Below are 56,101 nucleotides of genomic sequence, written 5' to 3'. Positions count from 1 at the left end.
TGTTGTAGTCGAGGATGTCCTCGCCGTAGCCGTTGAAATAGCCGACCCACAGATAGCCGCCCCACGCGCTGCCGAGCAGTTTCGCGACCGGGTAGGTGAGCTGCGTGTCGACGCTGCCGTACCAGTGTTTCGTGCCCTTGCGCAGCGTCGTCGCGAGCTGCAGGCCGTCAGGGCTGCCGTACTTGACGAGCAGGTCGACGTAGCCGCGATAGTCTGCGATATCGGGGTTGTCGCTCTTCTCGAGGTAGTAATAGAACTTCGGCGACACGGTCAGGTGGTTCGCGCTCAGGTCGCCGAATTCCCACGTCGGGCGCACGAACGCGATGTTGATGCTGCGCGAGTCCGAGCCGGCCTTGCCGTTGGATTCGTGTCCGATGCCGGCGGCGATGCCCATCCGTGTGAACCACGAACTGCGCCAGCCCGTATCGGGCAGGTAGTAGAACAGTTGCGGCTCGTAGCTCGTGTCGCGGAATGGTTTCGAGTCGGCGGACAGATCCCAGATCGATGTCTGCGTGTACGCGAAATAGAGGTTGTCGACGAACGCCTTCGAGTGCAGATCGTCGGGCATCAGGATGCGGTACTTGAAGCTGAACTGGAAACGCGCGGTCGTGTCGCCGTTGCGGCCCACACCGAAGTACATCGGCTCGAAGTACGAGATGTGCGATAGCACGCCGCGTCCGGTGGTCGCGAGCGAATCGCCTGGCGGCACGAGTTCGTCGCCGGTCGGGGTGGTCTGTGCGGTCACCGGCTTGCCGTCCGCCGCGACCGCCGCATGCGCGGCCGCGACCTGCGCGGGCGTCGTCGCCTGCGCTTCGGCGCGCTCGGCCTGCGCGACCGCATCCTGCTGCGGGCCGCGATTGATCGCGACGAGCGCAGCCGACGCATCGAAACCCACCGGATCGATACGGACTACGCCGCGTGCCGTCTTCGGCCATGCGGCGGAGAAGCGCACCTTGCGGAACTGACCCGCCTGCAGTTGCAGCGTGGCGGGCACGGCGGCGTCGCGTGTGAGGTCGAGCCGCTGCGGCGACGCATCGCCGATCGTGAGCGTCACGTGCAGCGTCGGCGGAACGGTGACCGTGAGCGGCTGACCGTCGTCCGCCGAATAGAGCAGCGTGAGCTGCAGCGGCTCGTTCAACGCGGCTTCACGCGGCGGCTGAAGCATTGCGACGGTTGCGTGCGCAGTACCCGCGCACAGCGTCGCGGCGACGAGCAGCGTATGCAATGTGTGATGCGTGCGGCGGGCACATCGCGCGTGCAGCGTGGATCGAAGGGAAGAAACCGGGGAAGCGGGAGAAGCGGGGTCGCGGGTGAGCAGGTCGTTCAGGCGCATGGGCTGTCCGTGGTCCTGTGGGTCCGGATTGAAGCGGGCGTGCGGTTCGCGAGCGGTGCGTCGGCACGAAGACACGGCAACGCCCTTCGAACCCGCATTGTAGGCGATGGTTTACAACGAGCCTGCGAGCGAGCCTTCAACCCACCAACGCAGCTGCACGTCCGCTTCACGCACCCGTCGCGACCTGCCACAGCAGCGCACCGTTGAGCACAAGGATCGCCGCCGCCGACAGCCACGCCAGCACGAGCGGCGTCCCACGCACACGCCAGTCGCGCATCAGCACCGGGTCGGACGAATAGCGGATCAGCGGGAAGACCGCCAGCGGCAGTTGCACGCTCAGCACGACCTGACTCGCGACCAGCAACTGGTTCGAGCCGTGCTGACCGAACAGCCCGACCGCGAGCAGGGCGGGCCCCATCGCGAGCGCACGTGTGAGCAGCGCGCGTTGCCAGCGCGGCAGCGTGAGGCGCAGGAAGCCTTCCATCACCGCCTGGCCCGCGAGCGTGCCGGTCACGGTCGCATTCAGGCCGCACGCGAGCAGCGCGGCCGCGAACAGGATGCTCGCCCAGTGCGACCCGACGAGCGGTGCGATCAGACGATGCGCGTCGGCGAGATCGGTCACGTCGCGATGGCCGCTCGTGTAGAACACCGCAGCCGCGACGATCAGCAGCGCCGCGTTGATCACGAACGCGATCGACAGCGACACGAACGTATCGAGATTCACACCGCGCAGCGCCCCGGCGATTTCGCTGCGTGTGCCGCCTGGCGCGTGCTTCATCACGAGCGCCGCGTGCAGATAGAGGTTGTGCGGCATCACGGTCGCGCCAAGGATGCCGGCTGCGAGCCACACCATGCCCGCGTTGCGCAGCAGTTCGGGGCCCGGCACGGTGCCCGCGAGCGCCGCATGCCAGTCCGGCCGCGCGAGCGCGAGTTCGACGACGAAGCACAGCCCGACGAACACGATCAGCGACGCCACGGTCGCTTCGAGCGTGCGCTTGCCGGAGCGCTGCAGCGCGAGCATCGCGAGCGTGCCGACCGCGGACAGCAGCACGCCCACCGTCAGCGACACGCCGAGCAGCAGTTGCAGTGCGACCGCGCTACCGACCACTTCGGCGACGTCGCACGCGACGATCGCGATCTCGCTCGAGATCCACAGGCACAGCGTGACGGCCCGGCTGTTGCGTTCGCGGCAGAGCCGCGCGAGATCGCGTCCGGTGACGACGCCGAGTCGCGACGATAGCCATTGCAGCAGCATCGCCATCAGGCTTGACAGCAGCACGACGCTGAGCAACTGGTAGCCGTAGGCCGCGCCGCCCGCGAGCGCGGTCGCCCAGTTGCCCGGGTCCATGTAGCCGACCGCGATCAGCGCGCCGGCGCCGATGAACGGGAACCCGCGCGCGCCCGTCCGCGGTTCGCCGTCGCGCGGTGGGCGAGGCGGACGCGGCGGTCGATCGGGGCGCAGCGCGAACGGGTTGCTGTTCATGACGGACCTGTGGCGGTAAAGCCTGCGTGATCTACACCTGATGCAGGCGGAGTGCACGGCCTGATCTATTGTGCGCGCCGCTGGCGTTCGCGCCGCGATTTCCCTGCTGCCGGTGCGTTCATATGCATGCGGGATCGCGTCAATCGCGGCATGCGGCGGCGACCTATTTTTTTTCGCATGGACACGCGCGCATAACCCGTTAAAATTGCCGCCGTTTTAGCGCGACGCGAAATGCGCGCGACTGGCCGCGACCCGCATGGTGGCTGGCTTGAGCGTGTACCCTTTGTGCGACAGCCCGGCATTTTTTTTGGCGCACGCGGCAATTGATGGTAGTTTTCGAATTTTTCAGGGGTGCCGTGCGTGGACCCATGGGCCCATGGACCATCAGCGCGCGGCATGAGCGAGACAGGCGACCGGTTCGAGCCGGTCAGCAACGGAGAGCGGGATGAAGAAACAGGTGATGGGCAGTGTGGCGGCGCTGGTGCTGTGCGCGATGCCCTGGGTGTCGGCGGCAGCGAAGGACACGCAGCTGAACGTGTACAACTGGTCGGACTATATCGCCAAAGATACCATCCCGAACTTCACGAAACAGACCGGCGTCAAGGTCCAGTACGACAACTACGACAGCGACGACACGCTGCAGGCCAAGCTCCTCACCGGCAACTCCGGCTACGACATCGTCGTGCCGACGAGCAACTACGCGGGCAAGCAGATCGCCGCCGGCATCTTCGCGCCGCTCGACAAATCGAAGCTGCCGAACCTCAAGTACCTCGACCCCGCGCTGATGGCGCTGGTCGCAGGCGCGGACCCGGGCAACCAGTACACGGTGCCGTGGGCGTACGGCACGACCGGCCTCGCCTACAACGTGACCAGGGCGCAGAAGATCCTCGGCGCGAACGTGCCGCTCAATAGCTGGGACGTGCTGTTCAAGCCGGAGAACATCTCGAAGCTGAAGGCCTGCGGCGTGTCGGTGCTCGACGCGCCCGACCAGATGTTCGCCGCCGCGCTGCACTACATCGGCAAGGATCCGATGAGCACGAACCCGGCCGATTACCGCGCCGCGCTCGAGATGCTGAAGAAAATCCGTCCGTACATCACGCAGTTCAACTCGTCGGGCTACATCAACGATCTGGTCGGCGGCGACGTGTGCTTCGCGTACGGCTATTCGGGCGACGTCGTGATCGCGAAGCATCGCGCGCTCGAAGCGAAGAAGCCGTACAAGATCGAGTACTACATCCCGCAGGGCGGCGCGCCCGTGTGGTTCGACGTGATGGCGATTCCGAAGGACGCGAAGCACAAGGAAGCCGCACTCGAATGGATCAACTACATCGAGACGCCGCAGGTCCACGCTGCGATCACGAACGCCGTCTACTATCCGAGCGCGAACGCGGAAGCCCGCAAGTACGTCGACAAGGATGTCGCAAACGATCCGGCTGTCTATCCGCCGCAGGACGTCGTGAAGACGCTGTTCCTGATGAAGCCGTTGCCGCCCGAAATCCAGCGCCTGCAGACGCGGCTCTGGACAGAATTCAAGTCCGGTCGCTAGACGCAACGGCCGCCAGGTCATTTCCCGAAGCCCTCGGTCTCCGCCGGGGGCTTTGTTCGTCAAACGCAGGTGAGAAGCAAGCGATCATGAGTGACCAGTCGAGCGTACCGGCCGCGGCCGCAGCCATCGTATCGCCCCGCGACAGCGTGGGCATAGCGGGAGAGCCCGCCGAAAACTTCGTGCAGATCGTCGACGTGGTGAAGAAATTCGGCGAGACGGTTGCCGTCAAACAGGTGAACCTGTCGATCCGCAAAGGCGAGCTGTTCGCGCTGCTCGGCAGTTCGGGCTGCGGCAAGTCGACGCTGCTGCGGATGATGGCCGGTCTCGAATCGGTCACGTCGGGCAAGATCCTGATCGATGGCGAGGATCTTGCGCAGTTGCCGCCGTACCGTCGGCCCGTGAACATGATGTTCCAGTCGTACGCGCTGTTTCCGCACATGACGGTCGAATCGAACGTTGCATTCGGCCTGAAGCAGGAAGGCGTGCCGAAAACAGAACTGAAGGAACGCGTACAGACCGCGCTCGAACTCGTGCAGATGGCGCGCTACGCGAAGCGCAAGCCGCACCAGCTGTCGGGCGGCCAGCAGCAGCGCGCGGCGCTCGCGCGCTCGCTGGTGAAGCGGCCGAAGCTGCTGCTGCTCGACGAGCCGATGTCCGCGCTCGACAAGCAGATCCGCCAGCGTACGCAGATCGAGCTGGTCAACATCCTCGACAAGGTCGGCGTGACCTGCATGATGGTCACGCACGATCAGGAAGAGGCGATGACGATGGCGAACCGCCTCGCGGTGATGAGCGAAGGCGAGATCGTGCAGCTCGGCACGCCGCACGAGGTCTACGAGTTTCCGAACAGCCGCTTCTCGGCGGAGTTCATCGGCTCGACGAACCTGTTCGACGGCAACGTCGTCGAAGATGAACCCGATCACGTGTTCATCGAAACGCCGGACCTGCCGTGCCGCCTGTACGTGAGCCACGGCATTACCGGGCCGCTCGGCATGCCGGTGACGATCTCGGTGCGCCCCGAGCGCATCGCGCTCACGCGCAAGCCGCCCGAGGGTGCAACCAACTGGGGCAAGGGCGTCGTGTCGAACGTCGCGTACATGGGCGGCTATTCGCTGTATCACGTGAAGCTCGACGGCGGCAAGACGGTGATCGCGAACGTGTCGAGCCTTGCGCTGACCGAGATCGATTCGCCGGTGTGGGGCGACGAGGTGTACGTGCGCTGGAGCGCGTCCGCCGGCGTCGTGCTGACGTCATGAAGCGAAACGTTATGAAGCGCGCATTCAATGCGCTCGTCGCGTGGCCGGTGAAGCGCTTCAACCTGACGGGCCGCACGGCCGTCGTCGCGGGGCCGTTCATCTGGCTGCTGCTGTTCTTCCTCGTGCCGTTCCTGCTGGTCGTGAAGATCAGCTTCGCGGATCTGCGGCTCGGGATTCCGCCGTACACCGAGCTGCTGACGTTCAAGGACGGTTTCGTCCACCTCGCACTCGACCTGTCGCACTACGCGTTCCTGCTCACCGACAGCCTGTATTTCGCGACCTACGTGAACTCGGTGGTCGTCGCGGCGATCTCGACGCTGCTGTGCCTGCTGCTCGGCTATCCGATGGCGTACTACATCGCGCGCTCGAACCCGGCCACGCGCAACATCCTGATGATGGCGGTGATGCTGCCGTTCTGGACGTCGTTCCTGATCCGCGTGTATGCGTGGATCGGCATCCTGAAGAACAATGGCTTGCTGAACAACTTCCTGATGTCGATCGGTCTCATTCATTCGCCGATCGAGCTGTATCACACGAACGCGGCGGTCTATATCGGCATGGTGTATTCGTACCTGCCGTTCCTCGTGATGCCGTTGTACGCGCACCTCGTCAAGATGGACATGACGCTGCTCGAGGCCGCGTACGATCTGGGCGCCAAACCGTGGAAGGCGTTCTGGCAGATCACGCTGCCGCTATCGAAGAACGGCATCATCGCGGGCTGCCTGCTGGTGTTCATTCCGGCGGTCGGCGAGTACGTGATTCCGGAACTGCTCGGCGGCGCGAACACGCTGATGATCGGTCGCGTGATGTGGAATGAGTTCTTCGACAACGCGGACTGGCCGATGGCTTCCGCCGTGACGTGTGCGATGGTGCTGCTGCTGCTCGTGCCGATGGCATTCTTCCAGTACTCGCAGGCGAAGGCGCTGGAGGAGAAACAGCGATGAAACCGAATCGCATCTTCCAGTTCATCGCGCTCGGCATCGGCTTCCTGTTCCTGTACATACCGATCGTCAGCCTCGTCGTCTATTCGTTCAATGAGTCGCAACTCGTCACGGTATGGACGCATTTCTCGACCCGCTGGTACGCGGCGCTGCTGCAGGACGACGAGCTGATCGCGGCCGCGTGGCTGTCGCTGCGCATCGCGCTCTTTACCGCGTTCGCGTCGGTGGTCATCGGTACGTGGGCCGGCTTCGTGATGGCGCGGATGGGCCGCTTTCGCGGCTTCACGCTGTACAGCGGGATGATCAACGCGCCGCTCGTGATCCCCGAGGTGATTCAGGGCATCTCGCTGCTGCTGCTTTTCATCGAAATGGAAAAGTGGTTTGGCTGGCCGGCGGGGCGGGGCATCTTCACGATCTGGATCGGCCACGTCATGCTGTGCATTTCGTATGTCGCGATCATCGTGCAGTCGCGCGTGCGGGAGCTGCATCCGTCGCTCGAAGAGGCCGCGCTCGATCTCGGCGCGACGCCGCTGCGCGTGTTCTTCGCGATCACGCTGCCGCTGATCTCGCAGGCGCTGATCGCGGGCTGGCTGCTGTCGTTCACGCTGTCGATCGACGACCTCGTGCTGTCGGCGTTCCTGTCGGGTCCCGGCTCGACGACGTTGCCGCTCGTCGTGTTCTCGCGCGTGCGGCTCGGGCTGAATCCCGAGATGAACGCGCTGGCTACCTTGTTCATCGCGGTCGTGACGGTCGGTGTGATCGTCGCGAATCACTTCATGCAGCGCGCGGAAAAGCGTCGTGTTGCTGAGGCGGTCTGACGAGCGGCAGTGCGATGCGTGCCCCCTCCCGCATCGCACTCAGGCACAGGCACTCCCGCTCCGTCAAACCTTGTAGGCGATCCTGAAGCCGCCCCAATGGCGCCCACCGACATAGATCGGCGCCGACGCGTCTTTCATCAGCACGAATGTGTGGGCGCCCATGTCGCGCCGGTACGTCTGCAGCAGGAAGCGCTTCGTGTGCGTGCCCGCGGCGAGGCCGGTGCGATCCGCGAACAGCCGCCGGTTGCGGGCGTTCGCCGCATTCCACACCGGGTCCGCGCGCTGCGGGTGCGAAAACTTCAGATTGTGCGTCGGCAGATAGCCGTGCGTGTCGACGGCCGCGCAGAACACGATGCGCGAATCAAGTTCGAGCACGGGCTCCTGGATCGCCGGCAGCACACGGTCGGTGAATGCGGTGAAGCGCGTCACGAACTGCGCCGGATCGCTGCCGGGAATCGGCTCGTAATGCGTGTCGAACAGATCGTCGAGCGCGATCTCGCCGCGCGCGACCGCCGCGTCGAAGAGCTTGCTGACCCGCGCGGCCGCGTGCAGCGCGGCTTCGATAAACGGCGTGTCGGCGGTCTCGATGCCGGCGGCCGCAGTCAGCTCGAGCAGCGTTTCCGATACGCCGAGCAGATTGCCGAGCCGGTTCTTTGCCTGCACGAAGTTTTCGCTCGAATCCTCGACGCCGCCCGCGATCTCCAGCACCTGCGCTTCGAGCCCATTGCACTGCGTCTCGATCTCGCCGGTGAGCGCGGCGATCTGGTTCGCCTCGTCGTCGAGCCGGGTGATCGCGTGACCGGTCGAATGCACGACTTCGCCGATCATCCGCGTACCTTCGCGCACGCGATGCGCGCGCTCGGTGTTGACCGAGCCTTCGGCGATCAGTTGTTCGGTCTGCTGCGTGAGTTGCGCGAGCGTGGTTTCGATCTGGCCGGTAGCCTGCGCGGTTTTCGCCGACAGATTTTTCACTTCGGCCGCGACCACCGCGAAGCTCTTGCCCGATTCGCCGGCGCGTGCGGCTTCGATTGCCGCGTTCAGTGCAAGCAGGTGCGTCTGCCGCGCGATCAGCGAGATTTCCTCCGACACGCGGCTCACGTGCGCGAGCGCGGCGCGCAGTGTGCCGATCTGGCTTTCGATTGCGGTGACGCCTTCGACCAGCCCGTGAATATCGGCCAGCGACGTCTCGAGCGTCTGCCGCGATGCGCCGACACTTGTCGCGGCCTGCGCGCTGACGCTGCGCATCTCGCGCGCGGCTTCGGCGATCCGGTGGTTGCCCGCCAGCGTCTGCGCCGCCGATTCGCGCAGCGAGCGGCAGACCCGTGCCTGGTCCTGGACGCGCGCGGCAACCTCGTCGACATGGCCCGACACATCGCAGATCTCGATGCCGAGTTTGCCCGCCTGGGCGGCGATGTCGCCGACCACGGCCTGAGAGCGTGTCGTCGGGCGCAGGCGGCGAAGACTGAAGCGCGGCATACGGGTGTCTCCTCGAGGGTCCCATGCAGCATGGTTGCTGTTCGCGTTTACGGCGTAACACATGGGAACTTGATACGGGATGTCCCGCGGACGCCGGACCGATATCATGCGGATTCGACTCACACAGGCCGCATCGCGGCATATCACGGCGATGGGAATGATCGAAGGACTCTGGCGCGTCGGACTCTGGCAGCAGCTGGTTCAGCTGTGGGAGCTGATCGTGCTCGTCTGCCGCTTTGTGTGGGATCTGCTGCGCTTTCTCGGCGGCGGTTGAAAGCCCGGCGTCATGCAGGTGCCCGCGAACTCGGGTAACGTTGAATCCCACTGTTGAATCCCATTGCGCCCGGGCTTGCCGGCCCGCTGCGATTGACCGCTACGACAGGACTTCCGATGAGCCTCGATTCGACCCAGCGCTTCACCGACCGCGTCGCCGACTACGTCCGCTACCGGCCCACCTATCCGCACGACGTCGTGCGCTTTCTGCACGAGCGGTGCGACGTTGCGCCGGACGCGCAGGTGGCCGATATCGGCGCAGGCACCGGCATTTCGTCGAAGCTGTTCGTCGACGCGGGCCATCCAGTCGTCGCGGTCGAGCCGAACGACGCGATGCGTTCGGCCGCCGATGCATGGCTCGGCGGCGACGCGCACTTTCGCAGCGTCGCGGGCACCGCCGAAGCGACGACGCTGCCCGACGCGAGCGTCGATCTGGTGATCGCCGCGCAGGCGTTCCACTGGTTCAATCCGGTGACGGTGCGTAAGGAATTCGCGCGCATCCTGACGCCGCAAGGACGCATCGCGCTGTTCTGGAACAGCCGGCTACTCGACGGCTCGGTGTTTCTCGCCGACTATGAGGCGCTGCTGCAGCGCTACGGCGTCGACTACCGCGCGGTGGCCGATACCTATGCGGACGACGCGTCGATGGCCCGCTGGTTCGGTCCTGCGTTCATCGCGAACGCGGTGTTTCCGAACGGACAGCGGCTCGATTTCGACGGCCTGAAGGGGCGGCTGATGTCGTCGTCGTATGCACCGAAAGAAGGGCACCCGAACTACGCGCCGCTGCTCGACGCGTTGCGTGAGCTGTTCGACCGCGCCGAGGAAAACGGCACGGTCGAGTTCGCGTACGAGACTCGGGTTTATGTGGGGCGGGCGGACGTTTGAAGCGGGCGTGTGGTCAGCGCTACATGGCTAACCGCGCGACTCACGCCGGCCGAAGCGCCACACCGCCCGACGTACGCGCAAGAAACGCGCGCAGATCGCGCAGCACGTCGGCCGGCGATTCTTCCATCGGAACGTGGCCGAACGACGGGTACATGATCGACTGCACGCCCGGAATGCGGCGCGCGAATTCGGCCGCGTGCGCGGGCGGAATCCAGCGGTCCTTCGCGCCCCACAGCACCAGCGCGGGCACGTCGAGTGTCTTCAGCACGTCGGTGTCCAGTTCGCGAAAATCGAGCGTCGGCACCATCTTGCCGATCGCCTCGCGCGTGTCCTCGCCGTGGAAGAAGTCGACGTAGCGTCGCAATACCGGCGCCGTCAGCTTGCGCGGATCGCCGTACACATTGCGCACCGCGCTCTTTACGATCATCTCGGGCAGCCACCACGGCGACGTGACGCGCACGAGTGCGTGGTTGAACAGATCGATATAGATCGGCAGCTTCATCGGGAAGCCGGCCGAGTCGATCAGCACCAGCCGCTCCACCGCGTCGCGATGACGCACCGCGTAGTCCCACGCGATCAGCCCGCCGAGCGAATTGCCGATCAGCGTCGCGCGGGTCGCGCCGACCGCCTGCATGAAGGTATCGATGAAACGCCGGTACGCGCCGATGTTCATCGTCTCGATGCGGCCGGCTGTGTCGCGCAGCGGACCGGTCACGCCGAACGGCGGCAGGTCGACACGGATTACGCGATGATCGCGCGCGAGATCGTCGGCGACACCGTCCCACGTATGCAGCGACGCGGCGAAACCGTGGATCAGCACGAGCGTCTGCGGACCCGTGCCCTGTTCGACATAGTGCACGTCGGCGCCCATGATCTGCACGAACTTCGAGCCGGTCTGCGTGTAGCGCCGTCGCAGTTCGGCGCGCGGCACGCTGACGATGCCGAGACGCGCGGCGAGCGAGCGGCGCGGCAACGATGCCGGCTGCGTGGGGGAAATGGATTCGAGGCTGGTCATGCTTGCGTCTCCAATCGTTTGAATGTTCGAATCGAATGAGCCGCTACCGCGCAAACCGGTAATCGTCCGCGCGCACGCGCCGCGTCCTGCGCCGGAAGCTGAACGTGAAGCCCGGCCACAGCGCGGTGACCTTGCCGCTCTTCGTCTGGTACCAGCTGCGGCAGCCGGTCGTCCATACCGCGTGGCGCATTTCGTGCTGCAGGCGTGCGTTGAAGTCGCGCTGCACGTCGTGCCGCAGGTTCATCGTGCGTGCGCCTTGCCGCGCGAGTTCGCGCAGGCATTCGGCGATGTACTGCACTTGCGACTCGATCATGTAGATCATCGAGTTGTGGCCGAGTCCGGTGTTCGGACCGACCATGATGAAGAAGTTCGGGAAGTCGGCGACGCTCGTGCCGAGGTACGCCTCGGGTCCGTCGCGCAGCCATTTCGCGCCGAGATCCGCGCCGCCGATGCCAGTCACGTCGAACGGCGCACCGTAGTCGTTCACCTGGAAGCCGGTGCCGCAGATGATCGTGTCGGCCGGGTAGTGCGTGCCGTCCGCGGTGACGACGCCATCGGCGACGATCTCGCGGATCGACGTCGTGACGACGTCGACGTTCGGCTGACCGAGCGCCGGATAGTAGTCGCTCGATAGCAGCACGCGCTTGCAGCCGAGCAGGTAATCCGGCGTGAGCTTCGCGCGCAGCGCCGGGTCCGGCACGCGGCGTCGCAGATAGCCGAGGCTGAACTTCATCGGCAGCTTCATCAGCTTCGGATTCACGACGAACGCGACCGCGCGCGATTCCAGCTGCCAGTAGATCGCGCCGCGCACGAAGCGCTGTGTGAACGGCAGATGGTGGAACAGCCACTGCATCCGCGGGCCGACCGGCTTGTCGGGCTTCGGCATGATCCACGGTGGCGTGCGCTGGAACAGCGCAAGCTGCGCGACGCGCGGCTGGATCTGCGGCACGAACTGGATCGCGCTCGCGCCGGTGCCGATCACCGCGACCCGTTTGCCTTCGAGCGGATACGCGTGGTCCCAGCGCGCGGAATGAAACAGCTTGCCTTCGAAGCGCTCGAGACCGTCGATCTGCGGCATCGCCGGACGCGACAGCGGGCCGCTCGCGGCGATCACGACGTCGGCTTCGATCTGTTCAGCGTCACCATCGGCGCTGCCGATATCCAGCTGCCACACCTGACGCGTTTCATCGAAGCGCGCGGCGTGCACCGGTGCGTTGCAGCGCAGATAAGGCGCGAGACCGTATTTGCGCACGCAGTGCTTCAGGTACGTGAGGATCTCGGCCTGGCCGCCGAATGCGCGCGACCAGCCGGGATTCGGCTCGAATGAAAACGAATACAGATGCGATGGCACGTCGCACGCGGCGCCGGGGTAAGTGTTGTCGCGCCAGGTGCCGCCGATGTCGCCGGCCGCCTCGTAGATCGTGAACGACGTGAGCCCCATGCGCAGGAGCCGGATCGCCATGCCGATGCCCGCAAAGCCGCTGCCGACGATCGCGATACGGGGGCGGGTAGGGCTCATGGTCATCCAGGGCGTCTCGGGTCGAATTCAGTCTACGTAGACATATGTCTACCTTATGACGCAGAGGGTAGACAACTGTACACTTCGCGTCAAGATCGTTTACAGTGCGATCTATCGATATTGAATGCCGCACCTGGCGCTCCCCAACCAGCACACCATGAATTCCGCTGCCGATATCCCGCCCGCTCTGGACGTCGATCCCGACCCGGACCTCGCGCCCGGCAAGCGCAAGCTGATCGAGGCCGCGTTGCGGCTGACGGCCGGCGGCCGCAGCTTCGCGACGCTCGGTCTGCGCGAACTCGCGCGTGAGGCGGGGCTTAATCCGAACACGTTTTACCGGCACTTCGACACGCTCGATGCGCTCGCGCGCGAGGCCGTCGAATGGGTAAGCCGGCGGCTACGGCCGATGCTGCGACGCGAGCGCTGGCTCGCCGCGCATGACGAGCCGCTCAGCGTGCCGCGTCGCGCGTCCGCCGCGTTCTTCGCATTCGCGCTCGATAACCGCGATGCGTTTCTCAGCGCGCTCGCCGAATATCACGGCACGTCGCCGGCACTGCGCGACGCGGTGCGCGCGAACCTGCATGAGGTATCCGCTGAAATGGCCGACGACGTCGTGCAGTTGAACCTGATGCCTACGCTGTCGCGCGAAACGGTCGATGAAATCTGCACGCAGATCGTGCTGCAGCTGTTCCACCTGTCGCACGAATACATCGTCAACGCCGCGCATCGCGACGCGCTCGTCGATTACGCGGAGCGTTTCATCGTGAGGTTGTTCGCAGGCGCGATGGTGCTCGCGCAGCACGAGGCGCGAGCTTAAACTGGCCTGACGAAAAAACACCCTGCGGGCCGTGAGGCGCGCAGGGTGTTTTGTCTTGCGTTGCTTCTTGCGTTACATGGAAGCGCAGGCGTCAGGGATCAGGTATCGCTCCAGCCACCCGAATCGTCGTTGCTGCCCATGTCGACATCGCCGCCACCCGAGCCACCGTCGTTCCAGTCGTTCGAGCCCTGGCCGAAGTCGAGATTGCCATTGTCGCCACCGCCGCGCTTGCGCGTTTCGTCGTCGACGATCACGTCGCGTTCGACCACGCGATCGCGGCCGGAATTGAGCACTTCACCGAGCAGCACGCCGGTCAGCAAACCGCCCATCCCGCCGCCGAAACCGCCGCCTTGCTGAACGATCACGGGTGGTTGCTGTTGAGGATAGGGCGGTGGCGGCTGCGAGCGGCCAAAACGCTCGTCCGCTTCACGCGCGAACGCGGAGTCGCCCGAGCCGGTCTGCGCGTTGCCGCCCGCATACGGATCGGGACGGCCTTCCGCGCGCGCCTGCAGGCTCGCGACGCGGCGCTCGAGCTCTTCGAGCTGATACGGCGGCACGGGATTCTTGCTGCCCGACAGCGCTTCGACCTGTTCGCGCAACTGCGCTTCGAGGCCTTCCACTTCTTTCTCGAGCGCCTCGTGTCCCGGGATGGTGGACAGACGCACGTCGAGCTTCAGCGAGCGCACAGTAGTCAGCAGTTCGGTTGCGCGCTTCAGTTGCGCGCGGCGTTCGTCGTCGCTTTGCGTATCGGTGGCGTTGCGTGCGCGCCGCAGCGTCCAGCGCAGTATCAGCGCGATCGCGCCGAACACGAGCACGATGCCAATCCACATGCCCATCGACGGACCGTGACGTTGCGGCGCCTGCGGGGCGAGCGCGGTTTGTTGCTGGATCGCGGGCGCGTTTTGCTGAGCGAACGGATTGCCGGTGCGGCCGGTGTTGGTCGACGCACCCGTGCGCTCCGCGTCGCGGCGAATGCGCGCTTCGGTCTGCGCGAAGCGCGACGCATCGGTGAAGCGGATCTGTGGATCGAGCGTCTTTGCCTGCTGGATCTGTGCGAGCGCATCGGCGGTGCGACCTTCGCGGTCGAGCACCTGCGCGTACAGGTAGTGCGCGCGTGCGTTGTTCGGATGCGCCTGGAGCACCTGCGTGAGGCCGCTGTCGGCCTGCTGCCAGTTGCCTTGTGCCATCGCCGATTCGATCTGCTGCACGGTCGGCACCGCTGCGAAAGCGGCACCCGATGCGAGCATCAGCGACAGACACGCTGCTGCGAGGAATTTCTTCATCATGCGGACCGGACGGCTGACCGTCCGTCTCCTTTCGGTTTGGAACAACCGGGATTGCACGCAACTCCGGTGCCCGTCCTGCGACCGGCGAGAACCGGTGTACCGCGCGATGAACTGCGCGGTCTTACTGCGGATGCATTACTGCGCCGGCGTATTCAACTGCTTCTTCAACGCTTCGAGACGATCATCGACCGACGGGCCGTGGTTCAGATCCGCGAGCTTGTCGTCGAGGGCCTTGCCGCTCTTCGTGTCGGCGGAATTCAGCCGCGCGTCCGAGCGCGCATTCGATAGCGCGACCTTGTCTTCGAGCTTCTGGAAATCTTCGGAAAGATTCTTGCCGCCGATGCCACCGAGTGCGGTGGCCGCGACGTCCTTCGCCTGCGCGATCTGCTGTTTTGCCTGCAGGATGTTCGAACGCGCGTTCAGGTCGTTGCGACGCTGGCGCATGTCGTCGATCTGCTGCTTCAACTGGGCGACCGACGGTTCGAGCGTCGAGAGTTCGTGCGCGAGCGCATCGCGTTCCGTCTCGGCGTTAGCTTGCGCGCTGAGTGCTTCGCGTGCGAGGTTTTCGTCGCCGCCCTGCAGCGCGCGCTTCGCGCCGTCTTCGTACTTCTTCGCCTTGTCGGCGGCGACATCGCGCTTGCTTTGCTGCGTTGCGACCTGAGCCTGAATCTCGATCAGCGAGTTTTCCGCCTTCGCGATGCTGTCGTCGAGTTCGCGAACGATTTGCCGCGAATCGCGCGACGGGTCCTGCACGGAATCGGCGGCGTCGTTGAGCAAGCCCTTGAGCGTGCGCGAAATGCTGTCAAAAAGCGACATGAAACCCTCCAAGAATTGAAATCGGCACCGGATTAACGGATAGCCGGACGCGTCCACGGCCTGTGCGATATGCGTGCACTGCACGTGCGGACGCCGAACCGGACATCGGGGCGCTTCGCACGAATTGCAATAGCGTTGCCGCAAATTGCGTGTACCGCTTCGTCGATCGCGCCATCCATCGGCAACAGCCCGGCTGCCCGCGGATATTACACCACGACCTCTCTTAAAACGGTCTTAAGAGCCGCTTTCAAAAACGATGTTCCGAAACCGTTTTTGTGTGTGTTTCGGAACGGGTTTTGCCGGACCGTGCGCGCTACGCGAAACGGCCGTCGGGTGTTGGCGAGCCCGGTGGATCGCGTTCCTCGGCATCGATCGCGCGGCGTTCGTGTGCAGCTGGAGCGGGGCGCGTTGTGCTGGTGGCGGTATCGGCGGCGGGGCTGTTCGCAGCGGAGCCGTTTGCGGCGATCGCGGCGGCTTTCGCGGCGATCACGCGCGCGGCGGCCGCAAGGTCGTCGATAGCCGGATCGGCTGGCGTGCCGTCGACAGGGTCGGGCGTGAGTGCGTCGCGCTGCGCACGCAATGCTTGTGCGAAAGGCAGTGCTTCAGGTGTGTCGGTTGTTGCCGTATCGGCTGCAGCATCGGCCGGCGCTTTCTGCACCGCTGCCGGTTTCGCTGCCGCTGCACGCACGCCGCGCGGCTTCGCAACCGGGCGTACAGCACGCTGCAATGCTTCGTTCAGTGCGTCGGGTTCGCGCGGCGCATTGAGGCGATCGACGATGCTTGCCGCCTTCACCTGTTCGCTCGTCGCGTCGAAGCTCAGCACCGCGCGTCGCATCAGTTCGCTGACGCTGATTGCGAGGCGCTCCGCGGTCGCGGCAATCGCGCGTTTCTGTGCGGGCGTGACGAATACGACGATGCGTTCGGTAGGCTTGCTCATGGTCGGCTCGTGCTTTGTTGGCGTCGTTCCGGTGCCCGGCGCACAGGCGCGCCGTCGCGTATCGTTTCATCATAGGACGCGGCGCCCGGACGCGAAACCGGGCGCGCGATGAAAATGCCGTGACTTCAATGAGTTGTACGCCTTTCGGCGGGTTTGTCCACAGGGCTCTCAACATTTTCTGTTGATAACTGTACCGTACGCAGGCGAGAGAGATACGGACAGGAAGCCCGATGGGGAACCATCGTGAGGGAATTCTTACAAAAAAATCGACGGATGGCCCGCCTGATTTCTTTAGAATGCGCTGTTAGGTTGCGCCGGGACCTTTGCCCACGCACCATACGGCCCACCGGGGCTTCGTGCCGTATGGCGATACGTGAGCGGTATACATTGACGGTAGCGCGTTCGGTTCGTGCACCGTCCGGTACGGGATAATCGCAGGACGGCCATTTACGCGGCCGTTCACGGGGTTGCACCGGCAGACGCAAGGGCGTCGAAAGCCGCGTCCCGATTCATGGTTCATGCGTATGCAACACGCGGCGTCGCCGATACCCGGTAACCGGCGGCCGCGCGCAGAAGGTGCGCCGCGACGCGCCTAATACTCCAGACATGCCTATCATCAAACGACCGCATTCTTCCCAGTCGCCCGGCCCGTCCGGAGATCGAGAACCTCGCCGCAATAACGGAAATCCGCCGGGACGATCCCGCAGCGACCGCGCACCACGCGGGCGTTCATTCGCGGTGTCGCTCGTGCTGTGGTTCGCGGGTCTGCTCGCGACGGCCGGTGTGATCGGCGCGCTGATCCTCGGCTATGCGCTCGTCGTGATGGGCCCGCAACTGCCGTCGCTCGATGCGCTGACCGACTATCGTCCGAAGGTACCGCTGCGCGTCTATACCGCCGACCACGTGTTGATCGGCGAATTCGGCGAAGAGCGTCGCAGTCTCGTGCGTTTCCAGGACATTCCCGACGTGCAGAAAAAAGCGGTGCTCGCGATCGAGGACTACCGCTTCTACGAGCACGGCGGCGTCGACTTCGTCGGCATCCTGCGCGCGGGCGTCGCGGATCTGATGCACGGCGGCGCGTCGCAGGGTGCGAGCACGATCACGATGCAGGTCGCGCGCAACTTCTTCCTGTCGAGCGAAAAGACCTACACGCGCAAGATCTACGAAATGCTGCTCGCGTACAAGATCGAGCGTGCGCTGACGAAGGACCAGATCCTCGAGCTGTACATGAACCAGATCTATCTGGGAGAGCGTGCGTACGGTTTCGCCGCGGCGGCGCGCGTGTATTTCGGCATCGACCTGAAGGACGTCACGCTTGCCCAGGCGGCGATGCTCGCAGGGCTCCCGAAGGCGCCGTCCGCGTATAACCCGGTCGTCAATCCGAAGCGCGCGAAGATCCGCCAGGAGTACATCCTGAAGCGGATGCTCGATCTCAGGTACATCACGCAGGACCAGTACGACCAGGCAGTGAAGGAGGATATCCATACGCGAACGGCCGGCAACGAGTACAGCGTGCACGCGGAATACGTCGCGGAAATGGTGCGCCAGATGATGTACGCGCAATACCGCGACGAAATCTACACGCGCGGCCTGAACGTCACGACGACGATCGATTCCGCCGACCAGGCCGCTGCGTACGACGCGGTGCGCAAGGGCGTGATGGATTACGAGCGGCGTCACGGCTATCGCGGGCCGGAAGGTTTCGTCGAGTTGCCGGCGCCCGGCGACGATCGCGATCAGGCAATCGACGACGCGCTCACCGATCACCCGGACAACGGCGAGATCGTCGCCGCGGTTGTCACGTCGGCGACACCGAAGGAAGTGCAGGTGCAATTCCTCGACGGCACCGGCGCGACGATCAACGGTGACGGGCTGCGTTTCGTGGCGGGCGCGCTGTCGGCGCGCGCATCGCAGACGCTGCGCATCAAGCCGGGTTCGATCGTGCGCGTGCTCGCCGACGCGAAGGGCAACTGGCAGATCACGCAGCTGCCGCAGGTCGAAGGCGCACTCGTATCGCTGACGCCGCAGGACGGCGCAATCCGCGCGCTGATCGGCGGTTTCGACTTCAACAAGAACAAGTTCAACCACGTGACCCAGGCATGGCGTCAGCCGGGTTCGAGCTTCAAGCCGTTCATTTATTCGGCGGCGCTCGACAAGGGCCTCGGACCGGCGACGATCATCAACGACGCGCCACTGTATTTCCCCGCGACCACACCGGGCGGCGACGCCTGGGAGCCGAAGGACGACGATCAGCCCGACGGTCCGATGCCGCTGCGACTCGCGCTGCAGAAATCGAAGAATCTCGTGTCGATCCGCATCCTGTCGTTCATCGGCACGAAGTACGCGCAGGACTACGTCACGCAGCGCTTCGGCTTCGATGTGGACAAGACGCCGCCGTATCTGCCGATGGCGCTCGGCGCCGGGCTCGTCACGCCGCTGCAGGAAGCGGGTGGGTACTCGGTGTTCGCGAACGGCGGCTACCGGATCAATCCGTATCTGATCTCCGAGGTCACCGATGCGCGCGGCGAGCCGATCTCGAAGGCACAGCCGCTCACCGCGGGCCACGACGCGCCGCAGACGCTGACGCCGCGCAACGCGTACATCATGAACAGCCTGCTGCATTCGGTCGCGACCGCGGGCACCGGCGCGGGCACGAACGTGCTGCATCGTTCGGACCTGCAGGGCAAGACCGGTACGACGAACGACGCGAAGGACGGCTGGTTCGCCGGTTATCAGCAGTCGCTCGTCGCAGTCGCGTGGATGGGTTACGACCAGCCGAAGAGCCTCGGTAGCCGCGAATTCGGTGCGCAGCTCGCGCTGCCGATCTGGGTCGAGTACATGCAGCGTGCGCTGCGCGGCGTGCCGCAGGCCGAACCGGCGATGCCGGACACCGTGACGACCGTCGACGGCGAACTGTTCTACGCGGATATGACGCCGGGCAACGGCTTCATCGCGAGCATCGGGATGGATGCGGCGAATCCGCTCGCGGGCGGCGCCGACGCAGTGGGCGGTATCGGGCCGGCGGGCATGACGCCGCCGCCGGTGCCGACGGTGTCGTCGGGCGAGAAGCAGCAGATCATCGACCTGTTCGAATCGAACAAGCCGTGATGTTTTGCCATACGCGGACGCGTTGTGCGTCCGCGTATGGCGATTCTTGTGTCACCAGGCGAAAGCCGTCTTCAATCAGATACCTGGCGAGGTTGTCCGGGTGTTATCAACAGGTCTCTCAACATAAGCTGTGGATAGATGCGGGCTCGCGCCTCACGTTCACGGTATCGTCAACCAAAGATCTCCAGTCCGTTCTTCTGCACAAGTTGAAGCATACGGGCCGCGATGCCGCTCGGCTTCTTGTCGCCCTGTTCCCATTGACGAACGGTGGAGGCCGTGGTGTTCAGGTACAGGGCGAACACGCCTTGACTGACCTTCACACCCTCCCGGATACGGGCGATCTGCTGGGGATTGAACTCCGGTGCCTTTTCAATGCAGAGATCGTCGTACTCGCGCATGGTTTTCTTGTCGATCACCTTCGCGCGATGCAGACCGGACGCTGCGCTGTGAATCGCCTCTGATGCATCGCTTCTGAAGCGGGTCTTGGTCATTGCAAATCTCCATGAGTTCCTTCAACGCCAGCATCCTCTCGAGGTCGGCGTTCTTCGCGTTGCCGTAGTCACGGGCAAGCGCCTTGAAGCCACGCAGCTCGCGATCGTCGATATTCTCTCGATCACTCTTCGCGAACAGGTACACGAACACCCAGAAATCCCCGATCCTGTTGACGACGATGCCGCGCTTTGTGTTCTTGTCGAGCCGCTTTTTCCAGACGTTTCCGCCGAGATCGTTGCCCTGGCCGATGTCCAGCTCCTTCGCCGCTTTGCATAAGTCAGTGTCGGGGATTCCAGCGACTCTTGCGTTCTTCGTGAACCAGGATGTCTTGAATATTCTCGAGATCGTTTTTGCCATGTATCGGCGATGCCTGAGAGCGGTTTAAATATACCACTTAGTGGTACATATATCAACCCGTCGTGTCGCAACAGGCGCTCGATCATGGAGCACCGCGACGGGACCACATAACAGACTTGTCTCTCTCGAATCCGTTCGCCGTTCGCCTCTATCCGGGCAAGGGCAGGCCAACTGGTAGATGGCCTTTTGCATGACTGGTCATCGGAGGGATGGGGGGCTACTACCCGTGACCGTTTTTGAGATAACCGCCGTGTGACGCATTTCGCACCGCCGTACAAAAGCGTCATCCGGACAACGCGTTAGCCGCGTTGTCCGAACGTTATCCACATCTTCTTCAACATAAACCGGGGATAACTCTGGTTCAGTCTTTCGCAATGTTGCTGTTGCCCGCGGGCGCGGTTGTTTGCGCGGACGCGGAGGCCGCCGAAGCCGAAGGCGTGTCCGGCAGCGGATTACCCATCGCCTGAAACAGCACCGCGGTGTCGGTGAGACGTGCGCCGCTGTAGCGGATCTCGTCGAGCCGCGCGTTGCGGTACTGCTGTTCGCTCGAACGCGCGGTCATCAGGGGCACCGCGCCGAGTCGATAACGCTGGGACGTCTCGTCGAAGATCTGCTGCGCCGAGCGCGCGGCGACGCTCGCGGCATCGAGCGATTGCGCATCGTGTTCGAGCGCGGCAAGCGAATCGGCGACGTTCTGGAACGCGGCGAGCACGGTCTGCCTGTATTGCTCGACCGCGGCCTGGTACGTGTCGTTGGCCGCGCGGCGTTGCGCAAGCAGCGCGCCGCCGTGGAAGATCGGCTGCGTCAGCGACGCGCCGATGCTCCAGATCGCACCGGCACCCGACGTCGCGAGCGGCCAGCTGAAGCCGGCGCGTCCCATCGACGCCGTCAACGACAGGCTCGGGTACATCGCCGCGGTCGCAGCACCGACGTCGGCAGCGGCTGCCTTCAGCGTTGCGTCCGCGGCCTGGATGTCGGGCCGCGCGCGCAGCAGGTCGGACGGCACCGACACGGGCACGTCCTCGGGAACATGCAGTGCGGCGAGATCGAGATCGTCGGGTGCGGCATCGGGCGTGCGGCCGAGCAGCACCGCGAGCGCATGGCGCGTCGCGAGCCATTGCTGGCGCAGTCCCGGCAGACTCGCCGTGAGCGACGCCGCGCTCTGCTGCGCATTCAGCAGATCCGCATGCGATACCGCACCGAGTTCGTAGCGACGCTGCGTGTCGCGCGCCTGATCGTTCGCGAGCGCGACGAGTTGTTCGGTCGTGTCGACCTGCGCGTGCAGCGTCGCCGCGTTGATCGCCGCCGACACGATGTTCGCCGCAAGCGCGCGGCGCGCCGCATCGAACTGGAACGCCTGCACGTCGACGCGCGCAGCGAGCGCGGCGTTCTGCAGCCGCGACGCGCCGAACAGATCGAGCGTGTAGTTCGCCTGAAGCTGCCCGGCAAACACGTTGTACAGCGCCGTGTTCGGTCCGAACACGGGGATGCCGAGCGCGCGTTCGCGGGTGGCCTGGCCGCCGGCGTCGATCGTCGGCAGCATCGAGCTGCCGATCTGCGCGCGCAGCTGTTCGTGCGCGGCGGCAAGGCTCTTGTCGGCGGCGGCGAGCGTCGGGCTGTGGTGCAGCCCTTCGTCGACGAGCGCGTTCAACGCATCCGAGCGATAGAGCTTCCACCATTCGGGCACCGCCTTCGCGCCCGCGACGAACTGCTGCGACACGCCTTGGGCCGACACGGTTCGCAGCGGCTGAGGCTCGGCGCCGTAGTGCACGGGTTGCGGCATCGCGGGCGGTGTGCCGCTCGGTCCGAACGAGCAGCCGGCGAGTATAAACAGCGTAGTGCCGGAGAGGGCAGCCGTCGTGCGGCGCAGGACAGAGTGGTTCATGGTCAGTTTCCCGAATGCGCGGCGGCGTCGGCCGGCGGATCGCGCTCGTCGCCGCGGACGCGGAACGACATCGCGTACAGCGCCGGCAGGTAGAACAGCGTCAGCACGGTCGCGCTCGTGATGCCGCCCATCAACGCGGTTGCCATTGGCCCGAAGAAGTTCGAGCGCAACAGCGGAATCAGTGCGAGCACAGCGGCGGCCGCCGTCAGCGTGATCGGCCGGAAGCGTCGCACGGTCGCGCCGACGATCGCGTCGAAGCGGCGATGGCCGGCCGCGATGTCCTGTTCGATCTGGTCGACGAGAATCACCGAGTTGCGCATGATGATGCCGAACATCGCGATCACGCCAAGCATCGCGACGAAGCCGAACGGCTGGCCGAACAGCAGCAGCGTCGCGACGACGCCGATCAGCCCGAGCGGCGCGGTCAGCACGACCATCAGCACGCGTGCGAAGCTCTGCAACTGGATCATCAGCAGCGTTAGTACGGCGACGAGCATGATCGGCATCTGCGCGTTGATCGACGTCTGGCCTTTCGCGCTTTCCTCGACCGAGCCGCCGATCTCGATTCGATAGCCGACCGGCAGCGTGCTGCGCACCGCTTCGAGCGCATGATCGACCGCGTGCGTGACGTCGATGCCCTGCGCGTTCGCGACCACATCCGATTGCACGGTGATCGTGGGTTGCCGGTCGCGTTCCCACACGACGCCGTATTCGAGGTCGTTGCGCAGATGGCCGAGCGTACCGAGCGGCACCGGACCGTTCGGTGTCGGCATCGCGAGCGTGAGCAGCTGCGACGGATCGACGCGTTCACGCTTCGGCGCGCGCAGATCGACGCTGATCAGCTTGTCGTACTCGCGGTACTGCGTGACCGTGTAGCCAGACAGCGTCATCGCGAGGAAGCTGGACACGTCGTCGGACGTGACGCCCAGTTCGCGCGCTTTCTTCTGGTCGATCTCGAAGCGCACCGAGCGTTCGGCCGGCTCGTCCCAGTCGTACTGCACGTTGCTCGTGCGGGCATCGGCACGCATTGTCGCCGCGACGCGCTCGGCGATCGAGCGTACCGTCGCGATGTCGTCGCCGCTCACGCGGAACTGCACCGGATAGCCGACCGGCGGCCCGTTCTCGAGCCGCGACAGACGCGTGCGGATCGCCGGATACTGGTTGCGCAGCGTCGGTTCGAGCCAGCTCGCGAGCTTCTCGCGATCCTTGACGCTCTTCGCGGTGACGACGAACTGCGCGAAGTTCGGCTGCGGCAGTTGCTGGTCGAGCGGCAGATAGAAGCGAGGCGCGCCGGTGCCGACGAAGTTCACGAAATGATCGATCTCAGGCCGGCCGTCGAGCGTCTTTTCGAGGCGCTGCACCTGGCGCAGCGTTGCTTCGAACGATGCGCCTTCCGGCAGCCGCACGTCGATCAGTAGTTCAGGCCGATCGGAACTCGGGAAGAACTGCTGCGGCACGAGCGTGAAGCCCGCCAGCGACACGACGAACAGCGTGACGGTGATCCCGAGCACGACAAAGCGTCGCTCGATGCACCACGCGTTCCAGCCGCGCAACCGTCGATAGAAGCGGGTGTCGTAGATGTCGTGCTCATGTTCGTGTTCCTCACCATGTTCCTGGCCATGAGTCGGCGCCGGACGTTTACGTTCCGGCAGCAGGCGATACCCGAGCAGCGGAATCAGCACGACCGCCGCGAACCACGACGCGATCAGCGCGATCGCCGAGACCTCGAAGATCGAGCGCGTGTATTCGCCGGTGCTCGACTTCGCGAGCGCGATGGGCAGAAAACCCGAGACGGTGACGAGCGTGCCGGTCAGCATCGGGAACGCGGTGCTGGTGTAGGCGAACGCGGCGGCGCGCGTGCGGCTCCAGCCCTGTTCGAGCTTCACGGCCATCATCTCGACCGCAATGATCGCGTCGTCGACGAGTAGCCCGAGCGCGAGCACGAGCGTGCCGAGCGATACCTTGTGCAGGCCGATGCCGAACACGTACATGCACAGCGCAGTGACCGCGAGCACGACCGGGATCGAGATCACGACGACGAGGCCCGTGCGCACACCGAGCGACACGAGGCTCACCACCAGCACGATCGCGATGGCTTCGGCGACGGCCTCGAGGAAGTCGTCGACCGAGTGCGCTACTGCGTTCGGCATGCTCGACACTTCGACGAGCTTTAGCCCCGCGGGCAGCGCGGCACGCAGCTCGGCTGTCTTCGCGTCGAGCGCCTTGCCGAGGCGGATCACGTCGCCGCCCGGCTGCATCGTGACGCCGACGCCGAGCACGTCGTGGCCGCCGAAGCGCATCCGTGTCGACGGCGGATCGTCGTAGCCGCGCCGGATCGTCGCGATGTCGCCGAGCCGGAACGAGCGGTTGTTCACGCGGATCAGCGTGTCGGCGAGCGCGTTCACGTCGCCGAACTGGCCGCTCGGGCGGACGAACACGCGGTCGTCGAAGGTCGTCAGCGTGCCGGCCGGCGACACGGCGTTCTGCGCGTTGATCGCCTGCGCGATCTGCTGCGGCGAGATGCCGAGGCGTGTGAGCTGCGTATTCGTGATCTCGATGTAGATGTGCTGGTCCGGATCGCCGAAGTAATCGACCTTCGCGACGCCCGGCACGCGCAGCAGCACGGTGCGAAGTTGATCCGCGTAGTCGTGCAACTGCGCCGGCGAATAGCCGTCGCCTTCGAGCGTATAGATGTTCGTGTAGACGTCGCCGAACTCGTCGTTGAAGAACGGGCCCTGTATGCCGGGCGGCAGCGTCGATGCGATGTCGCCGACCTTCTTGCGGATCTGGTACCAGGTTTCGGGCACCTGGGAGACCGGTGCCGAGTCCTTCATCGTGTAGAAAATCAGCGATTCGCCGGGGCGCGAATAGCTGCGCAGGAAGTCGGTCGACGGCGTTTCCTGCAGCTTGCGGCCGATACGGTCCGTTACCTGTTCCTGCACCTGACGCGCGGTCGCGCCGGGCCAGAACGTGCGGATCACCATCACGCGGAACGTGAACGGCGGATCTTCCGATTGCGCGAGCCGCGTGTACGCGAGAATCCCGAACGCGGTGGCGAGCCCGATCAGGAAGACGACCAGCGCCTGATGGCGCAGCGCCCACGCGGACAGATTGAAGCGTCCTTCTTCGTGCGCTGCATTCATGACGCGAAGTCCTCCGGATGCAGCGGCGCGATCACGTGCACTTTTTCTCCGGCGGTGACCGTGTGCACGCCTTGAAGCACGACGCGTTCGCCGTCCTTCAACCCCTGCGACACGGAGACGGTGCGCTCGGTGTAACGCGCGACCTGCACGCGGCGCAGTTCGAGCGCGTTGTCGGCGGCGCGCACGACCCACACGGCCGGTGCTTTGCCGTCGTGGAACAACGCGGTGGCGGGCAGTGTGAACGACGACCCGGCGGCGATGTTGCCCGTGAGCGCGATGTTGGCCGTCATGCCGAGGCGTACGTCGGGGCCTGGATTATCGAGCGTGAGCCTTGCGCGCCACGTGCGGCTCTGCGGATCGGCGGCGGGCGACAACTCGCGCACGCGCGCGCTGAACGTGCGTCCCGGCAGCGCCGAGAGTGTGACCGTCGCGTGCTGGCCGACCGCTAGCGACGCGAGCGAGGTTTCCGGCGCATCGCAGACGACGTCGATGTCGCCGCTCCACGCGAGGTTGTAGACGGCCTGGCCCGCGGACACGTTCTGCCCGGTGTCGGCCTGTTCGGCGGTGATCACGCCGGCGTGGTCGGCGGTGAGCGTCGCGTATTGCAACTGGTCTTTGGCGAGCGCGGCCTGCTGCGCGGCCTGGTCGCGCTGCGCGCTCGCCGATGCGTACGCATCCTCGGTCTGTTCGAGCTGGGCACGCGCGATCAGGTTGGCCTGCGCCTGCGCGCGGTCGCGATCAAGCTGCTGCTTCGCATATACGAGACGATGCTGCGCGGCATCGAGCTGCGCCTGCGCACTGGCGGAATTTTTCTGCGCGTCGGCGGGGTCGAGCTGCGCGACGATCTGGCCGGCCTTTACCGTATCGCCGAGCCGCACGCGGCGCTCGACGATCTTGCCCGCGATCCGGAACGACAGCGGCGTCGAATAGCGCGCCTGGATTTCGGCCGGCAGCGTCGACGTGCCGGGACGGCCGTCGGCCTGCACCGTGGCCGCGACAACTGGCCGAGGCGCGGGGGCCGCCGCTTCTTTCTTCTGACAAGCCGCGAGCAGGACGACGCCGGACATCGCCAGCACGAACGCCGCCCGGCGCAGTGACGCAGCGGGCCGCGCCGGTGGCCGGGACGGGAAGAGGGCCGCTTGCGCGGCGCGGGAATCAGAAGAATCGGGAGAATCGGGACGATTCACGGTGGCTCCGGTCGGGAGAGAGCGAAAAGAAACGGGCAACCGGTGCGGGCATGCCGCGCGGAAACCACGCGCAGCCCGATGAGCGAGTGCAGCACGCCGCCGGTCAAATGGTGGAATGCATTCTAATACAACACTGTATCTGAGTGCAAAGATGAATGTGTAATCGATTCGATGCTAGACTTAAGTCATGAAACGAACACGCCTGACTCGCGAGCAGAGCAAAGACCAGACGCGCCTGCGTCTGCTCGATGCCGCGCAAGCCATTTTCATGAAGAAGGGATTCGTCGCCGCGAGCGTCGAGGACATCGCGGCCGCGGCCGGGTACACGCGCGGCGCGTTCTACTCCAACTTCAGCAGCAAGACCGAGTTGTTTCTCGAACTGCTGCGGCGCGATCACGAACTGATGCAGACCGAGCTGCAGGACATTTTCACGGGCGGCGCCACGCGTGAAGAGATGGAAGCGCGTGTGCTGCTGTACTACAGCCACATGCACCGCGATAACCGGTGCTTCCTGCTATGGGCCGAAGCGAAGCTTGTCGCCGTGCGCGACGCGCGTTTTCGCACGCGCTTCAACGCGTTCATGCACGAGAAGCTCGAGCAGATGGCCGCCTATATCAGCGAGTTCTCGGCGCGTACAGCGGTGCCGCTGCCGGTGCCGGCGGAAGTACTCGCAGTGGGGTTGATGGGCCTGTGCGACGGCGTGCAGTTCCTGTACACGATCGACCCGAAGAACGTCACGGGTGATCTGGCGGAATCGGTGCTGGGGGAGTTTTTCGGGCGCGTTGTGTTCGGGCGCGGGGCGGTGGGGTGAGACGCGGCACGGCGGCTTGTATTTTCAATCAGCTGCTTGATCCCGGCCCGTCGTTGCCGCCGATCAGCCGGGTCACCGCGTCGCAATTCGCGTAGTCCTGTTCGGGCAGGCCGTCCAGCATCGACAGCACGTCGTTGCTCGCGCCGGCTTCGCGCGCGGCGTCGACGAGTGCATCCTTGTTCGCCGGATAGCGGACCGCCTGCAGCACGTCGCTGATCTGCAGATCGATCGGCTCGTCTGGAATGCTCGGTCCGGTCATCGGGGGCTCCGGTGTGAGCAGTGTGAACTGGCCGTCAGGTTTGCAGATGCTCGTCGGGGCCGGCGAATGCGTGGCTCAGATGATGCGACTTTGGCAGGGCGATGGTCTGCCACTGCTGCGACACGGAATCGCCGGTGGCGGAGTCCGTAGCGGCATTCCCGGCGGGCGTGGTACCTGCAGGACCCGCCGGTCCGGCTGCCGACGCTTCGGTGACGTCGCGCGCCGTATGGATGGGCGCGGCGAAACAGGAAGCGGACAGCAGCACCATGGTCATCAGCGTCGAGGTTTTCATCGCCAGACCTCCTTTCCTCATGCAGCACCATGGCTGCAGCAAGCGCCGTGCCACTCCGGAAACCGGAAGCGCACCCGCCCGGCGCGGGCATCGCGTGGCCCGCGAGACGCGCCTTATTACATCTTATACGGCAATTTCCGTCGGCGCTTTTTACAGCACCGCCGGTCGATGGAGGAGCGCGAACGGTCGTGCGGTCCGGCTCAGCGCATGACGTCGAAACGGACCCACGGCCACGACGGCCGGTCGCGCATATAGCCGTTCAGCCAGTTCCATTGCGGATGGCGTTTCATGAACGCCTGCGCGTCGAACGGCCGGCCGCACGGATGACCCCAGCGCGCGAAAAACGCCATGTCGCGGGCCATCTCGCTGTCGACCACCTTGCCGTCGTTCGCGCCCCACGGATTGAACGGGCCATGCTCGGTGCCGCCGAAGCGGGCATCGTCGAGTTCGAGGTGTCCGCAGATGGTTCGCGAGCACGGGTTGTCCGCCTGCTGCAGATAGACGTCGTGGTGATCGGCGATCATCTGCTTCGCGAGTTCGACGTCGATGCGCCCGCGATGCTCTTCCTCCAGTTGCATGAAACGCACCCGCCGCGCGCCGTTGTGGCGCACGTCGGTGTAGTCCTCGCCTTCGCCGATGCATTCCTGATTGCGGATCTTCAGATCGGTCGCGGTGTTGTAGCCGCTGTAGAAGCCGTCCTTCGTGCTCTCGAAGCCCGAGTAGTGCAGCCCGAGTTCGTAGCGCGCGATCTCGCCGGTCTTCGTATCGCCGAGCAGCCAGCTGTTCGCGTAGCCGCCGTTGTTGTCGCGCGCGAACATCTCGCACCATTCGCCGATGCTGTTCGCGTACTGGCTCGCGCGCCGCGACCGGTAGAACTCCGGCGCGCCCGCCGGGTTGTAGCCGACGAAGTTCGAGATCGTCGTTTCGGTCACCATCAGGCCGGCGGCGGTGACCCAGAAGTCGGTGAGACTCGAGATGCAGCCGGGCAGTCCCTGCATCAGGATCCGGTGGCCCGCGTCGGGCGCGATGTCGAAGACGACGTTGAACGCATCGCCGGCCGCATAGCGGTCCCACGAGTTGTGCGCCATCACGATGCGACCATCGCGCGTCGCGCCGCCGGTCGCGATGAACGCGCTGCAATGATGACCACGCCGGCCGCGCCACGGCTTGATACCCAGTTGCGGCTGGGCTGCCGACGCATGGGCCGGCCACCAGCTCTGCAGCAGGTCCATGTAGCCATTCCAGGCGAGCACGTCGGCGAACCGCAGGCCGGCGCCGTCGGCGATGCCCTGGATTTCGTCGGCGAACTCGGTGTCGAGCTTCGGTGCGAACTGTTCGACGGCGGCGTCGACGAAGGTGTCGAAGTCTTCGCCGGTGTCCCACTTCGCGAGGTAGCGCGCGGTGCGGATCGCGCTCTGGATTTCCGCGGCGAGTAGCTGACCGTGTTGCGTGCCGCGATCGTAAGGCTCGCCTGCGACGTGCACGAAAATCCAGCCCGCGTGGTCGCGGCGAACGGCATCGAGGGAAGGCTCGCTCATCTTCGCTCCGGTCGGACAGGGCTGCGCGGCGATGTCTTGGTACATCGACGATGCGCCGCGATTCGTTTCATTGTAGAAAATCTGCGGCGGTTTGCCCCGGCGTTTCAGCGCGTCGGATTCATCCGGAAATACGCATCGAGCAGTGAGGTCTTGTAGACCACGCCGGCCAGCAGCGGATGCTTGATGCTTTCGACGACCGGCAACCGCTCGCCCTGGAACGCCATGAAATGCTGCAACGCGACGCCGAGTGGCATGTCCGGTGTCAGCACGTCGAAATGCGGCTGCAGATAATCGGCGGCGGTGCGCGCGGACGTGTCGCGCCGCTCGAGCAGGTCCGACGTGATGTCCTTCAGCGCGACGACGCCGAGAAAGCAGCCGGCTTCGTCAGTCACGTACAGATATTTGACCGGATACTCGAGAAAAACGCGCGTCATTTCCTGCACGGTCGCATCGGGCCGCACGACGGTATCGGGCGGTTTGATCAGCTCGCGCATCTGGGTTGCGCGCAGCCGCATCCGCTCCTGTTCCTCGCGGTTGCGATGCAGCGTGATTTCGTACATCGACGTCTTCGCGATCGCGCGCGACACGAAATACGCGACCACACACGACAGCATCAGCGGCAGCACGACCTGATAGCTGAGCGTCATTTCGAAGATCATCAGGATTGCCATCAGCGGCGCCTGCGTCGCGCCCGCGAGGAACGCACCCATGCCGACCATCGCGTACGCGAACGGCGCGGACGTAGCATGCGGCCACAGCGCATGCATCCCCTGACCGAACAGCGAGCCGAGCACCGCGCCGACGAACAGCGTCGGCGTGAAGATCCCGCCGACCGCGCCCGAACCCGCTGTCGCCGCTGTCGCGACGATCTTGAAGACGAGCACCATCACGAGCGCGGACCAGGTCCACGGCGAATGCAGGATCGAGTTGACGACGCTATAGCCGTTGCCCCATACCTCGGGCGACCACACCGACAGGATGCCGACCGCGAGGCCGCCGAGCGCGAGCTTGATCGGCAGCGGCAGCACGATGCGGCGGAAGCCCGCCTTCGACAGATCGAGCAGGCGCAGGAACTGCGGCGCCGCCGCGCCGCACAGCAGACCGAGCGCGACGAACAGCAGCACCTCGACGCCGGTGACGGGCGGAAACACCGGCATTTCGTAAGGCGGTCGATAGCCTGCGAACTCGCGCATCGTAATGTTCGCGACCACCGATGCGACGACCACCGGTCCGAAGCTTTCCATCGCGATCGAGCCGAGCACGATTTCGGTGACGAAGAACGCGCCCGCGATCGGCGCGCTGTACGCCGACGTGATACCGGCCGCGGCGCCGCACGCGACCAGCAGCCGCAACCGCGGCGGATCGAAGTGCACGACGCGGCCGACGAGCGACGCGGCGAGCGCCGCAAGCTGCACCATCGGACCTTCGCGGCCGATCGAGCCGCCGCTCGCGATCGTGAATAGCGACGACACGCTGCGCCACAGGCTCAGCCGTACCGGCACGATGCCGTCGCCGATCGCGACCGCTTCCATGTAGTCGACGTGATTGTTGCGATCCGCGCCGCGCCGCGCGATCAACAGGAAGAGGCCCGCGATAAGACCGCCCGCCGCGGGCAGGCAGATGCGCACGGTCCACGGCAGCTTGCGCGCCATCTCGACGAAGCTGCCGGGCTCGCCCGAGATCGCGCGTTGCAGCAGCGCGATGCCCTCGCGAAACGCCATCGTCGCGAACGCGCCGGCGACGCCGACGATCACCGACCACAGCAGCATCGTGTGCGCGTCCGACAGTCTGAACAGCCGTTGCGCGCGGGTGCGCAGTTTCAGCAGGAATGAGAGCACGGCGGGAGCGTGGAGCGTGAGTGGAATGGTGCGAGCGGAAGAATAGCATCGCGTCCGCCAGTCTTGATGTGCACGGTGGACGCGGACAGGAGATTAAGCGACAGGAATGATCCCGCAGGCGCGTTTAGCGGCCGGCTTTGTCGAGTTCCGGATAGTGCCGGAAGACGCACGCCTCGTTGTGCCGAGTGCGGCGGTCGGACTCGAGATACGCGGCAATCCGCGGTCGCTCGGCGATCCGGTCGTGCAATGCCACGAGCCGCGGGTAGTGCGTACTGAAGCGCCTCGTGCCGCGCGGGAATGCGTACATCAGCCCATCGATCAGCTGGAACATCGACAGGTCGACGTAAGTCAGCGCATCGCCGACGAGGTAAGTGTCGCCGGCCGGATTCTGCGCGAGCACGCGTTCGAAGTAGCGCATGAACTTCGGAATGCGGTGATCGATGAAGTCGTGCGCGCGGGTTTTCGCGGCGTCCTTCTGGTCTTCGTAATAGAGGTTGCTCGCGAGCGGATGATGCGTGTCGTGCGCTTCCGTGACGGCGTCGGCGATTGTCAGCTGCAGACCGTTCGCGACGTAGCGTAGCGGCTCGCCGCGTGGCGCGAGACCGAGCTTCGGGCCGAGATAGAACAGGATGTTCGCGGTCTGCGGGATGATCAGGCCGCCTTCCTGCAGGTCCTGCAGGAATGGCGGCGCGAACGGCGGATGCGCTTCGTCGGGGCTGTCGAGCAGCGCCATCATCGCGCCGGTGCCGAGATCCTCCGACTCGTCGCCGCGCGCCACGTCGACATAGTCCGCGCCGGCTTCCTCCAGCGCGAGCCGCACGAATTCGCCGCGGCCCTGGAGGCCGTCCCAGTAGTAGAGTTTGTACGTCATCGATCGGTCCTCGCTCACACGGGTTGAGTCTGTCGGGCGAGCATGCAGTATGCCGCGAAGTCTCGGATGCGTGCGATGCGTGCGACCGGGAAAGCGCAAAAGCCCTGCGCGAAGCAGGGCTGGGCGTGATGCCGGGCGAGGTCAGCCGAGGACGCGTTCGACGAGCCACGTGATCGCGAGCCCCCCGAAGGTCAGCCACACATACAGGATCAACCCGGTGGTCAGCGCGCGCGGTCCGGCCTGGCGAATCTGCGACACGCGTGTTTCGATGCCGAGCGCGGTCATTGCCATCGTCAGTGCGAAGGTGTCGAGCGTGTTCACTGTCTGCGTCGCGACTTCGGGCAGGACGTGCAGCGAATTGACGATCACCAGTGCGAGAAAGCCGAGTGCGAACCAGGGGATCGCGAGCTTGTGCGGTGCATGTGTGCCTGCAGTGCTGCCGGCCGTCGTGCCGCGCGCGGTCCGGTTGAGCCACACACCGAGCACGAGCAGCACGGGCACCAGCAGCATCACGCGGGTCATCTTGACGATCGTCGCGATGTGAGTCGCCTCGGGGCTGACGTTGCTCGCCGCGCCGACCACCTGCGCAACCTCGTGAATCGTGCCGCCGAAGAAGAGGCCCGCGCCGATCGTGTCGAGATGCAGCCAGCCTGCGCGATACAGCGCCGGGTACAGGAACATCGACAGCGTGCCGAACAGCACGACGCTGCCGACCGCCATCGCGCTCTTGTGCGGCTTCGACTGCAGCGTCGATTCGAAGGCGAGCACCGCGGCCGCACCGCAGATCGCGCTGCCGGCGGCGGTGAGGATCGCCGTGTCGCGATCGAGCTTCATCACCTTCATGCCGACCCACGTGCCGATGACGAGCGTGCTGACGACGATCAGTACCGACACCGTGAGCCCCGGCAGACCGACCTGCGCGATTTCCTGCAGACTGACCCGCAGCCCGAAGAACGCAACCGCGATCCGCAGCAGCTTGCGTGCCGAAAAGTTGACACCGGACGCCCAGCTGTCGGGCATGCCGTCGCGCAGTACGTTGCCGTAGATCGCGCCCGCGACGATCCCGACGATCAGCGGACTGAGCCCGAGTCCCGCGATGGCCGGCAGCTGCGCGACGCGTGTCACCGCGGCGGCGAACAGCGCGACGAACAGGATCCCGTTGAGATGACCCCGAGTCGACGAGGCTGCGGCCAGTACTGGGGTGTTGAGAGGGGTGGTGGACATGCTGGGGCCTCCATGAGGCGTTCTGATGCGATGGCCTAATCCTAATTTGGATATATCGATATGAGAAATTGTGATTTGTGACGTAAAATATCGGCTCAACCGATAATTAACCGCCATGACCCCTGATCAGCTTATAACGTTTGCCGCAGTCGCCGAGCAGCTGAACATCAGCCGCGCGGCGGAGACGCTGCATCTGTCGCAGCCGGCGGTGTCAGGGCAGTTGCGGCTCTTGCAGGACGAGTTCGGCGAGCCGCTGTATCAGCGGGAAGGGCGTGGCGTGCGGCTGACGCCGACTGGCGAGCAGCTTGCGACCTACGCGGCGCGTCTGCGCGATACCTGGCGCCAGGCGCACGCGTATCGCGACGCGTTGCGCGGGATGGAGCGCGGCACGCTGCGGATCGGTGCGAGTACGACGCCCGCGAGCTACCTGCTGCCGTATCTGATTGCCGATTTTCGCCAGCACTATCCGGACGTCACCCTTCATGTCGCCGACGGCAACACGTCGGAGATCGTCGGCGCGTTGGCGTCGGTCGATATCGCGCTGATCGAAGGGCCGGTGGGTTCGGATCTGCCTCCCGATACGGGAGTTCATCCGTGGCACGAGGATGAGATCGTCGCGATCATGCCGAGTACGCATCCGCTCGTGACTGTCGGCGCGGCCGGGCCACGTCGTGCGACGCTTGCCGAACTCGGCCCGTGGCCGCTGGTGCTGCGCGAAGCGGGCTCGGGTGTGCGGCAGATCGTCGAGCGTGCGTTCGCGCGCGCGGCCGCGCCGATGCGGGTGGCGCTCGAGATCGCTGGCGTCGAAGGCGTGAAAGAGGCGGTGCGCGCGGGGATGGGCATCGGCTTCGTATCGGCGATGTCGATGCGCCACGAGGACGACGCGCTGTGCGTCGTCTCGCTCGCGCCGGAGCCGTTGACCCGCCGCTTTTCGATCCTCGTGCCGCATGCAAGTGCGCCGTCGCGCGTCGCGCAGCGGTTTCTCGAGATGTGCATGACGTAGGGGATTACCACGATGGTTCGGTGACCACGCGGGGCGCATGATTTACGCCATCGAAGCGCACCAGCGCTTTTTTTCGACCTGCAGATGGAACCGGTTCCAATGACTGTGGCCAGTACGCTGCAGCCGGTAACAAGGAAGCCTCGATATGAGTGAAGTCGTGATTGTCGCGAGCGCGTTCGGCGTGGAGTCGATCCGGCGCGATGGACATCGCGCGTGGCTCGCGGTCGCGGCTACGGCTGGCGCCGCCGGCTTCGAAGTTCGCCGCGAACTATTCGCGTCCGATGACCAGGCAGCGCCGCGCGCACTGCAGGAACTCGGCGCCGCGATCACGGCGCTCGGCATGTGGCCGGTCTATTCGACGCCGGCCGCGCTGTACTCCGACGACGGCACGCTCGATACCGCTGCGTTGAAGCTCGCACTCAATGAAGCACAGGCGCTCGGCGCGCGCTTCGTCAAACTGCAGCTGGGCGGTTTCGCGGACCGCCCGCAGACCGCCGAACTCGCCGCGTGCTTGAGTGGCGAAGCGCGGCCACGCCTGCTGGTCGAAAACGGCCAGTTGCGTATGGGCGGCTCGCTGGCGCAATTCGCGGCGCTGTTCGATGTGCTTGACCGCGATGGACAACCGGATCTCGTCGGCATGACGTTCGATATCGGCAACTGGCGCTGGCCAGGTGAAGACCCGATCGAGGCGGCGAAGCAACTCGCGCGTCGCGTCGAGTACGTGCATTGCAAGGCGGTGACCGGCGAGGGCGCGCGACGCTTCGCCGTCGCACCGGCCGCCGACGATCCGCTCTGCGCTGCCGTGTTGCCGCTGCTGCCGCACAGTGTGCCGCGCGGCATCGAATTTCCGTTCGACACGACACGCGTCGCCGCCGACGCATCGCATTACGTCGCGTGGCTTGCGAACGCAGCACAACCCACAGCACGACCCGCCGCACAACCCACAGCACGACCCGCCGCACAACAGAAGGAGACACCATGACCCCGTCACTCGATGTCGTCACCTATGGCGAAGCCATGGCGATGTTCGTCGCGAACGAGCCGGGCCCGCTCGCGGACGTCGGGCAGTTCACGAAGCGCGTCGCGGGCGCCGACCTCAACGTGGCGATCGGGCTGTCGCGGCTCGGCTTCAACGTCGGCTGGATGAGCCGCGTCGGCCGCGATTCGTTCGGTGACTACGTGCGTGCGACGCTGTCGCGCGAACGCATCGACCAGCGTCGCGTGACGACCGACGAGCGCTACCCGACCGGCTTCCAGCTGAAGTCGAAGAACGACGACGGTAGCGATCCGGCGATCGAGTATTTCCGCAAGGGCTCGGCGGCGAGCCACCTGTCGCTCCACGACTACGACGCTGCGTACGTGCTCGGCGCGCGCCATCTGCATCTGACCGGAGTTGCGCCCGCGCTGTCCGTGTCGTCGCGTGAACTCGCGTTCCATCTCGCGCGCGAGATGCGCGCGGCGGGCCGCACGATCTCGTTCGATCCGAACCTGCGTCCGACGCTGTGGCCTTCGCGCGAAGCGATGGTCGCCGCGCTGAACGAACTCGCGTCGCTCGCCGACTGGGTGCTGCCGGGCCTCGGCGAGGGCGAGATTCTGACGGGCCACACGCGTCCCGATGACATCGCGCGTTTCTACCTCGACCGCGGCGCGCGCGGCGTCATCGTGAAACTCGGACCGCAGGGCGCGTACTTCCGCACGGCCGACAGCGAAGGCACGGTCGCTGCTCAGCCGGTCGAACGCGTCGTCGATACCGTCGGGGCCGGCGACGGCTTCGCGGTCGGCGTCGTCAGCGCGTTGCTCGAAGGACGCTCGTTGACGGAAGCCGTCGCGCGCGGCAACCGGATCGGCGGGTTCGCGATCCAGGTGATCGGCGATTCGGAAGGCCTGCCGACGCGCGCCGAACTCGACGCGCTCGAACAGGCTACGCACGTGTGAGCAGCACGGCGGCATAGCAGAATGAAGCAAAAATCTGGAGACGAAGGAGACAACCCATGAACTCATCGCTTGCAATGCGCCGTTGGTGGACGATCATGCCGATCGTCTTCATCACGTACAGCCTCGCGTATCTGGATCGCGCGAATTACGGCTTCGCGTCCGCGGCTGGCATCAATCAGGATCTCGGCATCAGCAAGGGTTTGTCGTCGCTGATCGGTGCGCTGTTTTTCCTCGGCTATTTTTTCTTCCAGATTCCGGGCGCAATCTACGCGGAACGACGCAGCGTGAAGAAGCTCGTCTTCTGGAGCCTGATTCTGTGGGGCGGCTGCGCGGCGCTGACTGGCATCGTGAGCAACGTGCCGTCGCTGATGGCGATCCGCTTCATGCTCGGCGTCGTCGAGGCGGCCGTGATGCCGGCGATGCTGATCTTCATCAGCAACTGGTTCACGAAGCACGAGCGCTCGCGCGCGAACACGTTCCTGATTCTCGGCAATCCGGTGACAGTGCTGTGGATGTCGGTCGTGTCGGGCTATCTCGTGCACTCGTTCGGCTGGCGTCACATGTTCATCGCCGAAGGCGTGCCCGCGGTGCTGTGGGCCGTGTGCTGGTGGTTCCTCGTGAAGGACAAGCCCGCGCAGGTCTCGTGGCTGTCGCGCGACGAAAAGGACGCGCTCGACGCGGCTCTGCGCGCGGAGCAGGCGGCGATCAAACCGGTGCGCAATTACAGCGAGGCGTTTCGCTCGCCCGCGGTGATCAAGCTGTGCGCGCAATACTTTTGCTGGAGCATTGGCGTCTACGGTTTCGTGCTGTGGTTGCCGTCGATCCTGAAGAACGGCTCGACGCTCGGCATGGTCGAAACCGGCTGGCTGTCGGCGCTGCCGTACCTCGCTGCGACGATCGCAATGCTCGCGGTGTCGTGGGCATCGGATAAACTCGATCGGCGCAAGGTGTTCGTGTGGCCGTTCCTGCTGCTCGGCGCGATCGCGTTCGCCGCGTCGTATGCGCTCGGTTCGACGCATTTCTGGTTGTCGTATGCATTGCTGGTGATCGCGGGTGCCGCGATGTACGCGCCGTACGGGCCGTTCTTCGCGATCGTGCCGGAACTGCTGCCGAAGAACGTCGCGGGCGGCGCGATGGCGCTGATCAACAGCATGGGTGCGCTGGGTTCGTTCGTCGGCTCGTACATGGTCGGTTATCTGAATGGCGCGACCGGTTCGCCGGCTGCGTCGTATGCGTTCATGAGCGTCGCGCTCGTCGCGGCTGTGATCTTCACGCTCGCGGTGAAGCCGCAGCAGTCGACGGCACGGACGTTGACCCCCCCTTTGCAAGCAAAGCACGGAGAAGGACACTGATGAACAGGATCGTTGCGTACAAACCGTTGCCCGACGACGTGCTCGCATATCTGCGCGAACACGCGGAGGTCGTACGGATAGAAGCAGGCCCGGACGAAGCGCACGACGCATTCGTCGCCGCGCTGCACGATGCGGACGGCGCGATCGGTGCGAGCGTGAAGATCACGTCCGCGATGCTCGAAGGCGCGCCGCGGCTGAAGGCGCTGTCGACGATCTCCGTCGGCTACGACAACTTCGACGTCGCAGACCTGACGCGCCGCGGCATCGTGCTCGCGCACACGCCGGACGTGTTGACCGAATCGACAGCCGATACCGTGTTCTCGCTGATCCTCGCCACCGCGCGACGTGTCGTCGAACTCGCCGACTGGGTGAAGGCCGGGCAGTGGACCCACAGCATCGGCCCCGAGCATTTCGGCGTCGACGTGCAGGGCAAGACGCTCGGCATCGTCGGGCTTGGCCGGATCGGCGGAGCGGTCGCGCGACGGGCGGCGCTCGGCTTCAACATGCAGGTGCTGTACACGAACCGCAGCCCGAACCGCGAAGCGGAAGCCGCGTGGGGCGCACGCCGCGTCGAACTGGCCGAGCTGCTCGCGCAGTCCGATTTTGTCTGTCTGCAGGTGCCGCTTACGCCGGAGACCCATCATCTGATCGGCGCCGAGCAACTTCGGGCGATGAAGAAGAGCGCGATCCTGATCAATGCGTCGCGCGGCGCGACCGTCGACGAAGCGGCGCTGATCGACGCGCTCCAGGCAGGCACGATTCACGGCGCCGGGCTCGACGTGTTCGCGCATGAACCGCTCACCGCCGATTCGCCGCTGCTGACGCTGAGCAATGTCGTCGCGCTGCCGCATATCGGGTCGGCGACGCACGAGACGCGTCATGCGATGGCGCGCTGCGCCGCCGAAAATCTCGTCGCGGCGCTGGCGGGCACGTTGACGCGCAACGTCGTGAACCGCGAGGTGCTCGCGCGATGAGTGGCGCGCCAGGCGACACGAATCCGCCGCGACGCGCGACGATCAGCGACGTCGCGCGCGAAGCCGGTACGGGCAAGACGAGCATCTCACGCTATCTGAACGGCGAGATGAGCGTGCTGTCGGAGGACATCCGCACGCGCATCGCCGCGGCGATCGAACGGCTCGACTATCAGCCGAACCAGATGGCGCGCGGTCTGAAGCGTGGCCGCAACCGGCTGATCGGCATGCTGCTCGCCGACCTGACGAACCCGTATTCGGTCGAGGTATTGCAGGGCGTCGAAGCCGCGTGCCACGCGCTTGGCTACATGCCGCTGATCTGCCACGCCGCCAACGAAGTCGAGATGGAGCGGCGTTTCCTGCAACTGCTCACGACGTACCGCGTCGAAGGCGTGATCGTCAATGCGCTTGGCGTGAGCGAGGAAACGCTGCGGCCGGTGGGCAGCGGCATTCCGGCTGTGCTCGTCGACCGGATGATCGAAGGGCTGGCCGCCGACATGGTCGGCCTCGACAACGCGGATGCGGTGAACCGCGCGACGCGTCACTTGCTGGAGCAGGGCTTCGACGACATCCGGTTCGTCGTGCAGCCGTACGAATCGGTCAGTTCGCGCCGGCTGCGCGAGGCCGCGTTCCACGCGACGCTGCGCGAACAGCAACGTGCGGGGGAAGCAAGGGGAGAAGCGAGGGGAGAAACGGTCGTCCTCGATCTCGCGGACGAAACAAGCGTCGCGCGCACGCTCGCGCAACTCGATGCCGCGATCGATGCCGCACCGCGCCGGCTCGCGCTGTTCGCTGCGAACGCGCCGGTCGCACTGCGCATCGCGCTGCATCTCAACCAGCGACTCGGCGCGCGCTGGCCCGAGCGCGTTGCGCTGCTGTCGATCGACGATCCCGACTGGGCCGAACTCGCTGGCATCACGACGGTTCGTCAGCCGACCTACGACATCGGCTATCGGGCAGTGGAGTTCCTGCACGAGCGGATCGACGGTGCCAAAGCGCCGGCGCGCGACTGCCTGCTGCCGGGCGAACTGATCGTACGCGCGTCGACGACGCGCTGATCTGCGATCATTCGGGTTGCGGCGCGCGAACCGTGCGCGCCGGTTACTGCAAGGAACCTCATGGTCGTCGCTCCACTCACGCTGGTCTGTCTGTCGCTCACGACGCTCTTCATCGCGATCGTCCCCATCATCCTGTACCGCCGCCTGAAGGTGCCGTTCGCGTTCAACCGGCGCGACGTCATCGCCGGTATCGCGGTGTTCGCGGCGTTCGCGATGGTGATCGAGCGCGCGGTGAACGACTACCTGTTGCGTTTGAATCCGGTGACGTCCGGGTGGCTGTCGAATCCGTTTGTGTTCGTCGTGTACGGCGCGCTTGCGGCGGGTATCTGCGAGGAGGTCGGCCGTTTTATCGCGATGCGCATGATGTGGCGTCGCGCGGCACCCGGCACGCCCGCGGCCGACCCGTCCGGCGACGGCCGCGCGCTCGCGTATGGTATCGGTCACGGTGGCGCGGAAGCGTGGCTCGTCGGCGTGCTGGTGCAGGCACAGTGGATTTTCTTCGCGGTGCTCGCGAACCGTGGGCAACTCGACAGTCAGATGTCGAACCTGCCGCCCGACGCGCTGATGCGCATGCACCTGATTCTCGCGACGCTGTCGCCGGTGACGAGCGGTATCTTCACGCTCGAGCGTCTTGCGTCGCTGGTGCTTCAGATTGGCCTGTCGGTGTTGATGTGGCGCGGGGTGCGGGCCGGCTGGCGCGGCATCCTGCCGCTCGCGATCATCGTGCATGCAGTCATCGAATTGCCGGCTGCGATGTTTCAGGTGCGGATGCTGTCGCTTGTCGAAGTGGACGGCCTGTATGTGATCGCGGCGATCGTGGTCGCCATCGTGCTGGTGCGTCGCGTGCGGCGGCCGGGTGTGCTTGCCTGAACGCTGCCGTGCGGTCGCGCATCGTGGCATGATTCGCCGCGCGGCTGCATCGGTTTCATCGGCAACGCGGTGCCGTAGCCGCATTCCGATTCACGACGTTCTCAGTCCCGACGCTTATGGAAGAAGCCTACCAGTACGACTGCGCGAGTCCTGATATCGAGGAGCTCGCGCGCGTGATCAGCGATCTGTTCCCCGAGCAGACGCGTTTCGCCGAACAGCCCGCCGACGACGGTACGCCGACGCTGGTCGTTCACTGGGTCGCGATGCGCTTCGGATCGACCGCGCGCCGTATCGCGCTGCACGTGGTGGTGTCGCCCGCTGCGCTCGCACGCTATCGAGCATTGCCCGCACGGTTACGCGGACGGAGTTTCGCGGTACTGCGGGCGTATGTGGAAGCATCGATCGGCTCGCTCGAGGAGCAGTATGCGAACGGCGAGCCGGTGCCGAAAGAAGTGACGGTCGATCTCGGCGACGAGTTTGCTTAATGGATTTGCATGAAGGGTTCGCATGAGGACCGTGATAGTCACGCGTCGCCGGCGATCCGATACACCTTCGCGAATCGCGCGGCCTGCACGACGCCGTAATCGCCGGGCGCATATTGCATGATCCAGTCGCCGGCGTTGCCGGTGAGCACGTCGCCGCCGTCCGCGGAGCGCGCGAGCGAGAACGCTTCATCCATGCGTTTCGCGAGCACGACGGCGGGGCGGTTGCGATAGGCGCCAGGCGTGCCGTGCACGAGCGTCGCATCTGCCGGGACGTATTTCGCATCGAAGCGCGCGCGGGACACGACCCAGCGGTCACCGGTGGAACCGGTGATCAACGCGTCGCCCGGCACGTAGCGATTCGGGCCTTCGAGACTCATCAGTTCGCCGTCGTGTGCGGCGAAATCGACGGCGACCGTTTCATCCTTGACGACGCGTTGAGTGGCGGCATCGGTACGCAGGTCGATGTGACGGAGTTCGATCATGACGCGGGTGCCCGGCTTCGGGGCGGGTAGTGGACGAGGCCGCAAGCGTAACGCTAAAGCGCGCGTCGCGAAAGCACGACCTCCACGTGCGCGCAGATGCGTCACGCATGAAAAACGCCCGCCGGTGAGGGCGGGCGCGGTAACACAGCGTAAACCTGCGTAAGCGATGCGAGGGCGATTACGGCTTCACGGTCGCGTCGCTGGCGGCCCCGGCAGCCGGCGCCTTGCCCGAATGACGGCGGCGCGGATGCTCGGCGCGGTGCTGTCCGCCTTCGCGGAACGTCGTGTCGGCGAGCGTCTTCTGCTCCGGCGAGAAGCCGTTGTACAGCGGCTCGAACGCGTCGACCAGCTTCTTCGTGCCGTCGGCGTGAGCCTGGGCGATTTCCGAGTACTGCTTCATGTCGTCGAGTGCCGACACGTTCTTGTTCTCGCCACGCTGACGATACAGTTCGCCCATCGTCTGGCCGTTGCCGCGCATGACGTCGGCGAAGGTGCTCCATTGGGCTTCCTGCTGCGGCGTGATCTTCAGCTGCGAGTGCAGGTAGGCGATGCGCTCTTCGACGCGCTGCTCGTGCGGGACCTTGGCCGCAGGGGCGGAGGCTGACATAGCCGGTGCGGCCGGCGATGAAGCCTGGGCGAAAGCGCCGCTCATGGTGAGGGCGGTGGCGAGGATAGCGAGGGTTTTTTTCATCGAGACTCCTGATGGTCGTTCGTATCGGGAAGATACCAGCCCGCGGCTGGTCGCTTCGCCTTGGCAATATTAGTATCACGATATACCAGGGTTGCGTCCGCGATGCGACAACTGCTTACAAACGAAACGAACAGGAAATAGCGGGTGGACAAGTTCGCCAGCATGGAGGTATTCGTGGCCGTCGTCGAGGCGGGCAGCCTGACGGCGGCCGCCGAACGCTTCGGTATTTCGTCGGCGATGGCCGGCAAACATATCCGTTCGCTTGAAACACGGCTTGCGACGCGGCTCCTCACGCGTACTACGCGACGTCAAAGTTTGACCGAGATCGGCCGGCAGTATTACGAGCAGTGCCGCCGCATCCTTGCGGAGGTGAAAGAAGCGGAGTCGATCGCGGAAGCGATGGCGACGGCGCCGCGCGGCCTGCTCAAGGTGACCGTGCCGCTCACGTATGGCGTCGAGGTGTTTGCGCCGGCGATGACCGACTATCTGACCGCGTGGCCCGACGTCAGTCTCGAACTCGATCTGACGAACCGCATCACGGACCTGGTCGAAGAGGGCTTCGATGCGGCTGTGCGGATCGGCCGGTTGCCCGATTCGAGCTTCGTCGCGCGGCCGCTGAAGCCGTACCGGATGCGCGCGTGCGCGTCGCCTGCGTATCTCGAACGGGCCGGCACGCCGCGCACGCCCGCGGATCTCGCACAGCACGAATGCCTTGGCTTTTTGCACTGGGGACGCGAGGGCCTCTGGCGACTCGAAGGCGATACACCCGGCGAGAATCTGCGCGCGGGCCGGTTTCGCGCGAACAACGGGCAGGCGCTGAAGGTCGCGGCACTGCGCGGCTTCGGTCTCGTGCTGCAGCCCGAAGCGCTGCTTGCGAAGGAGATCGCGGGCGGCCAGCTCGTGTCAGTGCTCGAGGACTATCTGCCCGAAGGCTTACCCGTGCATCTGATCTACCCGCGCGACCAGCGCGCGACGCCGAAGCTCACGACGTTCATCGATTTCGTGATCGAGCAGCTCGGCGCGTGATGCCGCGTGATGTCGCGTGATGTCGTGCAACGTCGCGCGTGCGGACGCCGCCTGCGAACGAAGGCATAATCCGCGTGCCGATGCTTCTTTCCTGTTCGACTCACTCTTGCTCCGCCTTCGATGAGACCTCCGCGACTCGACCAGCTCGACGATCTCGACCGCAGCCTCGTGGCTCTGCTGCAGGCTAACGCACGCGAGAGCGTCGCGAATCTCGCGCGCCAGCTCGGCGTCGCGCGTACCACCGTGATCGCGCGGATCGCGCGACTCGAACGCACGAACGTGATCGCCGGCTACAGCGTGCGGCTCGGCCAGGACGTGCTCGACGCGAGCATCTATGCGTACGTCGGTATCATCATCGTGCCGCGCTACGGCGCCGACGTGCAGAAGCGGCTCGCGAAGATGCCCGAGGTGCAACTGCTGTGCGCGGTGAGCGGCGAGTTCGATTACGTCGCGTGGTTGCGTGCGGGAACGCCTGACCGGCTCAACGATCTGCTCGACCAGATCGGCGGGCTCGAAGGCGTCGAGCGGACCACGACGTCGATCATTCTCGCGCGCAAGATCGATCGCGGTTCGGCCGTTGGCTGAACAGGTTTTTAAACGCATTTCGACTCATCGACGATCCGCGTCGTCAGATCGTCGAAACTGATGGTCATTGCGCAGCATTTTGCGTCTAGGATCTGTTCGTCCTTCTCCCTACACTGTTTCGCAGGGTTTCAGCCGGCCGATACGAAAGGCCGGCCGGCTCGAGACAGCCGCTCACACAGAACAAGGAGAAGCGCATGAAAGTAGCCATCGTTGGTGCAGGTCTGATCGGTCACACCATCGCTCACATGCTGCGCGAAACCGGCGACTACGATGTCGTCGCGTTCGATCGCGATCAACAGGCGCTCGACAAGCTCGCCGCTCAGGGCATCCCCACCCGCCGTGTCGATTCCGGCGACGCCGCCGCGCTACGTGCCGCAGTCCAGGGCTTCGACGTGCTCGTCAATGCACTGCCGTACTACCTCGCGGTGAACGTCGCGACCGCAGCCAAAGGCGCGGGCGTCCATTACTTCGATCTCACCGAAGACGTGCGCTCGACGCACGCGATCCGCGAGATCGCCGAAGATGCCGACCACGCATTCATGCCGCAATGCGGACTCGCACCGGGCTTTATCGGCCTCGCCGCGCACGAACTCGCAAACCGCTTTACCGAAATCCGCGACGTCAAGATGCGCGTCGGCGCACTGCCCGAGTTTCCGACCAACGCATTGAAGTACAACCTGACGTGGAGCGTCGACGGGCTGATCAACGAATATTGCCAGCCGTGCGAAGCGATCCGCGACAGTCGCACGCAGTGGGTGCAGCCGCTCGAAGGTCTCGAGCATTTCTCGCTCGACGGCACCGAGTACGAAGCGTTCAACACGTCGGGTGGTTTGGGCACGCTGTGCGAGACGCTGGCAGGCCGCGTCGAATCGCTCGACTACAAGTCGGTGCGCTATCCGGGGCACCGCGAGCTGATGAAGTTCCTGCTCGAAGACCTGCGTCTTGCCTCCGATCGCGACACGCTCAAAACCATCATGCGCCGGTCGGTGCCCGCGACCGAGCAGGACGTCGTGCTGATTTTCATCACGGTGACCGGCACGCGCAACGGCCAGCTGCTGCAGGAAGTGTTCACGCGCAAGATCTTCGCGAAGACGGTCTGCGGTGTGCCGATGAGCGCAATCCAGATCACGACGGCCGGTGCGATGTGCGCGGTGCTCGACCTGTTCCGCGAAAAGAAGCTGCCGCAAAGCGGTTTCGTGCGCCAGGAGCAGGTGTCGCTGCGCGAGTTCCTTGGCAACCGCTTCGGGCAGTTGTACGAAGGGCAGTCGATCGATGCGATGGCGACGGTTTGATGTGAGCCGCTGTTGCTGATCGTGGCTCGATAAAAACCCCCGCGCGGACTAATGCCGTTTGCTCAAGAACTGAACGGCATTAGCCCGTGCGGGGGTCTTTTCGACCGAACGTCCTCTATCTGTTTTAATAGGTAGTCGACGTTATGGATACGTCTGTTATGCTTTTCGGCGATTTGCTCGCGCGTTGCTGACTGTATCTGGCGCATCAAACAACCGGGAGGATACAAACAATGCCTTGGACGTACAGCCAGAATACTGGCCGTCTCTCGCATGACGGAGCGCTTGCGGGGATTGGCTACTCCGGCCGTGATGCGGGAAAGAACAATTCGGCCACGCAGATGCAGGAAGGTGTCGGGCCTATCCCGCGAGGCACTTACAAGATCACCGCGCCATTCACGCATCCGCATACCGGCATCTACTCAATGAGGCTTATCCCGCAACCCGGAACGCAGACTTTCGGTCGCTCAGGCTTCTTGATGCACGGTGACAGCGTGGACCATCCGGGCGAGGCATCGGACGGCTGCATCGTCCAAAGCCTCGGCGTTCGACATCAGGTATGGGCCAGCGGCGATAGAACGCTAGTGGTGACGCAATGAAGGGCGCCGCACTTGTTGTTGCTCTCGCGCTGAACGCGCCTGCTCTGTGCCTTGCGTCTTCGCCTGCTTCACCTGCTCAGTGCGTGAGCTGGCCCAGGAACATGGCGATGGTTCATCTCAAAAACGCGGGCATCACTGATCCCACGAAGCTTGATGAATCGAAGACCCATGCGGTACGGCTCGCGTCCGAGAAGATCGGCAAAGACCTGTACCGCGATGTGTACGACATTACGTTCTATGAGAAGTCGGGCAACGCAATCGAAGTCATCACGTCGAGCGAAGCCTCATCGTCTGAGTGCTCTATGAGCGGTGTGGACGTGTATGTTGTTTCGAAGAAGATCGGCGGGCCTTGAGCGGTTGTATTACCGCCTGATCGAGGCAGTCCACGCCCAACGCGGCAACGCTCCTATTGTTTCCGCCCGCTGAATTGCCTCCAGACAACCAGGGACGGTGGCATGCCTCCACCCCGCGTTCCCGTAAATGGGGCTTTTTCTTTGCATCGAAGCGCTCTTGCTAGACCGGCAGCGGCGGCAGCATCGTGGCGGTGGACGGCGGCGTTCCAACCAGTTGCGCGAGCAGTGCATCGTAGTCGGCGGCGCCCGGCGACGTGCTGTCGAACATCAGCAGATCGCCGCGGATGTCGTCGGCGGGTTCGAAGCGACGCTCGCGGTACGTGTCCCAGTTCGCGAGCTTGTACGCGTCGTCGGGATGGCCGCGATCGGCGATGCGCTGATGCGCGACGCCTTCCGACGTAGTGACCCACACCACGCGGATCGTCACGTCGTTCGCGACGCCGAGCCACGCGCGATCGACGAGCTTGCGCTCACGCACTTCGCGCGACAGCGGTGCGACGATCGCCACACTGACACCGAGCGCCAGGTTCTCGCGTGCGGTGTCGATGAGGCCGCGGTATTCGGGATCGCGCAGATGCTGCAGGTAAAGCGGACTGTCGCGGTCGTGTGGATTGCCGGTCAATGCGCCGATCGCTGCAGCGCCCGTCGGGCCATACAGCGTGTCCTTGTCGAGCAGACAGAACGGCGCGCCGGTCGCGCGCATCAGCGGACCGACCAGCCGCTTTGCGACCGTGGTCTTGCCGGTGCCCGCGTGGCCGCAGAAGAAGATCAGGTGCGTCACGTACCGGTGTCGCTTCGCTTGTCGCCAGTGGGCGCGGCAGGCGCAGCCGTTTCGTCGGGCAGATGCCCGCGTATGAATTTGCCGTTCTCTTCGAGCCACATCACGTTGATGATGCCGAAGCCAAGCGCCACGCCGATGCCGAGAATCCAGGTGAAATACCACATCGCAGTGTCTCCATGAACCGGGGTGTCCCGCGCAACCAGGCGGGCGGGCCTGCGTGACGGGAGTCAAGGCGCCGGCAGGGCGTTGCCGTCCAGCCCGTCATCGAAGATCATGAACAAGAAGTGCACCGGGCGCAAGAGCGTGCCGGCTGCGCGGGTATGATGAACTCGCTGAACCAGTGTGAACCTGTGGCATCGCGCCGCGGCCATGACCGGCGAACGGCGCGGTTAAAAAGAAGAAGGAGACCTCCATGCGTGCGCGCCCCCTTTCAGGTGCCGTAGCCGCGCGGTGCGCGAGAACGGCCGCCGCGGTGGTCCATACAGCGGCCACCTCAGCGGCCACCTTAGCGGCCACCTTAGCGGCCACCTTACGCCCCTTCACCGCCATTGCCATCGTCACCGCGGCCACGCTGTTCGCCGGTTGTGCCGCGAACCCCGCCGATCCCGTGCCGTTCCGGCCGGTGCCCGCCGACCGCATCTTCAAACCCGACATCGTGCAGCCAGCCGAAGGCCTCGTCGCGGTCGACCTGCGCCGCGAGCGGTCGGCCGACGTGATCGTCCGGTTTCGCGACGTGCTCGTGTACGTCGACGGCGTGCACGTGGCGGACGTGATGAACGGCGAACGCCTCGCGCTTTATCTGAGCCCAGGGCCGCACCGGATCGGCGTATCGACGCAGTTCGATCCGCTCGTCGAATTCGGCTTTCCGGTCGACGTGCGCTATACGAATCACGCGATCGTCGTGTTCGGCAGCGATCATCGTGTGTCGATGCGGCGCGTGCCAAAGTAGGCGCCGGGTCAATCCGTAGGGCGCCCGCAAGCGGGCACGCGTCACCGGCAAGACTCGCCAGCAGGATTCCCCGGTAAGATCCGACTATCCGTTCGACATATTCACGGCATCCGCATCCGCTAACATGGCGCCCACGCCGGACCGGCTACGGTCGGCGCAGGTCCGCGCAAGCGGTGTCCGTTTTGAAGGTAATCCTCCCATGTTGATCAATTGCGCCGCCTACCAGGACGGCAGAAAGCTGGCCGACATCGAGATCGACGACATCAGCGTCTATGTGGCGAAGCCCGAGTGTTTCGTCTGGGTCGCGCTGAAAGACCCGGGTCCAGGTGAACTCGACGTGATGAAGCACGAATTCGGGCTCCACGAGCTTGCCGTCGAGGACGTTAGCAACGGCCATCAGCGGCCGAAGATCGAGGAGTACGGCGAATCGCTGTTCGCGGTGATGCACACCGTCGAAATGGATGACGAAGGCGAACTGACGATCGGCGAGGTCGACGTGTTCGTCGGCAAGAACTATGTGCTGTCGGTGCGCAACCGGACCCAGCACGGCTTCCAGCAGGTGCGCGCGCGCTGCGAGCGCGAACCGCAACTGCTGAAGGAAGGCTCTGCGTTCGTGCTGTATGCGCTGATGGACAACCTCGTCGATCGCTATTTCCCGATTCTCGAAGCGCTGGGCACGGAGATCGAGGAGATCGAGGACCGCATCTTCGAGAAGCACAGCCTCGCATCGTCGCGCGGGATCATCGAGGATCTGTACTCGTTGAAGCGCCGCCTCGTGATCTTCCAGCATCACATCGCGCCGCTGCTCGAATCGATCGGCAAGCTGACGGGCGGTCGTATTCCGCAGATGTGCGTCGGCATGCAGGCCTATTTCCGCGACGTGTACGACCACCTCGAGCGGATCGTGAAGACGATCGAAGGGCGCCGCGAAATGATCGTCACCGCGATCCAGGTGAACCTCGGCATGATCTCGCTCGCCGAGAGCGAGGTGACCAAGCGGCTCGGTTCGTTCGCCGCGCTGTTCGCGGTACCGACGATGATCGCCGGCATCTACGGGATGAACTTCCAGAGCATTCCCGAACTGCACTACAAGTACGGCTACCCGATCTGCATCGCGTCGATGCTGGTGGTGGACGTGTTCCTGTGGTGGCGCTTCCGGCGCGCGGGCTGGTTATAAGGCTGGCGAAAACTGCTGCGAGCACGACGGCTGAAGGCTAGCGTTTCGTCAGCGCGAGGCGCACGCCGAGTCCGATGAAGCTCGCGCCGACCACGCGGTCGATCCAGCGCCGCACGACTGGCTGCCCGCGCACCGCGCGTGCGGCCGTCGACGCAATCCACGCGACGACGCAGTCGTTCGCGAGACCGAGCAGCACGAATACCGCGCCGAGCACGAGAAACGCGAGCGTCTTGTGCGGGTTGTCGGTGGCGACGAACTGCGGGAAGAACGCGACGTAGAACAGCAGCACCTTCGGGTTCGACGCGTTCGTCACGAAACCGCGAAACAGCAGTGCGCCGCGCGACAGCTTCGGTGGCGCCAGTTCTTTTCCGCCTGGTGCACCCGACCGCACAGCTGATTGCACAGCCGGCCACAGCGTCCGCACACCGAGCCACATCAGATAAGCGGCACCAATCCACTTGATCGCATTGAACGCACCCGGCGACGCCGCAAGCAGCGCGGTCAGCCCGAGCGCGCACGCGATCGTGTGCGCACATCCTCCGAACGACACACCGAGCGCCGACAGCAGACCGGCGCGGCGCCCATGCGCGACGCTCTGGCCGGCGACATATGCAATGTCGGGACCCGGCGTCAGGTTGAGCACCGTGACGGCGAGCAGGAAGAGCGGAAACTGGACGATGCCGAACATGGCGGACCTGTAGAGGCGAGCGTGAAAGAGAAGGGCGTCGACTCATGATACTGAAGTCGTCTCTATCCGTTTGCCTTCCGTCCACGCGATGCGCAACGGCTTTCCGCACCCTTGCGGCACGCGACAGAAAGGGCGAGCATAGGCGGCCCGCTGGGTGGCTCACTCAGGCCATCTGATCCACAGGCGGGCGCGGGTCGATCAACAGGCCACACGCGAAAACACCACGCAACACGACCCGCAGTTCGACCCCGCCTCACGTCTGCGACGAACCTTGTCCACGCGTTGTCGGGATGCATGGCACATGCGATTCGCATCGGTTGCGCGATGCCGACGGCATCATTCCGTCGGTGCGGCGCAGCACGGCGAGGCGTTGACACGCATCACGAGATACGCTGAGAATAGGCGCTCGCAAACGTTTGCGTGCTCGTAATACCCCTGTAACGTCCACGAAAAATAGGGTTCTCCCTGGGCCCAACAACTGGAGATATCGCATGAACCACCGCATTCGCCGCCGCGTGCTCGCGGCTGCTGTCGCGTTGACCGCCGCCGTTTCCCTGCCGTTCGCCGCGCCCGTCCACGCGCAGACCGCGAAGAAGCCGAAAGTCGCGCTCGTGATGAAATCCCTCGCCAACGAATTCTTCCTGACGATGGAAAACGGCGCGAAGGATTACCAGAAGCACAATCCGAACAGCTTCGACCTGATCACGAACGGCATCAAGGACGAGACCGACACGGCCGGCCAGATCCGTATCGTCGAGCAGATGATCGTGTCGAAGGTCGATGCGATCGTGCTCGCGCCGGCCGATTCGAAGGCGATGGTGCCGGTCGTCAAGAAGGCGGTCGACGCGGGGATCATCGTCGTGAACATCGACAACCGGCTCGACCCGGACGTGCTGAAGTCGAAGGATCTGAACGTGCCGTTCGTCGGCCCGGATAACCGCAAGGGCGCGCAGAAGGTCGGTGACTATCTCGCGCAGAAGCTGAAGTCCGGCGACCAGGTCGGCATCATCGAAGGCGTGTCCACCACGACCAACGCGCAGCAACGCACGGCCGGCTTCAAGGACGCGATGCAGAAGGTCGGTGCGAACGTGGTGTCGGTGCAGTCGGGCGAATGGGAAATCGACAAGGGCAACGCCGTCGCGTCCGCGATGCTCAACGAGTACCCGAACCTGAAGGCGCTGCTCGCCGGCAACGACAACATGGCGATCGGCGCGGTGTCCGCGGTGCGTGCGGCCGGCAAGCAGGGCAAGGTGTACGTGGTCGGCTACGACGACATCAGCGCGATCAAGCCGATGCTGAAGGATGGCCGCGTGCTCGCTACCGCCGATCAGTACGCGGCCAAGCAGGCTGTGTTCGGCATCGATACCGCGTTGAAGGCGCTGTCAGAGCACAAGAAGCAGAGCGAGCTGTCCGGCGTCGTCGAAACGCCGTGCGATCTCGTGACGAAGTAATCAGGCCACGGCACGACGCGGGCTTCGCGGCCCGTGTCGTGCCGCGCCCATTCAGCAGCCGCTCAAGAAACCCGCTGTGTGGCCGATATCCCAGAGGTAAGCGTCATGACGATGCGCACGCCTGGCGGGGATCCGCAGCGTCGCGACGCGCGAAGCCGCCTCTCGGCACGTCACCCAGCCTGGCTGACGATACCGTGCACGGCGGCTTTGGAACCAGGATTGCAATGGATTTGACCGATAACGACGCATCGTCCGCCGTACTGTCCGTTAGCGGCATCGGCAAGACCTACGCCGAACCGGTGCTCGCGGACGTGAGTCTCGCGCTGCACGCCGGCGAGGCGCTCGCGCTGACCGGTGAGAACGGCGCGGGCAAGAGCACGCTGTCGAAGATCGTCGGCGGGCTGGTCGACCCGACTGCCGGCACGATGCGACTCGCGGGCGCGCCGTATGCGCCGGCAAGCCGCACCGAGGCCGAGGCGCTCGGCGTGCGGATGGTGATGCAGGAACTGAATCTGCTGCCGACCTTGTCGGTGGCCGAGAACCTGTTTCTGAACCGCCTGCCGTACGTCGGGCCGTTGCGCTTCGGCTGGATCGACCGCCGCAAACTGCGCGACGATGCACGCGAAGCGATGGCGCAGGTCGGGCTCGACGCGATCGATCCCGATACGCTCGTCGGCGAACTCGGCATCGGTCATCAGCAGATGGTCGAAATCGCGCGCAATCTGATCGGCGATTGCCGCGTGCTGATTCTCGACGAACCGACCGCGATGCTGACCGCGCGCGAAGTCGATCTGCTGTTCGAGCAGATCGCGCGGCTGAAGGCACGTGGCGTCGCGCTGGTGTACATCTCGCATCGCCTCGAAGAACTCGCGAAAGTGGCGGAGCGCGTTGCCGTGCTGCGCGACGGCCGGCTCGTGCATACCGACGCGATGGCGAACCTCACGAGCGACCGCATCGTCACGCTGATGGTCGGTCGCGAGATCGGCGAGCGGATCGATCTCGGCGTGCGCAACATCGGCGCGCCGCTGCTGAAGGTGGACGGTATCGGGCGCGGGCAGGTCGTGCGCGACGTGTCGTTCGAGGTGCGGGCCGGCGAGATCTTCGGTATCAGCGGGTTGATCGGCGCGGGTCGCACGGAGTTGATGCGCGCGATCTACGGCGCGGACCTGAAGGATCGGGGCACCGTGTCGCTCGCGCGTAACCCGGGCGAGACGCCGCAGCCGGTCGAGATCGCGTCGCCGGCCGATGCGGTGCGCGCAGGCATCGCGCTGATCACCGAGGACCGCAAAGGCGAGGGGCTGCTGCTGCCGCAGCCGATCGCGGCGAACGTGTCGCTCGGCAACGTCGGTAGCGTCGCGCGTCACGGCATCGTCGATACGAAGTGCGAGAACGCGCTTGCGCAGCGGCAGATCGACGCGATGCGCATCCGCACGTCGGGACCGGCGCAGGCGGTCGGCGAGCTGTCCGGCGGCAACCAGCAGAAAGTCGTGATCGGCCGCTGGCTCGCGCGCGACTGCCGGGTGCTGCTGTTCGACGAACCTACGCGCGGCATCGACGTCGGCGCGAAGTTCGATATCTATGGATTGATGGGAGCGCTCGCCCGCGAGGGCCGGGCGCTGGTCGTGGTGTCGAGCGACCTGCGCGAACTGATGCTGATCTGCGACCGGATCGGCGTGATGTCGGCGGGGCGCATGACGGGCATCTTCGCGCGCGACGAATGGTCGCAGGACGCATTGCTCGCCGCGGCGTTCGCCGGCTATCGCAGCCGCGACGCATTGCTGGACACACACGACACGCACGCAGCAGGGAGTCTGTCATGACGAATCAACCGGTGCCGCAGGACGGCACGAAAGCAGTTGCAGCCGCGGCACAGGCACACGATCCGTCGGCACCGCTCGCGGGCGGCAAGCCGGCCGGCATGCTCGTCGGCCTGTCGAACTACCTTGGTCTCGCGGGCGCATTGCTCGCGATGATCGTACTGTTTTCGCTGCTCAGCTCGCACTTCCTGACCTACGACACGTTCAGCACGATCGCCAACCAGATTCCGGATCTGGTCGTGATGTCGGTCGGCATGACGTTCGTGCTGATCATCGCGGGGATCGATCTGTCGGTCGGCTCGGTGCTCGCACTCGGCGGGTCGGTGGTCAGCGTCGTCGCGCTGAAATGGGGCTGGGGGCCGATTCCGGCCGCGCTGCTCGGGGTCGTCGCGGCCGCGGCGACCGGCACGTTCACCGGCGCCGTGACGGTCGGCTGGCGGATTCCGTCGTTCATCGTGTCGCTCGGCGTGCTCGAAGGCGCGCGCGGCATCGCGTACCAGATGACGAACTCGCGCACCGCCTATATCGGCGACGCGTTCGACGTGCTGTCGAATCCGATCGCGCTCGGCATTTCGCCGGCGTTCCTGATCGCGGTCGCGGTGATGATCGTCGCGCAGCTGGTGCTGACGCGCACGGTGTTCGGCCGCTATCTGATCGGCATCGGCACCAACGAGGAAGCGGTGCGGCTCGCGGGCGTGAATCCGCGGCCGTACAAGATCATCGTGTTCGCGCTGATGGGTGCGCTGTCGGGGCTCGCAGCACTGTTCCAGATCTCGCGTCTCGAAGCCGCCGATCCGAATGCGGGCGTCGGGCTCGAACTGCAGGTGATTGCGGCGGTCGTAATCGGTGGGACGAGTCTGATGGGTGGACGCGGGTCGGTGATCAGCACCTTCTTCGGCGTGTTGATCATTTCGGTGCTGGCGGCGGGTCTCGCGCAGATCGGCGCGAGCGAGCCGACCAAGCGCATCATCACGGGCGCGGTGATCGTCGTGGCGGTCGTGCTCGACACGTATCGCAGCCGGCGCAAGCAGGTGTAGCGGTACGCGGCCTGCGGTTGGCAGAGAACGGGGAATGGAAAGGCGGAAGGGCGGCAACGGCCGCGAGCAGAACGGAAAACGGCACGGACCGTCCGCATGGACGGTGGGCACAACGGGCAGGAGAGCAACGGGTTATGGCGACGATCAAGGATGTAGCGGCCGTGGCTGGCGTGTCGTTCACGACGGTATCGCATGTGGTCAACAACTCGCGGCCGGTGTCGGCTGACGTGCGTGCGAAGGTCGAGCATGCGATCCGCCAGCTTCACTACGTGCCGTCGGCGGTCGCGCGTTCGCTGAAGGCGCGGGCCACCGCGACGATCGGCCTCGTCGTGCCGAACAGCACGAATCCGTATTTCGCGGAACTCGCGCGCGGTATCGAGGACGGCTGCTCGCGCAATGGCTACTGCGTGTTCTTCTGCAATTCCGACGACGACCCTGCGAAGCAGCGTAACTATCTGCGCGTGCTGCAGGAAAAGCGCATCGACGGGTTGATCGTCGCCTCGGCCGGCGACGATGCGGTGCTCGCGCAGACGCTTGCTCACGCACGTGAGCCGCTCGTCGTCGTCGATCGCAACATCGAGGGGCTGAATGCGGACCTCGTGCAGATCGACCACGAGAAAGGCGCCTATCTCGCGACGCGCCACCTGCTCGAACTCGGGCACGTGAAGATCGGCTGCATCACCGGGCCGGTCGAGACCGCGGTCAGCGCGATGCGTGTGCATGGCTTCATCCGGGCGATGGCCGAGCGCGGCATCGAGATTCCGCCGGGCGCGATCGTCGAGAGCGATTTCACGGGCAACGGCGGTCATCGCGCGGCGGGCGAACTCTTCGACACGGTGCATCCGACCGCGCTGTTCGCGGGCAACGACATGATGGGCATCGGTGCGCTGCGTGCGGCGGCTGAACGCGGGCTGCGCGTGCCGCTCGACTGCTCGATCATCGGTTTCGACGATATCGAACTGGGCCGCTTCACCTATCCGGCGCTGTCGACGGTCGGACAGTCGGTGCGTGCGCTCGGCGACATGGCCGCACAGACGCTGATCGAGCGGATCGTCTCGCGTGCGGCGGGCGGCGTCGGCACGCCGGCGCGTCGTCGCGTTGTCGCGCCGCGGTTGATCCTGCGCGAATCGACCGGTCCATGGAACGGCGCCGCGACCGGCAGCCCAGGTCTCGCGGCCTGACGGGCGGCATTACGCGGAAAGATTGCCGCGGCGGGTGACCGCCGTTCACGGCCGGGTCGTGATCGCGTACCGTGTCTGTGGACGCGGCCGCCGCCCGCGTTACCGCTCCGCTATCGACATCACCCTCATAGACACACAAGCCATACGCGCCCAGGGCGCAGCAGGAGAATGACGTGACGAACAATGCAGCGCGCGGCCGGGTCGCCGTGGTCGGCAGCCTGAACATGGATCTCGTGGCGCGCGCGCCGCGCCTGCCGCGTCCCGGCGAAACGCTCGCGGGCCACGCGTTCGCGCAGGTGGCGGGCGGCAAGGGCGGCAATCAGGCGGTCGCGGCGGCGCGGCTCGGTGCGCAGGTCGCGATGGTCGGTTGCGTCGGTGCCGATGCGAACGGTGCGCAACTGCGCACGGGCCTCGAAGCGGAGGGGATCGACTGCGCGGCACTCGAGACCAGCGAGCATGCGTCGACGGGCGTCGCACTGATCGTCGTCGACGACGGTAGTCAGAACGCGATCGTGATCGTCGCGGGCAGCAACGGCGACGTGACACCCGCGATGGTCGCGCGGCACGAGGCGGTACTGGCTGCCGCCGACGTCGTCGTGTGCCAGCTCGAAACGCCGGACGAATCCGTAGAGGCCACGCTCGCCGCCGCACGCCGGCTCGGCAAGACGACGATCCTGAATCCTGCACCCGCGACCGGACCGTTGCCGGCCGCGTGGTTTCCGCTGATCGACTATCTCATTCCGAACGAACTCGAAGCGGCGACGCTGACCGGCTTGCCGGTGACGTCGCCGGCCGATGCGGCTGCGGCAGCCACCGCGTTACGCGCGGCCGGCGCGCGCAACGTGCTCGTCACGCTTGGTGCGCAAGGCGTGCAGGTCGCGCTTGCGGACCGCACGGCGCAGCACTATCCTGCGC

Annotated in this window: 52 protein-coding genes and 1 pseudogene (1 of these 53 cut by a window edge); 29 read left to right on the top strand and 24 right to left on the bottom strand. The window is 65.2% G+C overall.

The window, feature by feature from the left end; genetic code table 11:
- Positions 1-1,333 carry the 5' portion of a phospholipase A gene (locus ACREXZ_RS26655; protein WP_431767127.1) on the bottom strand. It extends 47 nt beyond the left edge of the window, so the window shows 1,333 of its 1,380 coding nt (coding positions 1-1,333); it begins with the start codon at positions 1,331-1,333; its stop codon lies beyond the left edge, outside the window.
- 166 nt (positions 1,334-1,499) lie between these two features.
- Positions 1,500-2,816, bottom strand: coding sequence for an Nramp family divalent metal transporter (locus tag ACREXZ_RS26650; RefSeq protein ID WP_431767126.1), 1,317 nt, complete (start codon positions 2,814-2,816; stop codon positions 1,500-1,502).
- Between the two features lie 445 nt (positions 2,817-3,261).
- Here ACREXZ_RS26650 and ACREXZ_RS26645 point away from each other — a divergent pair, with 445 nt between their 5' ends.
- The 4 genes from ACREXZ_RS26645 to ACREXZ_RS26630 all read left to right on the top strand — a co-directional run bounded on the left by ACREXZ_RS26645 (position 3,262) and on the right by ACREXZ_RS26630 (position 7,377).
- Entirely contained in the window at positions 3,262-4,362 is a 1,101-nt protein-coding gene (locus tag ACREXZ_RS26645) for a polyamine ABC transporter substrate-binding protein (RefSeq protein ID WP_431767125.1), read from the top strand.
- Between the two features lie 86 nt (positions 4,363-4,448).
- Positions 4,449-5,618: an ABC transporter ATP-binding protein gene (locus ACREXZ_RS26640; protein ID WP_431767124.1), complete on the top strand. Its 1,170-nt coding sequence runs from the start codon at positions 4,449-4,451 to the stop codon at positions 5,616-5,618.
- An 11-nt stretch (positions 5,619-5,629) separates the two neighbouring features.
- A complete protein-coding gene (locus ACREXZ_RS26635; protein ID WP_431767150.1) occupies positions 5,630-6,562 on the top strand; it encodes an ABC transporter permease subunit in 933 nt (310 codons plus the stop codon).
- Positions 6,559-7,377, top strand: a complete 819-nt coding sequence (locus ACREXZ_RS26630) for an ABC transporter permease subunit (RefSeq protein WP_431767123.1) — start codon at positions 6,559-6,561, stop codon at positions 7,375-7,377. The genes ACREXZ_RS26635 and ACREXZ_RS26630 overlap by 4 nt, the downstream gene beginning before the upstream one ends.
- A 63-nt stretch (positions 7,378-7,440) precedes the next feature.
- Here the strand turns inward: ACREXZ_RS26630 and ACREXZ_RS26625 are convergent, their stop codons facing one another.
- Entirely contained in the window at positions 7,441-8,853 is a 1,413-nt protein-coding gene (locus ACREXZ_RS26625; protein WP_431767122.1) for a methyl-accepting chemotaxis protein, read from the bottom strand.
- Between the two features lie 106 nt (positions 8,854-8,959).
- On the opposite strand from ACREXZ_RS26625, the gene ACREXZ_RS26620 reads away from it, so the two are divergent.
- Positions 8,960-9,127, top strand: a complete 168-nt coding sequence (locus ACREXZ_RS26620) for a hypothetical protein (RefSeq protein WP_431767121.1) — start codon at positions 8,960-8,962, stop codon at positions 9,125-9,127.
- Positions 9,128-9,243: 116 nt separating this feature from the next.
- Positions 9,244-10,011, top strand: coding sequence for a class I SAM-dependent methyltransferase (locus ACREXZ_RS26615; RefSeq protein WP_431767120.1), 768 nt, complete (start codon positions 9,244-9,246; stop codon positions 10,009-10,011).
- A 40-nt stretch (positions 10,012-10,051) separates the two neighbouring features.
- Here ACREXZ_RS26615 and ACREXZ_RS26610 read toward each other — a convergent pair whose 3' ends face one another.
- A complete protein-coding gene (locus ACREXZ_RS26610; protein ID WP_431767119.1) occupies positions 10,052-11,026 on the bottom strand; it encodes an alpha/beta fold hydrolase in 975 nt (324 codons plus the stop codon).
- Positions 11,027-11,069: 43 nt separating this feature from the next.
- A complete protein-coding gene (locus ACREXZ_RS26605; protein WP_431767118.1) occupies positions 11,070-12,545 on the bottom strand; it encodes a flavin-containing monooxygenase in 1,476 nt (491 codons plus the stop codon).
- Positions 12,546-12,702: 157 nt separating this feature from the next.
- Here ACREXZ_RS26605 and ACREXZ_RS26600 point away from each other — a divergent pair, with 157 nt between their 5' ends.
- Entirely contained in the window at positions 12,703-13,362 is a 660-nt protein-coding gene (locus ACREXZ_RS26600; RefSeq protein ID WP_431767117.1) for a TetR family transcriptional regulator, read from the top strand.
- Positions 13,363-13,460: 98 nt separating this feature from the next.
- Here the strand turns inward: ACREXZ_RS26600 and ACREXZ_RS26595 are convergent, their stop codons facing one another.
- The 3 genes from ACREXZ_RS26595 to ACREXZ_RS26585 all read right to left on the bottom strand — a co-directional run bounded on the left by ACREXZ_RS26595 (position 13,461) and on the right by ACREXZ_RS26585 (position 16,401).
- Complete coding sequence (locus ACREXZ_RS26595) at positions 13,461-14,645, bottom strand: tetratricopeptide repeat protein (protein ID WP_431767149.1); 1,185 nt, start codon at positions 14,643-14,645, stop codon at positions 13,461-13,463.
- Positions 14,646-14,783: 138 nt separating this feature from the next.
- Positions 14,784-15,464: a PspA/IM30 family protein gene (locus ACREXZ_RS26590; protein ID WP_431767116.1), complete on the bottom strand. Its 681-nt coding sequence runs from the start codon at positions 15,462-15,464 to the stop codon at positions 14,784-14,786.
- Between the two features lie 313 nt (positions 15,465-15,777).
- A complete protein-coding gene (locus tag ACREXZ_RS26585) occupies positions 15,778-16,401 on the bottom strand; it encodes a hypothetical protein (RefSeq protein WP_431767115.1) in 624 nt (207 codons plus the stop codon).
- Between the two features lie 606 nt (positions 16,402-17,007).
- On the opposite strand from ACREXZ_RS26585, the gene ACREXZ_RS26580 reads away from it, so the two are divergent.
- Positions 17,008-19,509 (top strand): penicillin-binding protein 1A, encoded by a 2,502-nt coding sequence (locus ACREXZ_RS26580; RefSeq protein WP_431767114.1) that lies wholly within the window; start codon positions 17,008-17,010, stop codon positions 19,507-19,509.
- Positions 19,510-19,679: 170 nt separating this feature from the next.
- Here ACREXZ_RS26580 and ACREXZ_RS26575 read toward each other — a convergent pair whose 3' ends face one another.
- From ACREXZ_RS26575 to ACREXZ_RS26555, 5 genes and pseudogenes are all read right to left on the bottom strand, one after another.
- The gene (locus ACREXZ_RS26575; protein ID WP_431767113.1) at positions 19,680-20,000 is read right to left on the bottom strand and encodes a helix-turn-helix domain-containing protein; all 321 of its coding nucleotides are present in this window, start codon (positions 19,998-20,000) and stop codon (positions 19,680-19,682) included.
- Positions 19,999-20,358 (bottom strand): annotated as a pseudogene (locus tag ACREXZ_RS26570) (type II toxin-antitoxin system RelE/ParE family toxin); the annotation flags it as partial. The pseudogene ACREXZ_RS26570 and the gene ACREXZ_RS26575, both read right to left, overlap by 2 nt.
- A gap of 361 nt (positions 20,359-20,719) precedes the next feature.
- A complete protein-coding gene (locus ACREXZ_RS26565; protein WP_431767112.1) occupies positions 20,720-22,243 on the bottom strand; it encodes an efflux transporter outer membrane subunit in 1,524 nt (507 codons plus the stop codon).
- 2 nt (positions 22,244-22,245) lie between these two features.
- Positions 22,246-25,386: an efflux RND transporter permease subunit gene (locus tag ACREXZ_RS26560; RefSeq protein ID WP_431767111.1), complete on the bottom strand. Its 3,141-nt coding sequence runs from the start codon at positions 25,384-25,386 to the stop codon at positions 22,246-22,248.
- Positions 25,383-26,453, bottom strand: coding sequence for an efflux RND transporter periplasmic adaptor subunit (locus ACREXZ_RS26555; protein WP_431767148.1), 1,071 nt, complete (start codon positions 26,451-26,453; stop codon positions 25,383-25,385). Before ACREXZ_RS26555 ends, ACREXZ_RS26560 begins: the two co-directional genes overlap by 4 nt.
- Positions 26,454-26,760: 307 nt before the next feature.
- Between ACREXZ_RS26555 and ACREXZ_RS26550 the strand changes: the two genes are divergently transcribed.
- Positions 26,761-27,384 (top strand): TetR/AcrR family transcriptional regulator, encoded by a 624-nt coding sequence (locus ACREXZ_RS26550; protein WP_431767110.1) that lies wholly within the window; start codon positions 26,761-26,763, stop codon positions 27,382-27,384.
- 28 nt (positions 27,385-27,412) lie between these two features.
- On the opposite strand, the gene ACREXZ_RS26545 is transcribed toward ACREXZ_RS26550, so the two are convergent.
- From ACREXZ_RS26545 to ACREXZ_RS26520, 6 genes are all read right to left on the bottom strand, one after another.
- Entirely contained in the window at positions 27,413-27,643 is a 231-nt protein-coding gene (locus tag ACREXZ_RS26545; protein WP_431767109.1) for a DUF2795 domain-containing protein, read from the bottom strand.
- Between the two features lie 34 nt (positions 27,644-27,677).
- Positions 27,678-27,935, bottom strand: coding sequence for a hypothetical protein (locus ACREXZ_RS26540; protein WP_431767108.1), 258 nt, complete (start codon positions 27,933-27,935; stop codon positions 27,678-27,680).
- 200 nt (positions 27,936-28,135) lie between these two features.
- A complete protein-coding gene (locus tag ACREXZ_RS26535) occupies positions 28,136-29,473 on the bottom strand; it encodes a C45 family autoproteolytic acyltransferase/hydolase (RefSeq protein ID WP_431767107.1) in 1,338 nt (445 codons plus the stop codon).
- A 104-nt stretch (positions 29,474-29,577) separates the two neighbouring features.
- On the bottom strand, positions 29,578-31,311 hold the full coding sequence (locus tag ACREXZ_RS26530; protein ID WP_431767106.1) for a ClcB-like voltage-gated chloride channel protein: 1,734 nt from the start codon (positions 31,309-31,311) through the stop codon (positions 29,578-29,580).
- A 124-nt stretch (positions 31,312-31,435) separates the two neighbouring features.
- Entirely contained in the window at positions 31,436-32,182 is a 747-nt protein-coding gene (locus tag ACREXZ_RS26525; RefSeq protein WP_431767105.1) for a glutathione S-transferase, read from the bottom strand.
- A gap of 141 nt (positions 32,183-32,323) precedes the next feature.
- Positions 32,324-33,406, bottom strand: coding sequence for a YeiH family protein (locus tag ACREXZ_RS26520; protein WP_431767104.1), 1,083 nt, complete (start codon positions 33,404-33,406; stop codon positions 32,324-32,326).
- A gap of 115 nt (positions 33,407-33,521) precedes the next feature.
- On the opposite strand from ACREXZ_RS26520, the gene ACREXZ_RS26515 reads away from it, so the two are divergent.
- From ACREXZ_RS26515 to ACREXZ_RS26480, 8 genes are all read left to right on the top strand, one after another.
- Entirely contained in the window at positions 33,522-34,409 is an 888-nt protein-coding gene (locus tag ACREXZ_RS26515; protein WP_431767103.1) for a LysR family transcriptional regulator, read from the top strand.
- 145 nt (positions 34,410-34,554) lie between these two features.
- On the top strand, positions 34,555-35,391 hold the full coding sequence (locus tag ACREXZ_RS26510) for a sugar phosphate isomerase/epimerase family protein (RefSeq protein WP_431767102.1): 837 nt from the start codon (positions 34,555-34,557) through the stop codon (positions 35,389-35,391).
- On the top strand, positions 35,388-36,344 hold the full coding sequence (locus tag ACREXZ_RS26505) for a sugar kinase (protein WP_431767101.1): 957 nt from the start codon (positions 35,388-35,390) through the stop codon (positions 36,342-36,344). The genes ACREXZ_RS26510 and ACREXZ_RS26505 overlap by 4 nt, the downstream gene beginning before the upstream one ends.
- A 56-nt stretch (positions 36,345-36,400) precedes the next feature.
- Positions 36,401-37,696 carry an MFS transporter gene (locus tag ACREXZ_RS26500; protein WP_431767100.1) on the top strand — a complete coding sequence of 432 codons (1,296 nt, stop codon included), beginning with the start codon at positions 36,401-36,403 and terminating at the stop codon, positions 37,694-37,696.
- Positions 37,696-38,670, top strand: a complete 975-nt coding sequence (locus ACREXZ_RS26495; RefSeq protein WP_431767099.1) for a 2-hydroxyacid dehydrogenase — start codon at positions 37,696-37,698, stop codon at positions 38,668-38,670. The genes ACREXZ_RS26500 and ACREXZ_RS26495 overlap by 1 nt, the downstream gene beginning before the upstream one ends.
- Entirely contained in the window at positions 38,667-39,725 is a 1,059-nt protein-coding gene (locus tag ACREXZ_RS26490) for a LacI family DNA-binding transcriptional regulator (protein ID WP_431767098.1), read from the top strand. Before ACREXZ_RS26495 ends, ACREXZ_RS26490 begins: the two co-directional genes overlap by 4 nt.
- Positions 39,726-39,785: 60 nt before the next feature.
- On the top strand, positions 39,786-40,595 hold the full coding sequence (locus ACREXZ_RS26485; RefSeq protein ID WP_431767097.1) for a YhfC family intramembrane metalloprotease: 810 nt from the start codon (positions 39,786-39,788) through the stop codon (positions 40,593-40,595).
- 116 nt (positions 40,596-40,711) lie between these two features.
- Entirely contained in the window at positions 40,712-41,080 is a 369-nt protein-coding gene (locus ACREXZ_RS26480; RefSeq protein ID WP_431767096.1) for a DUF3022 domain-containing protein, read from the top strand.
- A 38-nt stretch (positions 41,081-41,118) separates the two neighbouring features.
- Here ACREXZ_RS26480 and ACREXZ_RS26475 read toward each other — a convergent pair whose 3' ends face one another.
- Together ACREXZ_RS26475 and ACREXZ_RS26470 are read right to left on the bottom strand one after the other, a co-directional pair.
- Positions 41,119-41,562 carry a PGDYG domain-containing protein gene (locus tag ACREXZ_RS26475; protein ID WP_431767095.1) on the bottom strand — a complete coding sequence of 148 codons (444 nt, stop codon included), beginning with the start codon at positions 41,560-41,562 and terminating at the stop codon, positions 41,119-41,121.
- Between the two features lie 178 nt (positions 41,563-41,740).
- A complete protein-coding gene (locus tag ACREXZ_RS26470; protein WP_431767094.1) occupies positions 41,741-42,253 on the bottom strand; it encodes a Spy/CpxP family protein refolding chaperone in 513 nt (170 codons plus the stop codon).
- A 144-nt stretch (positions 42,254-42,397) separates the two neighbouring features.
- Between ACREXZ_RS26470 and ACREXZ_RS26465 the strand changes: the two genes are divergently transcribed.
- The 5 genes from ACREXZ_RS26465 to ACREXZ_RS26445 all read left to right on the top strand — a co-directional run bounded on the left by ACREXZ_RS26465 (position 42,398) and on the right by ACREXZ_RS26445 (position 46,105).
- Positions 42,398-43,279, top strand: coding sequence for a LysR family transcriptional regulator (locus tag ACREXZ_RS26465; RefSeq protein ID WP_431767093.1), 882 nt, complete (start codon positions 42,398-42,400; stop codon positions 43,277-43,279).
- A gap of 120 nt (positions 43,280-43,399) precedes the next feature.
- Positions 43,400-43,864 carry an Lrp/AsnC family transcriptional regulator gene (locus tag ACREXZ_RS26460; protein ID WP_431767092.1) on the top strand — a complete coding sequence of 155 codons (465 nt, stop codon included), beginning with the start codon at positions 43,400-43,402 and terminating at the stop codon, positions 43,862-43,864.
- Between the two features lie 194 nt (positions 43,865-44,058).
- Positions 44,059-45,156, top strand: coding sequence for a saccharopine dehydrogenase C-terminal domain-containing protein (locus tag ACREXZ_RS26455; protein WP_431767091.1), 1,098 nt, complete (start codon positions 44,059-44,061; stop codon positions 45,154-45,156).
- 230 nt (positions 45,157-45,386) lie between these two features.
- On the top strand, positions 45,387-45,752 hold the full coding sequence (locus tag ACREXZ_RS26450) for a tlde1 domain-containing protein (RefSeq protein ID WP_431767090.1): 366 nt from the start codon (positions 45,387-45,389) through the stop codon (positions 45,750-45,752).
- Between the two features lie 107 nt (positions 45,753-45,859).
- On the top strand, positions 45,860-46,105 hold the full coding sequence (locus ACREXZ_RS26445; RefSeq protein WP_431767089.1) for a hypothetical protein: 246 nt from the start codon (positions 45,860-45,862) through the stop codon (positions 46,103-46,105).
- Positions 46,106-46,265: 160 nt separating this feature from the next.
- On the opposite strand, the gene ACREXZ_RS26440 is transcribed toward ACREXZ_RS26445, so the two are convergent.
- A complete protein-coding gene (locus ACREXZ_RS26440; RefSeq protein ID WP_431767088.1) occupies positions 46,266-46,886 on the bottom strand; it encodes an AAA family ATPase in 621 nt (206 codons plus the stop codon).
- On the bottom strand, positions 46,883-47,050 hold the full coding sequence (cydX, locus tag ACREXZ_RS26435) for a cytochrome bd-I oxidase subunit CydX (RefSeq protein ID WP_431767087.1): 168 nt from the start codon (positions 47,048-47,050) through the stop codon (positions 46,883-46,885). Before cydX ends, ACREXZ_RS26440 begins: the two co-directional genes overlap by 4 nt.
- A gap of 248 nt (positions 47,051-47,298) precedes the next feature.
- Here cydX and ACREXZ_RS26430 point away from each other — a divergent pair, with 248 nt between their 5' ends.
- Both ACREXZ_RS26430 and corA read left to right on the top strand, forming a co-directional pair.
- A complete protein-coding gene (locus ACREXZ_RS26430) occupies positions 47,299-47,835 on the top strand; it encodes a hypothetical protein (protein ID WP_431767086.1) in 537 nt (178 codons plus the stop codon).
- A gap of 199 nt (positions 47,836-48,034) precedes the next feature.
- The gene (gene corA / locus ACREXZ_RS26425; protein ID WP_431767085.1) at positions 48,035-49,012 is read left to right on the top strand and encodes a magnesium/cobalt transporter CorA; all 978 of its coding nucleotides are present in this window, start codon (positions 48,035-48,037) and stop codon (positions 49,010-49,012) included.
- A 37-nt stretch (positions 49,013-49,049) separates the two neighbouring features.
- Here corA and ACREXZ_RS26420 read toward each other — a convergent pair whose 3' ends face one another.
- On the bottom strand, positions 49,050-49,700 hold the full coding sequence (locus tag ACREXZ_RS26420) for a LysE family translocator (RefSeq protein ID WP_431767084.1): 651 nt from the start codon (positions 49,698-49,700) through the stop codon (positions 49,050-49,052).
- Between the two features lie 491 nt (positions 49,701-50,191).
- Here ACREXZ_RS26420 and ACREXZ_RS26415 point away from each other — a divergent pair, with 491 nt between their 5' ends.
- The 5 genes from ACREXZ_RS26415 to ACREXZ_RS26395 all read left to right on the top strand — a co-directional run.
- Entirely contained in the window at positions 50,192-51,151 is a 960-nt protein-coding gene (locus tag ACREXZ_RS26415; protein ID WP_431767083.1) for a sugar ABC transporter substrate-binding protein, read from the top strand.
- A gap of 224 nt (positions 51,152-51,375) precedes the next feature.
- The gene (locus ACREXZ_RS26410) at positions 51,376-52,971 is read left to right on the top strand and encodes a sugar ABC transporter ATP-binding protein (protein ID WP_431767082.1); all 1,596 of its coding nucleotides are present in this window, start codon (positions 51,376-51,378) and stop codon (positions 52,969-52,971) included.
- The gene (locus ACREXZ_RS26405) at positions 52,968-54,005 is read left to right on the top strand and encodes an ABC transporter permease (protein WP_431767081.1); all 1,038 of its coding nucleotides are present in this window, start codon (positions 52,968-52,970) and stop codon (positions 54,003-54,005) included. The genes ACREXZ_RS26410 and ACREXZ_RS26405 overlap by 4 nt, the downstream gene beginning before the upstream one ends.
- A 134-nt stretch (positions 54,006-54,139) precedes the next feature.
- A complete protein-coding gene (locus ACREXZ_RS26400; RefSeq protein ID WP_431767080.1) occupies positions 54,140-55,186 on the top strand; it encodes a LacI family DNA-binding transcriptional regulator in 1,047 nt (348 codons plus the stop codon).
- Positions 55,187-55,410: 224 nt separating this feature from the next.
- The coding region (locus ACREXZ_RS26395) for a PfkB family carbohydrate kinase (RefSeq protein WP_431767147.1) at positions 55,411-56,101 on the top strand (691 nt) is incomplete at its 3' end.

This window comes from Paraburkholderia sp., assembly GCF_050742655.1.
GTDB lineage: Bacteria > Pseudomonadota > Gammaproteobacteria > Burkholderiales > Burkholderiaceae > Paraburkholderia.
The sequence above is the reverse complement of the archived record's forward strand: the minus strand, read 5'-3'. Positions and strand labels throughout refer to the sequence as shown.

Coding starts and splice junctions, on each gene's coding strand:
- ACREXZ_RS26555 (WP_431767148.1), bottom strand. CDS start 26,453: ATGTCCGGCGTCGTCCTGCTCGCGGCTTGTCAGAAGAAAGAAGCGGCG.
- ACREXZ_RS26615 (WP_431767120.1), top strand. CDS start 9,244: ATGAGCCTCGATTCGACCCAGCGCTTCACCGACCGCGTCGCCGACTAC.
- ACREXZ_RS26510 (WP_431767102.1), top strand. CDS start 34,555: ATGAGTGAAGTCGTGATTGTCGCGAGCGCGTTCGGCGTGGAGTCGATC.
- ACREXZ_RS26630 (WP_431767123.1), top strand. CDS start 6,559: ATGAAACCGAATCGCATCTTCCAGTTCATCGCGCTCGGCATCGGCTTC.
- ACREXZ_RS26550 (WP_431767110.1), top strand. CDS start 26,761: ATGAAACGAACACGCCTGACTCGCGAGCAGAGCAAAGACCAGACGCGC.
- ACREXZ_RS26610 (WP_431767119.1), bottom strand. CDS start 11,026: ATGACCAGCCTCGAATCCATTTCCCCCACGCAGCCGGCATCGTTGCCG.
- ACREXZ_RS26410 (WP_431767082.1), top strand. CDS start 51,376: ATGGATTTGACCGATAACGACGCATCGTCCGCCGTACTGTCCGTTAGC.
- ACREXZ_RS26525 (WP_431767105.1), bottom strand. CDS start 32,182: ATGACGTACAAACTCTACTACTGGGACGGCCTCCAGGGCCGCGGCGAA.
- ACREXZ_RS26590 (WP_431767116.1), bottom strand. CDS start 15,464: ATGTCGCTTTTTGACAGCATTTCGCGCACGCTCAAGGGCTTGCTCAAC.
- ACREXZ_RS26650 (WP_431767126.1), bottom strand. CDS start 2,816: ATGAACAGCAACCCGTTCGCGCTGCGCCCCGATCGACCGCCGCGTCCG.
- ACREXZ_RS26565 (WP_431767112.1), bottom strand. CDS start 22,243: ATGAACCACTCTGTCCTGCGCCGCACGACGGCTGCCCTCTCCGGCACT.
- ACREXZ_RS26575 (WP_431767113.1), bottom strand. CDS start 20,000: ATGACCAAGACCCGCTTCAGAAGCGATGCATCAGAGGCGATTCACAGC.
- ACREXZ_RS26605 (WP_431767118.1), bottom strand. CDS start 12,545: ATGAGCCCTACCCGCCCCCGTATCGCGATCGTCGGCAGCGGCTTTGCG.
- ACREXZ_RS26490 (WP_431767098.1), top strand. CDS start 38,667: ATGAGTGGCGCGCCAGGCGACACGAATCCGCCGCGACGCGCGACGATC.
- ACREXZ_RS26560 (WP_431767111.1), bottom strand. CDS start 25,386: ATGAATGCAGCGCACGAAGAAGGACGCTTCAATCTGTCCGCGTGGGCG.
- ACREXZ_RS26475 (WP_431767095.1), bottom strand. CDS start 41,562: ATGATCGAACTCCGTCACATCGACCTGCGTACCGATGCCGCCACTCAA.
- ACREXZ_RS26520 (WP_431767104.1), bottom strand. CDS start 33,406: ATGTCCACCACCCCTCTCAACACCCCAGTACTGGCCGCAGCCTCGTCG.
- cydX (WP_431767087.1), bottom strand. CDS start 47,050: ATGTGGTATTTCACCTGGATTCTCGGCATCGGCGTGGCGCTTGGCTTC.
- ACREXZ_RS26545 (WP_431767109.1), bottom strand. CDS start 27,643: ATGACCGGACCGAGCATTCCAGACGAGCCGATCGATCTGCAGATCAGC.
- ACREXZ_RS26400 (WP_431767080.1), top strand. CDS start 54,140: ATGGCGACGATCAAGGATGTAGCGGCCGTGGCTGGCGTGTCGTTCACG.
- ACREXZ_RS26450 (WP_431767090.1), top strand. CDS start 45,387: ATGCCTTGGACGTACAGCCAGAATACTGGCCGTCTCTCGCATGACGGA.
- ACREXZ_RS26600 (WP_431767117.1), top strand. CDS start 12,703: ATGAATTCCGCTGCCGATATCCCGCCCGCTCTGGACGTCGATCCCGAC.
- ACREXZ_RS26620 (WP_431767121.1), top strand. CDS start 8,960: ATGCGGATTCGACTCACACAGGCCGCATCGCGGCATATCACGGCGATG.
- ACREXZ_RS26480 (WP_431767096.1), top strand. CDS start 40,712: ATGGAAGAAGCCTACCAGTACGACTGCGCGAGTCCTGATATCGAGGAG.
- ACREXZ_RS26470 (WP_431767094.1), bottom strand. CDS start 42,253: ATGAAAAAAACCCTCGCTATCCTCGCCACCGCCCTCACCATGAGCGGC.
- ACREXZ_RS26645 (WP_431767125.1), top strand. CDS start 3,262: ATGAAGAAACAGGTGATGGGCAGTGTGGCGGCGCTGGTGCTGTGCGCG.
- ACREXZ_RS26430 (WP_431767086.1), top strand. CDS start 47,299: ATGCGTGCGCGCCCCCTTTCAGGTGCCGTAGCCGCGCGGTGCGCGAGA.
- ACREXZ_RS26580 (WP_431767114.1), top strand. CDS start 17,008: ATGCCTATCATCAAACGACCGCATTCTTCCCAGTCGCCCGGCCCGTCC.
- ACREXZ_RS26445 (WP_431767089.1), top strand. CDS start 45,860: ATGGTTCATCTCAAAAACGCGGGCATCACTGATCCCACGAAGCTTGAT.
- ACREXZ_RS26460 (WP_431767092.1), top strand. CDS start 43,400: ATGAGACCTCCGCGACTCGACCAGCTCGACGATCTCGACCGCAGCCTC.
- ACREXZ_RS26640 (WP_431767124.1), top strand. CDS start 4,449: ATGAGTGACCAGTCGAGCGTACCGGCCGCGGCCGCAGCCATCGTATCG.
- ACREXZ_RS26585 (WP_431767115.1), bottom strand. CDS start 16,401: ATGAGCAAGCCTACCGAACGCATCGTCGTATTCGTCACGCCCGCACAG.
- ACREXZ_RS26405 (WP_431767081.1), top strand. CDS start 52,968: ATGACGAATCAACCGGTGCCGCAGGACGGCACGAAAGCAGTTGCAGCC.
- ACREXZ_RS26625 (WP_431767122.1), bottom strand. CDS start 8,853: ATGCCGCGCTTCAGTCTTCGCCGCCTGCGCCCGACGACACGCTCTCAG.
- ACREXZ_RS26635 (WP_431767150.1), top strand. CDS start 5,630: ATGAAGCGCGCATTCAATGCGCTCGTCGCGTGGCCGGTGAAGCGCTTC.
- ACREXZ_RS26485 (WP_431767097.1), top strand. CDS start 39,786: ATGGTCGTCGCTCCACTCACGCTGGTCTGTCTGTCGCTCACGACGCTC.
- ACREXZ_RS26500 (WP_431767100.1), top strand. CDS start 36,401: ATGAACTCATCGCTTGCAATGCGCCGTTGGTGGACGATCATGCCGATC.
- ACREXZ_RS26595 (WP_431767149.1), bottom strand. CDS start 14,645: ATGAAGAAATTCCTCGCAGCAGCGTGTCTGTCGCTGATGCTCGCATCG.
- ACREXZ_RS26535 (WP_431767107.1), bottom strand. CDS start 29,473: ATGAGCGAGCCTTCCCTCGATGCCGTTCGCCGCGACCACGCGGGCTGG.
- ACREXZ_RS26455 (WP_431767091.1), top strand. CDS start 44,059: ATGAAAGTAGCCATCGTTGGTGCAGGTCTGATCGGTCACACCATCGCT.
- ACREXZ_RS26515 (WP_431767103.1), top strand. CDS start 33,522: ATGACCCCTGATCAGCTTATAACGTTTGCCGCAGTCGCCGAGCAGCTG.
- ACREXZ_RS26495 (WP_431767099.1), top strand. CDS start 37,696: ATGAACAGGATCGTTGCGTACAAACCGTTGCCCGACGACGTGCTCGCA.
- ACREXZ_RS26420 (WP_431767084.1), bottom strand. CDS start 49,700: ATGTTCGGCATCGTCCAGTTTCCGCTCTTCCTGCTCGCCGTCACGGTG.
- ACREXZ_RS26415 (WP_431767083.1), top strand. CDS start 50,192: ATGAACCACCGCATTCGCCGCCGCGTGCTCGCGGCTGCTGTCGCGTTG.
- ACREXZ_RS26505 (WP_431767101.1), top strand. CDS start 35,388: ATGACCCCGTCACTCGATGTCGTCACCTATGGCGAAGCCATGGCGATG.
- corA (WP_431767085.1), top strand. CDS start 48,035: ATGTTGATCAATTGCGCCGCCTACCAGGACGGCAGAAAGCTGGCCGAC.
- ACREXZ_RS26540 (WP_431767108.1), bottom strand. CDS start 27,935: ATGAAAACCTCGACGCTGATGACCATGGTGCTGCTGTCCGCTTCCTGT.